The 56,771-nt window shown below is 55.4% G+C and carries 53 protein-coding genes, 1 pseudogene and 1 riboswitch (1 of these 55 running past the window's edge); of the genes and pseudogenes, 31 read left to right on the top strand and 23 right to left on the bottom strand.

What is annotated here, in order from left to right; translation table 11 throughout:
* A protein-coding gene (locus tag Q0835_RS04365; RefSeq protein WP_298958722.1) for a pseudouridine synthase crosses the window boundary here: on the bottom strand, positions 1–73 show its 5' portion. It extends 1,316 nt beyond the left edge of the window; only the first 73 of its 1,389 coding nucleotides appear in the window; the start codon lies at positions 71–73; its stop codon lies beyond the left edge, outside the window.
* Between the two features lie 183 nt (positions 74–256).
* Here Q0835_RS04365 and Q0835_RS04360 point away from each other — a divergent pair, with 183 nt between their 5' ends.
* A complete protein-coding gene (locus Q0835_RS04360; protein ID WP_298813961.1) occupies positions 257–724 on the top strand; it encodes a nucleoside deaminase in 468 nt (155 codons plus the stop codon).
* Positions 725–759: 35 nt separating this feature from the next.
* On the opposite strand, the gene Q0835_RS04355 is transcribed toward Q0835_RS04360, so the two are convergent.
* Together Q0835_RS04355 and mutL are read right to left on the bottom strand one after the other, a co-directional pair.
* Positions 760–1,638, bottom strand: coding sequence for an alpha/beta hydrolase (locus Q0835_RS04355; RefSeq protein ID WP_298958719.1), 879 nt, complete (start codon positions 1,636–1,638; stop codon positions 760–762).
* A gap of 65 nt (positions 1,639–1,703) precedes the next feature.
* Positions 1,704–3,614: a DNA mismatch repair endonuclease MutL gene (gene mutL / locus Q0835_RS04350; RefSeq protein ID WP_298958716.1), complete on the bottom strand. Its 1,911-nt coding sequence runs from the start codon at positions 3,612–3,614 to the stop codon at positions 1,704–1,706.
* 113 nt (positions 3,615–3,727) lie between these two features.
* Here mutL and Q0835_RS04345 point away from each other — a divergent pair, with 113 nt between their 5' ends.
* Positions 3,728–4,603 (top strand): TIGR01459 family HAD-type hydrolase, encoded by an 876-nt coding sequence (locus Q0835_RS04345; RefSeq protein WP_298813967.1) that lies wholly within the window; start codon positions 3,728–3,730, stop codon positions 4,601–4,603.
* Between the two features lie 195 nt (positions 4,604–4,798).
* Here Q0835_RS04345 and Q0835_RS04340 read toward each other — a convergent pair whose 3' ends face one another.
* The 3 genes from Q0835_RS04340 to Q0835_RS04330 are packed head-to-tail and all read right to left on the bottom strand — an operon-like array spanning position 4,799 to position 6,033.
* On the bottom strand, positions 4,799–5,464 hold the full coding sequence (locus Q0835_RS04340; protein ID WP_298813969.1) for a chemotaxis protein: 666 nt from the start codon (positions 5,462–5,464) through the stop codon (positions 4,799–4,801).
* Positions 5,465–5,490: 26 nt separating this feature from the next.
* Positions 5,491–5,619, bottom strand: a complete 129-nt coding sequence (locus Q0835_RS04335; RefSeq protein WP_298813971.1) for a hypothetical protein — start codon at positions 5,617–5,619, stop codon at positions 5,491–5,493.
* A 30-nt stretch (positions 5,620–5,649) separates the two neighbouring features.
* Positions 5,650–6,033 carry a response regulator gene (locus tag Q0835_RS04330; protein ID WP_297587525.1) on the bottom strand — a complete coding sequence of 128 codons (384 nt, stop codon included), beginning with the start codon at positions 6,031–6,033 and terminating at the stop codon, positions 5,650–5,652.
* A 252-nt stretch (positions 6,034–6,285) separates the two neighbouring features.
* On the opposite strand from Q0835_RS04330, the gene Q0835_RS04325 reads away from it, so the two are divergent.
* Positions 6,286–6,732, top strand: coding sequence for a MaoC family dehydratase (locus Q0835_RS04325; RefSeq protein ID WP_298813974.1), 447 nt, complete (start codon positions 6,286–6,288; stop codon positions 6,730–6,732).
* A 176-nt stretch (positions 6,733–6,908) separates the two neighbouring features.
* Positions 6,909–7,907 (top strand): bifunctional riboflavin kinase/FAD synthetase, encoded by a 999-nt coding sequence (locus Q0835_RS04320; RefSeq protein ID WP_298958714.1) that lies wholly within the window; start codon positions 6,909–6,911, stop codon positions 7,905–7,907.
* 92 nt (positions 7,908–7,999) lie between these two features.
* On the opposite strand, the gene Q0835_RS04315 is transcribed toward Q0835_RS04320, so the two are convergent.
* Positions 8,000–9,286: a glycosyltransferase family 87 protein gene (locus Q0835_RS04315; protein ID WP_298958711.1), complete on the bottom strand. Its 1,287-nt coding sequence runs from the start codon at positions 9,284–9,286 to the stop codon at positions 8,000–8,002.
* A gap of 370 nt (positions 9,287–9,656) precedes the next feature.
* On the opposite strand from Q0835_RS04315, the gene ileS reads away from it, so the two are divergent.
* The 5 genes from ileS (at position 9,657) to Q0835_RS04290 (ending at position 16,911) form a co-directional block, all read left to right on the top strand.
* The gene (ileS, locus tag Q0835_RS04310) at positions 9,657–12,617 is read left to right on the top strand and encodes an isoleucine--tRNA ligase (protein ID WP_298958708.1); all 2,961 of its coding nucleotides are present in this window, start codon (positions 9,657–9,659) and stop codon (positions 12,615–12,617) included.
* 23 nt (positions 12,618–12,640) lie between these two features.
* Entirely contained in the window at positions 12,641–13,177 is a 537-nt protein-coding gene (lspA, locus tag Q0835_RS04305; RefSeq protein WP_298958705.1) for a signal peptidase II, read from the top strand.
* 79 nt (positions 13,178–13,256) lie between these two features.
* Positions 13,257–13,958 carry a hypothetical protein gene (locus Q0835_RS04300; RefSeq protein ID WP_298958702.1) on the top strand — a complete coding sequence of 234 codons (702 nt, stop codon included), beginning with the start codon at positions 13,257–13,259 and terminating at the stop codon, positions 13,956–13,958.
* 151 nt (positions 13,959–14,109) lie between these two features.
* Complete coding sequence (locus tag Q0835_RS04295) at positions 14,110–15,582, top strand: pitrilysin family protein (RefSeq protein ID WP_298958700.1); 1,473 nt, start codon at positions 14,110–14,112, stop codon at positions 15,580–15,582.
* Positions 15,583–15,585: 3 nt separating this feature from the next.
* A complete protein-coding gene (locus Q0835_RS04290; RefSeq protein ID WP_298958698.1) occupies positions 15,586–16,911 on the top strand; it encodes a pitrilysin family protein in 1,326 nt (441 codons plus the stop codon).
* Positions 16,912–16,931: 20 nt separating this feature from the next.
* Here the strand turns inward: Q0835_RS04290 and Q0835_RS04285 are convergent, their stop codons facing one another.
* Complete coding sequence (locus Q0835_RS04285) at positions 16,932–18,464, bottom strand: EAL domain-containing protein (RefSeq protein WP_298958695.1); 1,533 nt, start codon at positions 18,462–18,464, stop codon at positions 16,932–16,934.
* A gap of 357 nt (positions 18,465–18,821) precedes the next feature.
* Here Q0835_RS04285 and Q0835_RS04280 point away from each other — a divergent pair, with 357 nt between their 5' ends.
* The 9 genes from Q0835_RS04280 to Q0835_RS04240 all read left to right on the top strand — a co-directional run bounded on the left by Q0835_RS04280 (position 18,822) and on the right by Q0835_RS04240 (position 30,123).
* The gene (locus tag Q0835_RS04280; protein WP_298958693.1) at positions 18,822–19,586 is read left to right on the top strand and encodes a hypothetical protein; all 765 of its coding nucleotides are present in this window, start codon (positions 18,822–18,824) and stop codon (positions 19,584–19,586) included.
* A 188-nt stretch (positions 19,587–19,774) separates the two neighbouring features.
* A complete protein-coding gene (locus tag Q0835_RS04275; RefSeq protein WP_298958691.1) occupies positions 19,775–21,262 on the top strand; it encodes a sigma-54 dependent transcriptional regulator in 1,488 nt (495 codons plus the stop codon).
* Positions 21,263–21,370: 108 nt separating this feature from the next.
* The gene (locus Q0835_RS04270; RefSeq protein WP_298958689.1) at positions 21,371–21,946 is read left to right on the top strand and encodes a hypothetical protein; all 576 of its coding nucleotides are present in this window, start codon (positions 21,371–21,373) and stop codon (positions 21,944–21,946) included.
* Between the two features lie 298 nt (positions 21,947–22,244).
* On the top strand, positions 22,245–22,532 hold the full coding sequence (groES, locus tag Q0835_RS04265) for a co-chaperone GroES (RefSeq protein WP_094074079.1): 288 nt from the start codon (positions 22,245–22,247) through the stop codon (positions 22,530–22,532).
* Positions 22,533–22,587: 55 nt separating this feature from the next.
* On the top strand, positions 22,588–24,231 hold the full coding sequence (gene groL / locus Q0835_RS04260) for a chaperonin GroEL (RefSeq protein WP_298814001.1): 1,644 nt from the start codon (positions 22,588–22,590) through the stop codon (positions 24,229–24,231).
* A gap of 115 nt (positions 24,232–24,346) precedes the next feature.
* On the top strand, positions 24,347–25,240 hold the full coding sequence (locus Q0835_RS04255; protein ID WP_298958686.1) for a LysR family transcriptional regulator: 894 nt from the start codon (positions 24,347–24,349) through the stop codon (positions 25,238–25,240).
* An 83-nt stretch (positions 25,241–25,323) separates the two neighbouring features.
* Positions 25,324–26,997 (top strand): sulfatase-like hydrolase/transferase, encoded by a 1,674-nt coding sequence (locus Q0835_RS04250; protein ID WP_298958683.1) that lies wholly within the window; start codon positions 25,324–25,326, stop codon positions 26,995–26,997.
* Between the two features lies 1 nt (position 26,998).
* The gene (locus tag Q0835_RS04245; protein WP_298958680.1) at positions 26,999–29,128 is read left to right on the top strand and encodes a TRAP transporter fused permease subunit; all 2,130 of its coding nucleotides are present in this window, start codon (positions 26,999–27,001) and stop codon (positions 29,126–29,128) included.
* Positions 29,125–30,123, top strand: coding sequence for a TAXI family TRAP transporter solute-binding subunit (locus tag Q0835_RS04240; RefSeq protein ID WP_298958678.1), 999 nt, complete (start codon positions 29,125–29,127; stop codon positions 30,121–30,123). Before Q0835_RS04245 ends, Q0835_RS04240 begins: the two co-directional genes overlap by 4 nt.
* Positions 30,124–30,226: 103 nt before the next feature.
* Here Q0835_RS04240 and Q0835_RS04235 read toward each other — a convergent pair whose 3' ends face one another.
* The 4 genes and pseudogenes from Q0835_RS04235 to Q0835_RS04220 all read right to left on the bottom strand — a co-directional run bounded on the left by Q0835_RS04235 (position 30,227) and on the right by Q0835_RS04220 (position 33,115).
* On the bottom strand, positions 30,227–31,483 hold the full coding sequence (locus Q0835_RS04235) for a DUF6596 domain-containing protein (protein ID WP_298958676.1): 1,257 nt from the start codon (positions 31,481–31,483) through the stop codon (positions 30,227–30,229).
* Positions 31,423–31,776 carry a YciI family protein gene (locus Q0835_RS04230; RefSeq protein ID WP_298958675.1) on the bottom strand — a complete coding sequence of 118 codons (354 nt, stop codon included), beginning with the start codon at positions 31,774–31,776 and terminating at the stop codon, positions 31,423–31,425. The genes Q0835_RS04235 and Q0835_RS04230 overlap by 61 nt, the downstream gene beginning before the upstream one ends.
* Positions 31,777–31,805: 29 nt before the next feature.
* Positions 31,806–32,315, bottom strand: coding sequence for an SRPBCC family protein (locus Q0835_RS04225; protein ID WP_298958671.1), 510 nt, complete (start codon positions 32,313–32,315; stop codon positions 31,806–31,808).
* A 161-nt stretch (positions 32,316–32,476) separates the two neighbouring features.
* A pseudogene (locus tag Q0835_RS04220) lies at positions 32,477–33,115 on the bottom strand (VOC family protein).
* Positions 33,116–33,238: 123 nt separating this feature from the next.
* Between Q0835_RS04220 and Q0835_RS04215 the strand changes: the two are divergent.
* Positions 33,239–35,029, top strand: a complete 1,791-nt coding sequence (locus Q0835_RS04215) for an HTTM domain-containing protein (RefSeq protein ID WP_298958669.1) — start codon at positions 33,239–33,241, stop codon at positions 35,027–35,029.
* A 33-nt stretch (positions 35,030–35,062) separates the two neighbouring features.
* Here Q0835_RS04215 and Q0835_RS04210 read toward each other — a convergent pair whose 3' ends face one another.
* The gene (locus tag Q0835_RS04210; RefSeq protein ID WP_298814021.1) at positions 35,063–35,767 is read right to left on the bottom strand and encodes a glutathione S-transferase N-terminal domain-containing protein; all 705 of its coding nucleotides are present in this window, start codon (positions 35,765–35,767) and stop codon (positions 35,063–35,065) included.
* Positions 35,768–35,962: 195 nt separating this feature from the next.
* On the opposite strand from Q0835_RS04210, the gene Q0835_RS04205 reads away from it, so the two are divergent.
* The 5 genes from Q0835_RS04205 to Q0835_RS04185 all read left to right on the top strand — a co-directional run bounded on the left by Q0835_RS04205 (position 35,963) and on the right by Q0835_RS04185 (position 39,780).
* A complete protein-coding gene (locus Q0835_RS04205; protein ID WP_298958666.1) occupies positions 35,963–36,175 on the top strand; it encodes a SlyX family protein in 213 nt (70 codons plus the stop codon).
* An 82-nt stretch (positions 36,176–36,257) separates the two neighbouring features.
* Positions 36,258–37,271, top strand: coding sequence for an efflux RND transporter periplasmic adaptor subunit (locus Q0835_RS04200; protein ID WP_298958662.1), 1,014 nt, complete (start codon positions 36,258–36,260; stop codon positions 37,269–37,271).
* Positions 37,268–38,506, top strand: coding sequence for an ABC transporter permease (locus Q0835_RS04195; RefSeq protein ID WP_298958659.1), 1,239 nt, complete (start codon positions 37,268–37,270; stop codon positions 38,504–38,506). Before Q0835_RS04200 ends, Q0835_RS04195 begins: the two co-directional genes overlap by 4 nt.
* Positions 38,503–39,216, top strand: a complete 714-nt coding sequence (locus tag Q0835_RS04190) for an ABC transporter ATP-binding protein (protein ID WP_298958656.1) — start codon at positions 38,503–38,505, stop codon at positions 39,214–39,216. Before Q0835_RS04195 ends, Q0835_RS04190 begins: the two co-directional genes overlap by 4 nt.
* Before the next feature lie 101 nt (positions 39,217–39,317).
* Positions 39,318–39,442, top strand: a riboswitch (SAM-I-IV-variant riboswitch).
* A 41-nt stretch (positions 39,443–39,483) separates the two neighbouring features.
* On the top strand, positions 39,484–39,780 hold the full coding sequence (locus Q0835_RS04185; protein ID WP_298958653.1) for a hypothetical protein: 297 nt from the start codon (positions 39,484–39,486) through the stop codon (positions 39,778–39,780).
* A 6-nt stretch (positions 39,781–39,786) separates the two neighbouring features.
* On the opposite strand, the gene Q0835_RS04180 is transcribed toward Q0835_RS04185, so the two are convergent.
* The 3 genes from Q0835_RS04180 to Q0835_RS04170 all read right to left on the bottom strand — a co-directional run bounded on the left by Q0835_RS04180 (position 39,787) and on the right by Q0835_RS04170 (position 41,085).
* Entirely contained in the window at positions 39,787–40,131 is a 345-nt protein-coding gene (locus Q0835_RS04180) for an acyl-CoA thioesterase (RefSeq protein WP_152504432.1), read from the bottom strand.
* Between the two features lie 241 nt (positions 40,132–40,372).
* Complete coding sequence (locus tag Q0835_RS04175; RefSeq protein ID WP_265680700.1) at positions 40,373–40,594, bottom strand: hypothetical protein; 222 nt, start codon at positions 40,592–40,594, stop codon at positions 40,373–40,375.
* The gene (locus Q0835_RS04170; RefSeq protein WP_298958648.1) at positions 40,588–41,085 is read right to left on the bottom strand and encodes a group III truncated hemoglobin; all 498 of its coding nucleotides are present in this window, start codon (positions 41,083–41,085) and stop codon (positions 40,588–40,590) included. The genes Q0835_RS04175 and Q0835_RS04170 overlap by 7 nt, the downstream gene beginning before the upstream one ends.
* A 96-nt stretch (positions 41,086–41,181) precedes the next feature.
* Here Q0835_RS04170 and Q0835_RS04165 point away from each other — a divergent pair, with 96 nt between their 5' ends.
* Positions 41,182–41,616 (top strand): Rrf2 family transcriptional regulator, encoded by a 435-nt coding sequence (locus Q0835_RS04165; protein WP_298958645.1) that lies wholly within the window; start codon positions 41,182–41,184, stop codon positions 41,614–41,616.
* On the opposite strand, the gene Q0835_RS04160 is transcribed toward Q0835_RS04165, so the two are convergent.
* The 4 genes from Q0835_RS04160 to Q0835_RS04145 form a co-directional block, all read right to left on the bottom strand.
* Positions 41,613–42,302: a Crp/Fnr family transcriptional regulator gene (locus Q0835_RS04160; RefSeq protein ID WP_298822621.1), complete on the bottom strand. Its 690-nt coding sequence runs from the start codon at positions 42,300–42,302 to the stop codon at positions 41,613–41,615. The two genes, Q0835_RS04165 and Q0835_RS04160, sit on opposite strands and share 4 nt — an antisense overlap.
* 197 nt (positions 42,303–42,499) lie before the next feature.
* Complete coding sequence (locus tag Q0835_RS04155) at positions 42,500–43,297, bottom strand: ChbG/HpnK family deacetylase (protein ID WP_298822620.1); 798 nt, start codon at positions 43,295–43,297, stop codon at positions 42,500–42,502.
* A 102-nt stretch (positions 43,298–43,399) separates the two neighbouring features.
* Positions 43,400–44,899 (bottom strand): glycosyltransferase family 39 protein, encoded by a 1,500-nt coding sequence (locus Q0835_RS04150; protein WP_298958643.1) that lies wholly within the window; start codon positions 44,897–44,899, stop codon positions 43,400–43,402.
* 10 nt (positions 44,900–44,909) lie between these two features.
* Positions 44,910–46,040: a glycosyltransferase family 2 protein gene (locus tag Q0835_RS04145; protein WP_298959486.1), complete on the bottom strand. Its 1,131-nt coding sequence runs from the start codon at positions 46,038–46,040 to the stop codon at positions 44,910–44,912.
* Positions 46,041–46,428: 388 nt separating this feature from the next.
* Here Q0835_RS04145 and hisS point away from each other — a divergent pair, with 388 nt between their 5' ends.
* The 3 genes from hisS to hisG are packed head-to-tail and all read left to right on the top strand — an operon-like array spanning position 46,429 to position 50,025.
* Complete coding sequence (hisS, locus tag Q0835_RS04140; RefSeq protein WP_298958640.1) at positions 46,429–47,895, top strand: histidine--tRNA ligase; 1,467 nt, start codon at positions 46,429–46,431, stop codon at positions 47,893–47,895.
* A gap of 3 nt (positions 47,896–47,898) precedes the next feature.
* Positions 47,899–49,053: an ATP phosphoribosyltransferase regulatory subunit gene (locus Q0835_RS04135; protein WP_298958637.1), complete on the top strand. Its 1,155-nt coding sequence runs from the start codon at positions 47,899–47,901 to the stop codon at positions 49,051–49,053.
* Positions 49,054–49,056: 3 nt separating this feature from the next.
* A complete protein-coding gene (hisG, locus tag Q0835_RS04130; protein ID WP_298958634.1) occupies positions 49,057–50,025 on the top strand; it encodes an ATP phosphoribosyltransferase in 969 nt (322 codons plus the stop codon).
* Positions 50,026–50,037: 12 nt separating this feature from the next.
* On the opposite strand, the gene Q0835_RS04125 is transcribed toward hisG, so the two are convergent.
* A complete protein-coding gene (locus Q0835_RS04125; RefSeq protein ID WP_298958631.1) occupies positions 50,038–50,712 on the bottom strand; it encodes a DNA-3-methyladenine glycosylase I in 675 nt (224 codons plus the stop codon).
* 146 nt (positions 50,713–50,858) lie between these two features.
* Positions 50,859–51,608, bottom strand: a complete 750-nt coding sequence (locus tag Q0835_RS04120) for a protein phosphatase CheZ (protein ID WP_298822614.1) — start codon at positions 51,606–51,608, stop codon at positions 50,859–50,861.
* 312 nt (positions 51,609–51,920) lie between these two features.
* Between Q0835_RS04120 and Q0835_RS04115 the strand changes: the two genes are divergently transcribed.
* From Q0835_RS04115 to clcA, 3 genes are all read left to right on the top strand, one after another.
* Complete coding sequence (locus Q0835_RS04115) at positions 51,921–52,607, top strand: DUF2927 domain-containing protein (RefSeq protein WP_298958629.1); 687 nt, start codon at positions 51,921–51,923, stop codon at positions 52,605–52,607.
* Positions 52,608–52,856: 249 nt separating this feature from the next.
* Positions 52,857–53,612: a L,D-transpeptidase gene (locus Q0835_RS04110; protein WP_298959484.1), complete on the top strand. Its 756-nt coding sequence runs from the start codon at positions 52,857–52,859 to the stop codon at positions 53,610–53,612.
* 174 nt (positions 53,613–53,786) lie between these two features.
* Positions 53,787–55,142: a H(+)/Cl(-) exchange transporter ClcA gene (gene clcA, locus Q0835_RS04105; RefSeq protein ID WP_298822612.1), complete on the top strand. Its 1,356-nt coding sequence runs from the start codon at positions 53,787–53,789 to the stop codon at positions 55,140–55,142.
* Positions 55,143–55,152: 10 nt separating this feature from the next.
* Here the strand turns inward: clcA and glcF are convergent, their stop codons facing one another.
* On the bottom strand, positions 55,153–56,490 hold the full coding sequence (glcF, locus tag Q0835_RS04100) for a glycolate oxidase subunit GlcF (RefSeq protein WP_298959481.1): 1,338 nt from the start codon (positions 56,488–56,490) through the stop codon (positions 55,153–55,155).
* Between the last annotated feature and the right edge of the window lie 281 nt (positions 56,491–56,771).

Raw genomic sequence — 56,771 nt, 5'->3', positions numbered from 1 at the left:
CAGGTGCACGATTGTCGCGCGCCCGTGGGTTCACCGAACCAGGGCGCTTAGGGGGAGTTTTTCTTGTCGTCATGGCCGCGTCATAGCAGAGCTTTGCCCATTCTGAAATCGCTTGTTGCATTCATTGGTCGCAACGGCGCTCATACCCAAACGCATAGCTTGGTCAGAAGAGAAGAGATTACGGGGCTGACTGTATCGGCTTTTGCGATTAAACACGAACTTTCTTCGCCTCTCCAAAAGGGCCCTGAGACATTCAATGACCACCGGCCAGCAATCCCGAAACGACAAGACTTTCATGGATCTTGCACTCGAAGAGGCGGAAAACGCAGCGGCTCGCGGAGAAGTGCCGGTCGGTGCCGTTTTGGTCAGAGGAAACAGCATTCTCGCGCGGGACGGCAATCGAACCCTTGAGCTCAACGACCCCACGGCGCATGCAGAAGTTCTGGTTATCCGCAAAGCCTGTGCGCTGCTGAATTCGCAGCGACTTCCGGATTGCGACCTGTACGTGACACTGGAACCTTGCACCATGTGTGCAGGCGCCATCTCGTTTGCCCGCATTCGCAGGCTTTACTACGCTGCCCGCGACGAGAAGGGTGGCGCGGTTGATCACGGCGCTCGCTTCTTTGACCAGCCGACCTGCCATCATGCTCCCGATACCTATTCCGGCATAGGCGAGGTTCAAGCCGCCAAACTCCTGAAAGCTTTCTTCAACTCAAGGCGTTGACAGAAATGCGTGTCGGACTTGCCGACGCAACGGTGCTACCCCTCGGCATTGACCTTCCGCCAGGCATCAAGAACGGCCGGCCACAGACCCTGTGACCAGAGATTGTTGTGGGCCGCGCCTTCGACAATCAGGATCTCTTTGGGATCTTCTGCACGTTCATACAGCTTTTTTCCATGTTCAACGGGAATGACGACATCCTGTGTGCCATGAACGATCAGGATCGGTGCCTGAACGTTTCCAACGCGTTCCCGCGTCGGCATCTGGTCAATCATGAGCAATCCGACAGGCAACCACGGATACTGTTCAGATGCCCTGTCAACCAATGCGGTATAGGGCGCTTCGAGAACAAGCAATCCCGTCTCAGGCCGTTCCGCGGCTATCGCAGTTGCGACACCTGTTCCCATGCTTTCGCCGTGGATGATGATCTGATCTGTGCGGCCCGCGACGCTCTCGAAATGTTCCCGGCCATCTGAAATCAAATCGATTTCCGTCGGGCTGCCATCGCTGCCTGCATAGCCCCGATAACTGGGAGCATAGAGCCCGAACCCACTGTCGAGAATTTTTTTGAAGCGAGACGCTCGCGTGGACACATTTCCGGAATTTCCGTGAAAATAAAGTACTGTGGGAGCACCTTCGACCGCTGGGGTAGCTGACCAAACGCTGATCTGTGTGCCGTCTGCCATGGTCACGGTTTCAACCGTTACCTGGTCGAGCCCGGCCTCCGCAGGATCCGTCAATTCACCTGTGGGCACAAACAGGAAATTGCGCTGGTTAAGATACATGAACCCAGCTGCCATTATGTAGGCGATCCCAAAGACGACGATCAGATTGATCAACAACTTTCGGACACGCTTTCCCGTACCGGAAGGCGTTGCGCCGGCTTTCAAGGCCTGATGGTCTTCAGTTTCGGACATGGGCGTATCTCAAATCGAATCCCGGATTTATCAATCAGGTGTTTGTACTGTTTCCAGCCTATAACTCACTTGCGGCCGAAGAGTTTCTCAATATCTGTCAATTTCAGCTCAACCCAGGTTGGCCGGCCATGGTTGCATTGCCCGGAAAGCGGTGTTGCTTCCATATCGCGCAACAAGGCGTCCATTTCTTCTGCGCGCATACGCCGTCCGGCCCGAACGGAGCCATGGCAGGCCATCGTGGCGGCAACGTGGTCGAGTTTGTCCTTCAGACCATCTGCCGTATCCCACTCGGCAAGTTCGTCAGCAAGATTGCGAACCATGCCTTGAATGTCCATGTCACCAAGGATCGCCGGCGTTTCCCTGACAGCGATAGCGCCAGGGCCGAATGCCTCGAGCGACAAGCCGACGGCTTCCAGATCGTCTGCACGCTCGGCAAGCCGGGCAGCATCTTCTTCCGGCAACTCGACGATTTCGGGAATCAGAAGCATTTGCCGTGCAACACTTTTCTTTGCCAGCGCTTCTTTCAAACGTTCATAAACCAGGCGCTCGTGGGCAGCATGTTGATCCACAATGACAACCCCATCGCCCGTTTGGGCAATGATATAGGTTTCGTGGACTTGTGCCCGGGCTGCTCCGAGCGGCAGCAAAGTCTTTTCCGTCTCCACCGGAGTGTCGTGCGCCCTGGCATCCGCAGAAGGCGTTGCAAAACCTGCAAACCCATCTTGTTCCGAGCCTTGAAACGCTCTTTGGGCGCTCTCGGCAAATCCGGGTGCCGGTCCCTCATTTTCCTCTAGCGGCCTAAAAGCCTCTGGGTTCCAGTGGGGGGCGGCAGCCGCCCGGGCAAGACCGTTACCGCGCCCGGCATATCCGGTGTTTCCTACTGCACCAGCTGCTGGGAGGGCACTTCCATATCCAGCGTGAGGGTTGGCATGAACTCTGATTGCGTCCAGGGCAACTGCTGCATTTGAGGTCGAGGCACGGTGACCCGCATCAACCAGCGCGCGCTTTATGGCGCCAACCAGCAGACCTCTCACCAATTGCGCATCCCTGAACCTGACATCCGCCTTTGAGGGGTGAACATTGACGTCCACCTGAGCGGGATCGAGATCAACGAAAAGAACGACGACCGGATGCCGGTCGCGCGCCAGGACATCTGCATAAGCACCGCGCAGACCGGACAACAACAACTTGTCCTTTACAGGCCTGCCGTTCACAAAAAAGAACTGGTGCTGGGCATTACCCCGGTGGTGTGTCGGCAGTCCGGCAAACCCTGATAATCTGACGCCTTCCCGCTCAGCATCGATTTCCATCGCATTGTCGACGAACTCCGGGCCGAGGATCTGTGCAATTCGAGCAAGGTGCGGGTCATCTCCGCGAGCTGCCGGCCAGCTTTGCGCCTGGCGGTCTGCTCCTGAAAGAGAAAACCCGACTGTCGGATAAGCCAGGGCGATGCGTTTCACGATTTCGGTGATCGCTGCCGCCTCGGCGCGATCGGATTTCAAAAACTTCAGACGCGCAGGTGTCGCAAAGAACAAATCACGCACTTCAACCTGGGTGCCTTTGGCTCTGGCGGCCGGAACAATCGGCTGATGCCTGCCGCCTTCAACGGCAATAGCCCAGGCGTGGTCCTCCGTTTCGTGTCGCGTTTGAATGGCAAGGCGGGCGACAGATCCGATCGAAGGCAATGCTTCACCGCGAAACCCAAGTGTCCGGATATCGAAGAGGTCATCATCCGAAATCTTGGAAGTGCAATGCCGCCGAACAGCCAGTTCCAGATCTTCGCGGCTCATCCCCAATCCATCGTCAGCCACGCGCATCAGGGTTTTGCCACCGGCAGCCGTGACAATTTCAATGTTCCCGGCTCCGGCATCGACCGCGTTTTCAACCAGCTCCTTGATGACGCTGGCCGGACGCTCAATCACTTCCCCGGCGGCGATCTGGTTGATCACCTGTTCGCCAAGTTGCCTGACCTTCATGAAACTCCCTTTACTCGGTTTCTTACCGCGCTGCGATCCTATATGGTCCGCGCCGAGTTTGCCTCGATTCTTTCATCAGCTTATCAGACACACCGTGATCCGAGTGACCCGCCATGACCGTTTCTGCACCGCTTCTTGTTGACGGGCTCCGCGCCCTTGCCCCTTCTTACCGGGGCATCTTGTGTGACGTCTGGGGTGTTTTGCACAACGGTGTCGCCGCCTTTGAAGATGCCCATAAGGCACTCCAGAGATACAGGGACGAAACCGGCGGCAAAGTCGTACTGATCACCAACGCTCCCCGTCCGGCCAAACAGGTTGGTGAAATGCTTGCCAGCCTGGGCGTGCCGGAAGAGGCCTATGACGGCATCGTCACTTCAGGCGACGTCACGCGCAGTGTTCTGGAAGCACAAGGCAGCAAGACGCTGTTGCACATCGGGCCTAATCGAGACCAACCGCTCTACTGGAACCTCGAAGCGACCTTCACGCAAAATGACGACGAGGCTGAAGCAATCAGCTGCACCGGACTGACCGATGATGAAACGGAGACACCGGACGATTATCGCGACCGCCTGCAGAAATTGGTGGACCGCGAGCTGCCCATGATCTGCGCCAATCCGGATATTGTTGTTGAGCGCGGCGACCGTCTAGTGTGGTGCGCAGGTGCTCTGGCAAGGCTTTATGAAGATCTTGGCGGTGAGGTTGCCATACTCGGCAAGCCCCATGGCCCGATCTACAAGGCTGCGCTGGACCGGCTGTCAGAACTCGCCGGCGCGACGATTGCAAAAGAAGACGTTCTTGCTATCGGTGATGGATTGCCAACCGACATTCGCGGTGCGGTTTCGCAAGACATAGACGTGCTGTTCATTACAGCCGGCATTCACGCTTCCGACTTCGGCCCGAGCGACGATCCCGAGGAACACCTGATCCGCCGCCGCCTGACCGAAGAAGGATTGCGCGCCCGGGCCGCCCTTCCACGCTTGTGGTGGTAGGAGGCAGACCGGCATCGAATTGCCAGTCTTCATTCCAGGTTGTCGGAAGTTGTTTTCAAAGTCACGACCGCGTTTCGATGACCTCAGCGAAAGCGAGCAACAGACAACGAACGGCTGTGGTGTCTTCTTTCCACAGGCGTGAAAAAAAAGGCTCTCGCATGGAGGGCCTTTTTGAATACTCGTTTTATGCTTCGATCAGTCGAAGAGCTTGTCGATATCTGCCTGCGCATCACCTAGCATCGCGTCGATGTCATCCTGAGAGACACCTTGGCCACTGTGTTGCGGTCCGTGCAGGATCAGTTCCCGTTGACGGCGTTCTTCGTCAGTCTCGGCTACATCGGCATCCAGATCTTCCGGGAGACGCAAATGCTCGATGAAAGAGCTTACTCTTTCGTCAATGTAACGGAGCGTTGAAACGACCTTTGAAATTCGCTGGCCTGTAATATCCTGGAAGGTACATGCCTCGAAGATCCCGATCATCTTGTTGGAGACCAGCTCCTGGTAGGCTTCGGGATCGCTGGTGTCCGCAGACATGATATCTTCTGCAGCTTCCATGATGGAGTTGGTGGCCTCTTCCGTAGCCTCAACAATCGCATCAAGTTCACGGCCGGCATCCGGGATTTTGTTGCCGGTCATGTCATTGGCACGCAATTGGGAGATTTCCTCCTTCATGCGTTTGATTTCCCTAGCGATCATCGTCAGCTCGTCAGTGACCGCCGGCTGAACTGTCTCAAGGTAATCATGCATCGAACCGGACATCATCTCAGCCAGATGCATAACGTCTGTCAGGGAAACTTCACTTTCGCGGTTTTTGTTTTCCTGCAGAAAATCGATAACGCGGGCGATGTTTTCTTGTTTCATTTTTTTCGCGCCTTTCTTTCACGGCATCAGTCGATGCGCGGAGCCCCCCAAAGGCCCGCTCGTCCGACAAGGTGCGGCATTCCACGCCCGATCCACCTGCCCAGCAGATCGAGATGTGCCACAACCATCGGCTGGCACTGGCGGAGACGCACCATGAAGGCGCTTCCCCCGCCATATGCGAGAGATTAGTCCGAGAAAACGGCTTCGATCTTGCCTTTCAACGTCTGCGCGTTGAACGGCTTCACGATGTAGTTGTTCACACCGGCTTTCTTAGCGGCAATGACGTTCTCGGTTTTGGATTCCGCTGTCACCATAATAAACGGTGTTTTGCTGAGGCCGCTGTCGGCACGAACCTGCTTGAGCAGTTCGTAGCCAGTCATGGGCTCCATATTCCAGTCGGAAATCACCAGGCCGTAACGGCGCTGTTTCATTTTTTCCAATGCTTCGGTACCGTCCGCGGCATCGTCGATGTCTTCGAAGCCAAGCTGCTTGAGCAAGTTCCGAATGATGCGAATCATGGTCTTATAATCATCGACCACGAGGACCGGCATCTGAAGATCAAGGGCCATTGTCTACTCCATACTGTCAATTTGCGCGGCCCCTGGCCGTGGGCCGGTGGATACGCGTTATGACTTTGAAGGAGAGCGACACATTTGTCTGTGTCCTCACCTCCCCACACTCCACGCAATCTAGACGCTGCCCCTGAAAAGACCGTTAATAACGCAGGTTTTTTTTCTCAGCCCAAAGCACAATTGCCAGAAAACCTTGGTCAGCCTAGCGTCTTGCCAACATAAAAAACTTGAATTCGAGGCGGAAACCCTATGTTGGAACTGCAAAAACTCTGTTTTGAAGATCTCAAGACCGGGATGAGCGAAGAACTTGTTAAACATGTCAGTTCTTCCGATGTTGTCGGTTTTGCCGAAGTATCCGGCGACAGAAACCCAATTCATCTTTCCGAACACTTTGCAGCCAGAACACCCTTTAAGACCCGAATCGCGCACGGGCTCTATACCGCTAGTCTAATTTCTGCGGTCCTTGGGACCCGTTTGCCTGGTCCGGGCGCGATCTATCTGTCGCAGACACTGAACTTCAAGGCCCCTGTCAAGATCGGTGACGACGTCAAGGTGACCGTGACCGTCGAGGAGCTCAAGGAAAAGGGCAACCGTGCCCGTTTGTCATGCATCTGCAGCGTGGACGACACAGTCGTGCTGGAAGGTGAGGCATTGGTGAAAGTTCCGAGCCGCGACGAAGATCGCTCAGGCCTTTGAGGACAGCGCGAACCGGTCGCACTCTGCTCCATCTTGACCTTTCAATTTCTTGGCGGCAGGTTCCTCGCCGAACACGTGGTCGGCCTGGCTAATTCGCTGCTCTCCCGACCGCCGATTTTGCTGATAGCCGGCCTTTCCGGCTGTTCTTGCCGAAAAGTTTTGCGAAAGTTAGCTTGATGAGCCTGAAAGATCCGTCAAAGTTCCTCATTGCCGACAGCCTTGATACCTTCCCGGAAGAACTCAAGGGCGGCATTGTTGCAATCGGAAATTTCGATGGTGTTCATCGAGGTCATCGTGCTGTGCTCGGCGCAGCTCTCGGTCTCGGACACGGCACGCACCATCCGGTTTTTGCCATGAGTTTCGAACCACATCCCCGCACGGTTTTCAATCCGGCCAAACCTGTCAGCCGGTTGGCGCCACCGCAGCAGAAACTTGACCTGTTGAAGGTCTGCGGCCTGGATGGTGCGCTTATTCTGCCTTTCACCAAGGAATTTGCCGGTATTGAAGCCAATGCCTTTGTTCAGGAAATCCTGATCGACACGCTTGGCATTTCTCACGCCGTAACCGGTTACGATTTTCACTTCGGCCGCGCAAGGCAGGGAACACCCGACTACCTGCGCAACGCCGGGGCCAATCACGGCTTCGGTGTCACGATTGTGCAAAGGGAAGAAGATGAAGGTGCAGAGGTAATTTCCTCCACGCGGGTTCGTGACAGCCTGCGACGCGGCGACATCGTTCAGGCCAACGCACTTCTGGGCTATCGCTGGTTCTTCGAAAAATCGGTTCAGCACGGCGACAAACGCGGGCGGGACCTTGGTTATCCGACCGCAAATCTCAATCTGGGAGAAGATACGCCCCTCCAGCGCGGGATCTATGCGGTCAAGGTCAATACGGGCGGCCAGTGGTATGAAGGCGTCGCCAGCTATGGACGCCGACCAACATTCGACAATGGTGCAACTCTCTTTGAAGTGCATTTGTTTGACTTCAACGGTGACCTGTATGGCGAAACCCTGCGCGTGCACCTGATCGCTTACCTTCGGGGTGAAGAAAAGTTCGACAGCGTGGAGGCGCTCGTCTCCCAGATGGACAGGGACAGCGAAGAGGCCCGCGCCGCACTGGCATCCATGCAACCGTTATCGGACATTGACATGAAACTGCTGGACCTTGCGCACTGATAAATTGGGTGTGCGCGCTTCACACAAGCTGAGCAGCACTGCCGTGTTTTGTTGATGCCCGCAATGCCATCGTTTCCGGCCGGACGTAAAGATCAGGCAGCTGTTGCTGGTATCTTAGAGGTGTCGGCCGACACACCGCTGGAATTGAGATCATGGCCGAGGCGTCGCATTCCGAGCCAAAGCACAATCAACGGCAATAGCGGTGCGACCGGCAATCCAACATAGAGCGCCAAGGGGCTTGTGGACGCTGAAAGAGCAATGACACTTGCCAGCAAGACTTTTTCGTACGGCAGAAATCCGGTTTTCATTCCATCCCGGATCAAGAAAGCGCAAGGAACAACCAGCAGCGTAAAATCATAAGAAAGAGCGAAGGGCGTTACCAAAAGCGCTCCACCGACAAGAACCGAGGCACGAACGGTCATGTTTTCGGACTTTCGCCAGGCGTGCCAAACACAGGCCAAGACACCAAGTCCCACAATTGCCTGCACACTCATGGCGCCAGTGTGCCCCAAACCGAGTTGCCGGACGCTGCCGTAGGTCGAGACCATCTTGCCCCACTCGACACCGCCCAGTTCCATCATTGCCGCCGCGACCGGGGCCTGCTGCCAGAACACGATCCAAACGCCAATACCGACAATTGCAGCACTCAGACCGGCAAAGCCAAGTGTCGTTACGGAGGCACTGACAAAAGATCGCCAGTTCAAGCTGGCGATCAGCGCAACAGGAGCCAGGATGCCGAGCTGTGGTTTGATGGTCAAAAGACCAAGAGCCACACCGGCCCAAACGAATTTGCCCCTCTCGATGCCAATCAGAAAGAAGGCATAGAGCGCGGCTGTCAAAGCTGCATTTTGCCCATGAAACGCATTGTTGGCACAGGCAGGAACCAGAATAAGGCAGGCAGCAAGCAGCCATTTCCCCGTAATTACCCGGCACGCGAGAAACAGCAATCCGGTGGTCAATCCGACGAAAGCGGCAAAGGCAACCTTGTAAGGCAATAGTGCGAAAGGGCTCTGTAGCATTTGGAATGTCGGCGGATAAAAGAAACCGAAAACCGTGTCAGACCCGGTGTAAGCCTCCTGCAAGGCCGCGAACTCTTTCGGCAGATAAACAAGTTCCGGTGCACCTGCCAGCACCTGTTTGCCGGCGAGCCAGAAACTCAGGTAATCCATCAGCAAGGTGCCGTTGGCTGAACCGAAACTGTTGGGGATCAGGAGCATCCAGGCCAGGGCCAGGGAATAGCCGATGGCAGAACACAGGCAGGCAAAGCCAATCCGGTCCCAGGTCAGCCAATCGCCACGGTTGGCACCGCGGTACCAAAGTCCCGGGTTACGCGTGCCGGCGGCAGCCAGTTCACTGTTGATCTCAGTCTGAGCCGTCATGACCTTCCGGTATCCAAAACCTGTTGCATGTTGGTGTTGGTCCGGACAATGGCCGAAAGACGTCTATATTCGGTTACTTGGCAGCGGATGAATTGCCTCGAGGCGCAAATTGCGCGGACATTTCCCAATCTGTCTTTATTCGCGGCCAAAGTGCTGCTATGTCCCACTCCATGCACACTCAGGCTTACAAAATTCACTGCGCACCGATGAACGCGATTGCGCGAATTACCTGCCCGGCCCTCGGCTGACGCGACCGCGCGGCGCCAGGGACCGGGATCTTCCTGTTTCAAGTTGCAGCCCCTTATTGGACCTGCAATCTTCCTGACACATGACTGCGGGCTGGTGCCCGAACGACCGGATCGACCTTACGATGACCGAGACAGATAAACGCGACTATTCAGAAACGCTCAACCTTCCAAAGACCGAATTTCCGATGCGTGCAGGGCTTCCCAAGAAAGAGCCGGAAATCCTGGCCCGTTGGGAGAAGCTCGACGTCTACAAGAAACTGCGCGAGCAGGGAAAGACCCGGGACAAGTTCATCCTGCATGATGGCCCCCCCTACGCCAACGGTCACATCCATATCGGCCACGCGCTGAACAAGACGCTCAAGGACATCGTTACACGCTCGATGCAGATGCTGGGCTATGAAAGCAATTATGTGCCCGGTTGGGACTGCCACGGCCTGCCCATAGAATGGAAAATCGAAGAGCAATACCGCGCCAAGGGCAAGAACAAGGACGAAGTGCCGATCAACGAATTTCGCAAGGAATGCCGTGAATTCGCAGAGCACTGGATTGATGTTCAGAAAAAGGAATTTAAGCGCCTCGGTATCGAAGGCGACTGGGACAATCCTTATCTGACCATGCGTTTTGAAAGTGAAGCGGTGATCGCGCAAGAGCTGATGAAGTTCGCGACATCCGGTCAGCTATATCGCGGTTCCAAACCTGTCATGTGGTCGGTTGTCGAAAAAACAGCCCTGGCGGAAGCCGAAATCGAATACCACGATCACAAGTCCGACATGATCTGGGTGAAATTTCCGATAGAGACTGCCGGTGGAAACGATCAGACGGCTGTCGAACAGCTGCTCGATGCGTCTGTTGTGATCTGGACCACCACTCCCTGGACGATCCCCGGAAACCGGGCTATCTGCTATTCATCACGCATCGCCTATAGCCTTTACAAGGTCACTCAGGACGGATTGCCGGATGACAACTGGGTCCAGGAAGGCGATCTGTTGATCCTGGCGGATGCTCTTGCCGGTGACGTTTTCAAGAACGCGCGGATCACCGATTTTGAACGCTTGCGTGATGTAACCGCCGACGAACTGGCGACGCTGACATGCGCCCATCCCCTGGCGGAGTTGGGCCTTGGCGGCTACGATTTCGACGTGCCACTGCTTGATGGCGATCACGTGACTGACGATGCCGGTACGGGTTTCGTTCATACCGCGCCGGGTCACGGTGCCGACGACTTTGAAATCTGGATGGAAAAGCGTGCCGAACTGGAAGCACGCGGCATCAGCACCGCGATCCCCTTCACAGTCGCCGATGACGGTTTTTATACCAAAGATGCCCCGGGTTTCGATGGCTGCGAAGTGATCACCCACAAGGGTGAAAAGGGCAAAGCCAACAAGGCGGTGATCGAAAAACTCAAAGAGGCCGGAAATCTGATCGGTCTGGGACGGCTCAACCATTCCTACCCGCATTCCTGGCGCTCCAAAAAACCGGTGATCTTCCGCAACACGCCGCAATGGTTTGTCTATATGGACAAGGCGTTGAATGGCGAAAGCGACACTTTGCGTTCGCGTGCGCTCACCGCGATCGATGAAACCCGCTTTGTTCCAGGTGCAGGTCAAAACCGTCTGCGGTCGATGATCGAGAACCGCCCGGACTGGGTCCTGTCACGCCAGCGTGCCTGGGGTGTGCCCATCACGGTCTTCATTCACAAGGAGACTGCCGAGATCCTCAAGGACGAGGCTGTTAACAAGCGCATCTTCGAGGCTTTCAAATCTGAGGGCGCCGACGCATGGTTTGAAGAAGGGGCCAAGGAACGCTTCCTTGGCAACGACTTCAAAGCTGACGATTGGGACATGGTCACCGACATTCTGGATGTGTGGTTTGATTCCGGATCGACACACGCTTTCGTTCTGGAAGACCGGTCAGATCTTGCACCGAAACGCAAAGTCGATGGCGGCAAAGACTACGTGCTTTACCTTGAAGGGTCCGACCAGCATCGCGGGTGGTTCCATTCCTCTCTTCTGGAAAGCTGCGGAACGCGGGGGCATGCGCCCTATGACGCGGTTCTGACACATGGCTTCACCATGGCCGAGGATGGGCGCAAAATGTCCAAATCTCTTGGCAACCAGGTGTTCCCGCAAGACATCATCAAGCAGTACGGTGCGGATATCCTGCGCCTGTGGGTCGCTTCCACCGACTATTGGGAAGATCAGCGCCTCGGCAATGAAATCATCAAGACCAATGTCGACAGCTATCGCAAACTCCGCAACACGTTGCGCTGGATGCTGGGCTCATTGGCCCACGCGAAAGGTGAAGACGTTTCGCTTGCGGACATGCCCGAACTTGAAAGGCTGATGCTGCACAGGCTTGTCGAACTGGATGAAATGGTTCGCGAGGCTTATTGGGAATACGACTACAAGAAGATCTTCCACCAGTTGTTCACTTTCATGACAGTGGAACTTTCCGCATTCTATTTCGATATTCGCAAGGATGCGCTCTATTGCGATCCGGCTTCTTCCACCCGCCGCAAGGCATCGCTCTTCGTGATCGACAAACTGTTCAACTGTCTCGTAACCTGGCTAGCCCCCATGTTGCCTTTCACCATGGATGAGACGTGGGTGTCCCGCTATGGTGAGGACGCTAGCGTCCACCTGGAACAGTTCCCCGAAGTGGCTTCTGAGTGGAAAGACGACGCGCTGGCGGCAAAGTGGGCAAAGATCAAAACGGTCCGCCGTGTCGTGACGGGCGCACTGGAAATCGAGCGCCGTGAAAAACGCATCGGCTCGTCTCTGGAAGCGCATCCGGTGGTTCATGTTACAGACGCGGATCTGATGGCGGCGCTTGCTGGCAAGGACATGGCCGATATTGCCATCACCAGTCAGCTGACATTGACCGACACGGCCGCGCCTGCAGGCGCGTTCTCGCTGGACGATACAAAAGGTGTGGCGGTTGTTCCGGCGCTTGCGGAAGGCACGAAATGCGCAAGGTCGTGGAAAATCCTCCCGGAAGTTGGATCCGATGCTGATTATCCGGACGTCACATTACGTGATGCAGCCGCCTTGCGTGAGTGGGATGCCGCCCACGCAGCTGCCTGAGACGTCAACGCACCGGACTTGAAATGAGCGAACTGGACAACACGTCACTGAACACCAGCAAGCGGCCCCTCTTCTGGGGCCGCTTCAGTGCCTTTGTCCTGATTGTTGTGCTCATCTGTGTTCTTGTCGATCAAGGCACCAAGATATGGCTGGTGCATGGTTTCGACCTTGCGGCGAATGGTCCGGTGCAAGTACTGCCGTATCTGGACATCGTTCTTGTGTGGAACAGAGGCATCTCTTATGGCCTTTTTCAGCAAAACAGCGATTTCGGCCGCTGGCTTCTCGCAGGGCTGACGGTCGTCGTTTCAATCGGATTGTGGATCTGGTCAACAAGATGTGACACCAAACTGGTGGCCCTTGCTCTGGCTCTGGTCATCGGTGGCGCCGTTGGAAACGGTATCGACAGGCTCAGTTACGGTGCGGTTGTCGACTTCGTGCATTTCCATGTCGGCACCTTTTCCTGGTACGTCTTCAACATGGCAGACGTGTGGATCGTTGCGGGTGTTGTCGGTCTGCTGTATGACAGTTTTCGAAATGGTCCTAATTCAGCCGCAAAATAGCGGTTTAAGGCAGGACGGACGCAATCTCGGCGGGACGCTGCCGATTCAATGAGACGAGAAATTCGGGGAGTCTGCTGTGGTGCGGACGATTTTTGGTTTGGCGAAGAAGTCTTCTGTTCTGGTGCTGCTTGCCGGACTGGCGGCATGTCAGGCAGCTGACGGTACCACCCAGGCTCCGGATGTGGCTCTGGTCAATTCGGTCATGAAAGGGCTTGGAGCCGTTGATCCGAATGAAAAACCGATCGACTACAAGCCGAGAGCCCCATTGGCGATGCCATCCGAGCCCGCCAATCTGCCTGAACCGGAAACCAACGTGGCCGGCGTGAACGATGCAAACTGGCCCAAGCAGCAAGACAACGAACAGCTCACAGAGTTGAAGGACCTTTACGCAGGGTCAAGCCGCATGCAACGTGAGCCGCTGACCCCGGAACAGATGCGCGGCTTTACCGTGACCGGCGTCACAGGCCAGAATCGTGATCTTGCTGCTGAACGGCGCGAAAACGAGATAACGGAAGGCGAGAAGCTTACCCGTCAGGAACAACGCGACGAATGGGAACGCCTGCAGAAGCTTAAGGCGCAGCAGGCTGGCCTCGACAAGAACGGGCTTGCGACCCGTCGTTACCTGACCGAGCCGCCGACAGACTACTCAACGCCGTCTCCTGACGCCCCGATGCCGGACGTCGTGCAGAAGAACAAGCGGAAGCCGACCAACTTCGACAAATACGATTCCGCACCGATAGATCCTCGGTGCCTGGAAGGGGACTCAAGTTACTGTAACTAGAACACGTTACGGTTAAGTACCCACAGTTCATGCAGCCGTAAGGCCTTGATGACGAAAAAGTAACGGGACCTTCGGGACCTCCTTCCTATATGGATGGAGACGTCCGAAGGTCTTTTTGCGTCTGAAGGCCCTAAAAAACACGGAGTTGCACGTGAACCCCATCGAGATTCAGCGTCCGGATTTTTTTACTTTTCGCCTTAAACGATCACTCAAATTGCTGCTTTTGCCAGCAGTGCTCCTCAGTACGGCTGCCGTTTTGCCGGTTACCGGCGCGCGCGCAAATCCAAGCGCAGCTGAAAGCATGGTGATTGCGCCCAATCTGGAAAGCTTCACTCTGGAGAACGGTCTCCAGGTCGTCGTCATACCGGATCGGCGCGCACCGGTTGTCACACACATGGTCTGGTACAAGGTCGGGTCGGCGGATGAGCCGGAAGGACAGTCCGGTGTTGCCCATTTCCTTGAGCATCTCATGTTCAAGGGTACGAAAAACAACCCTGACGGCGCTTTTTCAAAAATGATCGCGGAACGCGGCGGACAGGAAAACGCCTTTACCAGCACAGATTATACGGCCTATTTCCAGAGGGTTGCCAAGGAGCATCTCCCACTGATGATGGCTCTTGAAGCGGACAGAATGGAAAATCTGGTGCTGTCGGACGAGGTGGTGACCCCTGAACGCAAAGTGGTGCTGGAAGAACGACGACAGCGCGTCGACAGCGAACCTGGATCGCGCCTTCGCGAAGCCCTGAATGCAATAACCTTCGTCAACCACCCGTACGGTTCACCGGTCATCGGTTGGCAGAGTGAAATTGAAGCCCTTAACAAAGAGGCGGCAATCGCTTTCTACGACCGGTTCTATACGCCAAACAACGCAGTTGTCGTGATCGCCGGTGACATTACCGTTGAAGATGTGCGCAAGCTTGCTGACGAGACTTATGGCAAGATTGCCAGGCGCGCGGAACCTGGAGAACGTGTGCGTCCCAAGGAGCCGCCGCTGTCAGGAGAACGCCGGATTGCGGTTTCGGATCCACGTGTGCGTCAGGAATCGATTTCGCAGACCTGGGTCGTCCCAAGCCAGTCGACAGGCGAAGGCCGTATACCGGAAGCTTTGGACATTCTAGCCTATGTTCTCGGTCAGGGGCCTTCCAGCCGATTGTACAAATCGCTGGTTCTGGATCAGGAAGTCGCGATAAGCGCAGGTGCGTATTATCAAAGCAGTGCTCTCGATGACGGACGCTTCGGCTTCTTCGCGTCCCCCCGCCCCGGCCACACGCTGGAGGAAATGGAGCAGCTGATTGCTTTGGAACTGCAAAAGCTTCTGGCCGCCGGAGTTACCGAAGAAGAAATTGATCGTGCCAAAAACAGCATGATTGCGAGCGCTATCTATGCCCAGGACAGCCAATCCGGGCTGGCTCGCCTCTTCGGCAGCGCGCTGACCACCGGCCTGACCATCAAAGATGTTCAGACATGGCCGTCACAAGTCAGGGCCGTCACCATTGATGATGTGCTGGAAGTTGCACGCACCTACCTCAAGAGCACACCGGTTGTTGGAGAACTGCGCATCGAGACGCCAACAGAACCCGCAGCAGCCCTCAGCGACGACGAACTACTCAAGGACAAGTCCTGAACCATGATGCAGAACACAATCTCAAAGGGCGTGTTGCCCACCATCGCCTTTGCATTCGTGACACTTTTTGCCCTTGTCCGGTTTGCAGAAGCTGTCGAAATTCAACGGGTGACCAGCCCGCAAGGCATTGAAGCCTGGCTGGTCGAGGATCACACGGTCCCGATCGTTGCCGTCAACTTTTCCTTTGACGGTGGATCGTCGCAAGATCCGGACGGCAAGGAAGGCCTGACCCGGCTCTTGGCTGCGACCCTGGATGAAGGCGCTGGCGACCTCTCATCGGAAGACTTTCAGGCAAAACTTGAGGAGCTGGCCATCAGCATCGGCTTCAGCACCGGCAAGGACCGGTTTTACGGGAGCCTCAGAACTCTGACCTCGAAACTTCCAGAAGCAGGCGATCTCCTTGCACTGGCCGTCAATGCGCCCCGTTTTGACGAAGCGCCGATCGAACGGATGAAGACCCGGCTGCAAACACGGGCAAGGCGCAGCGAAACCGATCCAGACGCGATTGCAGGCAGATCTCTCGTAGCAGCCATGTTTGGTGACCATACCTATGCGCGGCCAACGCTCGGCACTACGGCAACCATCGGTGCGCTGAACGCGAACGATCTGTCCGGCCAGCACCGGAAACTTCTTGCAAAACAAGGCCTGACAATCGGTGTAGTCGGCGCGATTAGTGCGGAAACGCTGGAGCCGTTGCTGGACAAGGTGTTTGCCGGATTACCGGAGAGCGGAGATTTGAAAACCGTTGCCGAACTGACACCGACAGCAGGCGACGAGATCTCCGAAGAACTGGCCGTGCCTCAGACGACCATTCTGGTCGCCCTGCCCGGTCTGAAACGGGATGATCCGGACTATCAGGCCGCCTATGTCATGAACCACATTTTGGGCGGTGGCACATTCACCTCCTGGATGTATCAGGAAGTGCGCGAGAAGCGTGGCCTTTCCTATGGTGCCAACACTTCCCTCTCGCCCTACCGTCATTCCGGCCTGCTGATCGGTTCCGCTGCGACCAAGGCAGAACGGGCCGGTGAAACGGTGAGTGTCATGCTCGACCAATTCCGCCGCATGGCCGACGAGGGTCCGACGGATGATGAACTTCGTCGCGCAAAACAGTTCATTACCGGTTCCTATGCGTTGCGCTTCGACAGTTCCGGCAAGATTGCACGGCAGTTAGTCGCTTTGCAGAACGCTGAATTGGGCATTGATTACTTCGATCGCCGGAACAGCGAAATCGATGCAGTCACGCTTGAAGACGTTCGCAGAGTTGCAAAACGGTTGCTTGCAGAAAAAGCACCGACCGTTGTCACCGTGGGTCCTAAACAGGGCTGAAAATATAAACGGCAGTGGGGTCAGCCCGCTGCCGATTTTCTCGGACCTGGAGCGGGTGCTCCTTGCAGAACCTCAGCGCGTACGGGACGAGGCGGCGAGAACAGATTGCCCTGGGCCAGTTTGACGTCGAAATCGAGCAACTCGAGAACCTGGCTCTCCGTTTCAACGTGGTCGGTAATCAACTGCATACCGTAGCGATGCAGCAAGTCTCCGAAATCGGATGGGTGTATGTGACCGTGGATTGCTTCACGCCGCCCGATCAAATAGTCCGCATTCAGCTTACCGTATTTGAACCCGCGCCCTGCCAGTGAATTGAAATCCATCTTCATGTCGGAGATCCGGTCGATGGAAAAACGGAAACCTGCTTCGAAGAGCGCACTCAGGCCTTCCAGTTCACTTGGGCCCATGACGGCAACGTCCGGCTGCGCGAATTCAAACACCAGGACATCTGCAAGGTCCTGATTGGCCTTCACAAACTCAAGGAACCCTGGAAAGAACGTTTCGTCGACAAGCGACAGCGAGGAGATGTTGCAGAAGAGGATAGCGTTCCTGTTGCGTGAGATCAGGCGTCGAATGACCTGCACGGAGCGGAAGAGCAGAAGATTGTCTATGCGCGCGATCTGGCCGGACTGAACGGCCTCCGGCAGGAACACTGCCGCCTCGATAGTGTTGCCGTCCACATCGCGAAGTCGGGTAAATGCTTCATAGAACTTTACCTGGCGCTGCGGCAGCGACACGATTGGCTGCAGATGCAACTCCACGCGGTTTGCGTTCAAAGCCGAGGCGATCAACTCACGCATTACCATATTTGGCTGGTAGGCTGGTTGTTCCTGCGGCAGGCCGCTTGGTTCACCTGGAAGACCAGCTTCGGCCGGATAACCTCCATCGGGACCCATTTGCGGTTGCCCAAGGTGTGAGGGCACATCACCGGAATTCGGCGCTTGAACACCATAGTTCCGGTCATGCTCAGACGCATCGCCATGCATCGGTGCATAGGCATGCGCAGGAGCTGTTGCATATGGCGCTGTTGGCTCAGGTCTGGGCGCATGCGCACCAGGCTGCTGCAATCGAGGCTGGCTCGGTGACATTTGATAAGGCGGCGGCACCTCTCCGCCAGGGCTACGCTGTGGCGGCTGTGATTGCGGATAGCGCGGCAGCTGCTGCATGGATGGCGGCGGTGCCAAGGATTGCTGATCCTCTACTCTGGTCTCCAGATCAGCCATCGCTTCGGCCATCTGCTTCACCAGAGTTCCAAGAACTTCAACCTCAGCGAAAAGCGGATCGATCTCCGCTCGCGTCCGGCGCGGAACCGTCTGCTCCATGCCCGTCAGACGGCCTTCCAGATTGCCCACATCCTCATCGATATCGGACATGCGCTCTTCAAGGCGATCGACAGCTTCGCTGACAGCACCGCGATCGCGGGCGCGCCCGATCAGCAGGTGGATCAGGATCATTGTGCACATCAGCGCAAGGGAAAGAGACACAGCCTCCCCGAAAGGCCTGCCAAACTGGAAGATCAGCACGGTCGCAGAGGACAATGCGATCACGGCCATGCATACTGCAACAAATATGGTCCCTGTCCGACCCATGGCGTACGAATGTTCCGATCCGAATCAAGAGTTACTTGTTAATCATGCCTTAAGAAACAGCCGACACCGAATCCGCAACCCGCTTTCTGACGTAGAATCCGTAACTTGTCCCCGACTATGCGCTGCGTGATTTGAAAACTGGCGGGCAATTTGTCGCCAGGCGCTCCAAACCGATGAAAACCATTTAACCGGGCAAGGGTTTGCCGCCCAGCCTGCAAAGCGCCTTTGGTCTTTCCATTTCTCCAGGCTTCCGTTAGAGTTAACTTGGGTAAAATTTGGTGTCGCGGCGTTTGATATAGTGCATTTGAAGAGAGGGCTGGCATGCGTGCTTCCGGGCAAACATCCAGGCGTCCTTTGCCGCATGCCGTTCGAGCTCCAGACAGAGGCCCCGGCGCTATTGCGGCCAAAGAAGCAGATCGCCCACCACAGCGCAGCCAACAATCGGCTTTGCGCAACGAAGCAAGCGGACCGGGTTGTCATTCTGACGATCAAATTGAAAAAGCACTCGTCAAAGCACTCAAAAGCCCGGAATTTCAATCCGCACCACAGTTGAGGTCCTTTCTTGGCTTTGTGGTCCGCGCCACGCTCAATGACCAGCGGGAAAAAATCAAAGGCTATACTATTGCTGTCGAGGCACTCGGCCGGCCCGAAGACTTCAATCCGGTTACCGATCCGATTGTGCGCGTTGAGGCTGCCAGACTGCGGCGACGCCTCGAAAAATACTATGAAGGTTCCGGCTCAACCGACCCGGTCCGGATTACCATCCCAAAGGGCAGTTATACGCCGCAGTTTTCCGAACCGGCTGACAAAAACAAGGCGGGATCAGGGGGTGTTCGCACGCTTACTATCCAGTTCGACAATCTGGGAACCGATGCTTCGAACTCCCTTGAAACAGAGATAAGACGTCAGGACCTGGTCGAGCCTGCCTCAGGCGCAAATACGGGCCCGTCTGCGGGCCAATCAGGGGTATTGAGTGAATTGGAAGACTCCTACCGGCGACTCCTTCATAGCCATGTTCCCTTTCACATGGTGATGGTGATCGGCATTGCCTGTTTTTTGGTTGGTGTCCTGGCCGCAACCCTTTGACGTAGCGTTTTCCTTCGCAATCGTTGCCATTCAGTCCGCGCGTTAGCGCATTAAATGACCCATTTCGCCGTGAAACTGCAAAATGCGTCATCTGACAACGCTTTGTTTACCCTGTTCGGAGAATTATCAGGTTGACGAATCTTTCGATATTCGAAAGTGCCGGATCGAGCGATGGGAGTTGCCCAGTAATGGGGAGTAACGAGGGCACTGAGTTGCCTGTAATTGTACGTGTCCTGGACGCATCAGCTTCGGAAGCTGCCCGAACGGCAGCTGTCTGTGCCAAACTGGCTCATGCCTGCTCCGATCCTATCCTTTATACGGATTCTGCCTCCTGCCTTCAGGATCTCGCAGACAAATCAACCGACATCCTTATTATTGACCTTGAGACTATTGGCGGTGACGAAGCTCTTGAGGCTTATGCTGTTCGCTGTCCGAAGTCGGTGATCATGGCTGTCTCGGCAAAGGGGTCGGTGTCGCGCGCTGTCAGCGCAATGCGCGCGGGTGCTCATGACTTTCTGACGAAACCCTTTTCGCTCGACGCATTGGCATCGAAAGTTTCCTTCCAACTGGAACAGCGCCGCCCGGTCACGAGGACCGCACCGGCTCCGATCGAGCCGATGCCAGCCCCCGCAGTAGTTGAAAGACCTGTTCCGGTTCAACGGGTTAATGTACAAGATCTTGAAGTTACCGGCCTTTCGCGGTTGATTGGTGCTTCGGCCAAAATGCGGGATGTGCACGAACAGATAAGCCGCATGGCTCCATCCCAAGCGCCAGTGTTCATTACAGGCGAGTCCGGTACCGGCAAGGAACTTTGCGCCAACGCGGTCCACGATCTTTCAGAGCGCCAGTCGAACCGGTTCGTGACCCTGAATTGCGCAGCCATCCCACGCGATCTCATCGAAAGCGAAATCTTCGGCTACATGCGTGGAGCCTTCACCGGCGCTACCGACAATCGGGCCGGTGCAGCGGAACAAGCAGATGGCGGCACCCTGTTTCTTGATGAAATCGGCGAGATGGATCTGCTCTTGCAAAGCAAGCTGCTCCGGTTTCTGCAAACAGGCACATTCCAAAGACTGGGCGATACCCAAACCCGAAAAGTCGATGCGCGGATAATCTGCGCGACCAATCGCGATCCGGTTGCAGAGATATCAGCTGGCCGGTTCCGCGAAGACCTTTACTACAGACTTCACGTGTTGCCGATCCACTTGCCTCCCTTGCGCGAGAGACGAGACGACATCCTGCCATTGGCGGCTGCCTTTCTTGACCGATATTCGGGTGAAGAACGGCGTTCTTTCAAAGGGTTCGACGCGGATGCGGAAGCACGCATCGTTACCTATCCCTGGCCAGGCAATGTGCGTCAGCTGGAAAACACCATTCGGCAGATCGTCGTCATGAACGACGGAGCAGCGGTTACTTTCGATATGCTGCCGATTGTGATCCGAGACCAAAGCAGCCGTCCGAACGCCATTATTGATCTGTCCAGAGAAAGAGCACGGGTGCCGGTGCAAAGTCGGCCTTTCGGCGCAATCGAGCCGCTTTGGGCTCAGGAGCGGCGGATCATCGAAGATGCTCTGGACGCCTTTGACGGTAACATCGCAATGGCCGCAGCAGCCCTTGAGATCAGCCCTTCAACTATCTACCGCAAACGTCAATCCTGGACGGCGCGTAGTCTTTAACCGTCTACATTTACCGCATTGCACACATTTTCTTGTCTATCGGGTAAAGTCAGTTTATATCGGCCACAACCCTGATAACAGACAAGACTAAAGGGCGTGTGGGAACTTATGAAAATACTGGCAGGTAGACGTGCAACCGGGCGGATCGCAGCAGCAATCCTGATTGCGACCGGGACGCTGACCGGCACATTGGCTGCGCAGGCTCAATCGGAGCAAGTCGCCAAACCTTCGCAGTCTTTTCTCCAGGCTCTCAACACATTGGACTCAGCCTGGAACGCTTCGGAGCTTGCATTCACCACCGTGAGCTTCTCCGAAGATGCAAGCACCGGCTACGGCAAATATACGCCGCTTGACGCAGCCAAGTTTGCAGATGGGGACACGATCAACGTTTATGCAGAGCCCGTTGGCTATGGATTTCAAGAAAGCGCCGACGGGTACGCCTACGAGCTCACCGCAAGTTACCGTCTCCTGAACCTGTCCGGACAGGTCCTTGCCGAACAAAGCAATTTCGCCTCTTTTTCCGGGAACAGCAGATCCAAGAAACGTGAGCTCTCTGCTGCGTTGAGTTTCCAGTTCAGTGGGTTGCCGGCGGGCGATTATCAACTCGAAACGAGCTTCAGCGACGAATTCGGTGGGAAGAAGGCTGCCTTTAACCTGCCTTTCACGGTCGTCGAGGCCAATTGACCGCTGAAAACTGCGGGCCAAAGTCTCTCTGCGGCCCGCTTTTTGAGGCTTGAGATGCCATTGCCTGGGCATGCCTTCAACCGCAAGGGCGGTCTGCCACTCAAGAGCGCACGATTTATCATCACAAAGCATTGACAAGACGGCCTTCGGTACATAAATCGTGGGCGCGTTAGCACTCGCCTTCGAGGAGTGCTAATAGCCTCATGAGGGGAAGGCCCTTCATGCGAAATCAACCTAGAAATCATGTCTCGCGCGCTGCCAATTGCGTGGGGCGCGCTCATGAGAGGAAACTAGTCTTATGGCATTTCGTCCACTTCACGACCGTGTCGTTGTTCGCCGCGTAGACTCTGAAGAGAAAACCGCTGGCGGCATCATCATTCCGGATACCGCAAAAGAAAAGCCGCAGGAAGGCGAGATCATCGCCGTCGGCACAGGCGCTCGCAAAGACAATGGCGAGATCGTTGCTCTTGACGTCAAAGCTGGCGACCGTGTTCTTTTCGGCAAGTGGTCCGGCACCGAAGTCAAAATCGACGGTGAAGACCTCCTGATCATGAAGGAATCCGACATCATGGGCGTGATCGCTTAAATCAGCGAACCGCTTTTTGATCTCATCATCATTCCAATTTAAGTGAGACGACCACATGTCTGCTAAAGAAGTAAAATTCTCCTCCGACGCCCGTGAGCGCATGCTCAAAGGCGTGGACACCCTGGCAAACGCCGTAAAGGTGACCCTTGGCCCGAAAGGCCGTAACGTTGTTCTCGACAAAGCCTTCGGCGCACCGCGTATCACCAAGGATGGTGTTTCCGTTGCCAAGGAAATCGAACTGGAAGACAAGTTCGAAAACATGGGCGCACAGATGGTGCGTGAAGTCGCTTCCAAAACCAACGACATCGCTGGTGACGGCACCACGACTGCGACGGTTCTGGCACAGTCCATCGTCAAGGAAGGCGCCAAGGCTGTTGCTGCCGGCATGAACCCGATGGATCTTAAGCGCGGTGTTGATCTTGCTGCTGCTGAAGCTGTCAAGTCGCTGGAAGCTGCTTCCAAGACCATCACCACGTCTGAAGAAGTTGCCCAGGTTGGCACCATCTCCGCAAACGGCGACGAGCAGGTCGGTCAAGACATTGCAGAAGCAATGCAGAAAGTTGGCAACGAGGGTGTCATTACCGTCGAAGAAGCCAAGTCTCTGGAAACCGAGCTGGAAGTCGTTGAAGGCATGCAGTTCGACCGCGGATACCTGTCTCCGTACTTCGTCACCAATGCTGACAAAATGCTGGCTGACCTCGAAAAGCCGTATATCCTGCTGCACGAGAAGAAACTCTCCAACCTGCAGGCAATGCTGCCGATCCTGGAATCTGTTGTTCAGTCTTCCCGTCCGCTCATCATCATTGCTGAAGATGTTGAAGGCGAAGCTCTGGCAACACTCGTTGTCAACAAGCTGCGCGGCGGCCTCAAAATTGCTGCTGTAAAGGCTCCGGGCTTCGGCGACCGCCGCAAGGCCATGCTGGAAGACATCGCGATCCTGACAGGTGGCACCGTGATCTCTGAAGATCTCGGCATCAAGCTGGAAAACGTGACCCTCGACATGCTTGGCACTGCAGAGAAAGTGTCCATCACCAAGGAAACCACCACCATCGTTGACGGTGCAGGTTCCAAGGAAGACATCGATGGCCGCGTTGGTCAGATCAAGGCACAGATCGAAGAAACCACGTCCGATTACGACCGTGAGAAGCTTCAGGAACGCCTTGCCAAGCTTGCCGGCGGTGTTGCAGTCATCCGCGTCGGTGGTGCAACCGAGATCGAAGTGAAAGAGAAAAAAGACCGCGTCGACGATGCTCTGAACGCAACCCGCGCTGCCGTTGAAGAAGGCATCGTTCCGGGTGGCGGCGCAGCACTGCTGCGTGCCAAGAAAGCTGTCGCTGCTCTGTCTTCCGACAACTCCGACATCGAAGCCGGTATCAAGATCGTTCTGCGCGCTCTGGAATCTCCGATCCGTCAGATCGTCGAAAACGCTGGTGTCGAAGGCTCCATCGTTGTTGGCAAGATCCAGGAAAACGATGACGACACATTCGGCTTCAACGCTCAGACCGAAGAGTTCGTCAACATGATCGAAGCCGGCATCATCGACCCGACCAAGGTTGTTCGTACTGCTCTGCAGGACGCAGCTTCCGTTGCTGGCCTGCTCATCACAACCGAAGCCATGGTTGCTGAGCTGCCGAAGAAAGATGCAGCACCGGCAATGCCGGGCGGTGACATGGGCGGCATGGGCGGCATGGGCTTCTAAGCCAGTCGTTCCAGACGATCCAAGACTTAAGGGCGAGCCATTGGCTCGCCCTTTTGCTTTGACCACCGCGATCTTCTAGTCTCGGTGCCAAAGTGATTGAGCCGTGGAGAGCTTGTTGAAACCCCAGCATGTGGAGTTGATCGTCACGATCGCCGAGCTTGGCAGCCTCGGGGCAGCTGCTGCCCGCATGAACAAGACCCAGCCAGCGATTACCAAGGCATTGAAAGCCGCAGAGACGGAACTGGGAACACCCATTTTCTTTCGAGCGTCCTATGGGGTCGTGCCAACCCGTGAAGGACAGCTCATCGTCGATCGTTGCCGGAAGATCTTCGGCGATATCAAGAAACTTCGTGAAGAGGTTGCCCAGATCCAGGGGGACTATGTCGGAACGATCGATATTATCGTATCGCCGCTTGTTGCGCTAAAGGTTGTCCCGGAAGTCCTGCGCCGCTTTCAACACCGGTTTCCAAACGTGAAAATCGGCATCACTGGCGGTCATGCCCCTGCGGCCTTTTCTCCCCTGCGGCGCGGGGAGGCCGACTTTGTCCTGGGTCCCTCGCCATCTCCCAGCGACCTTCCAGGGCTTCAGGCAACGCAATTGTTCTCAACGCCAGTTTCGATCCTTACCGGCAGTCATTCGCGGTATCTGAGCGTGACAGATCCGCTTGATCTCAGAGACGGTCGCTGGATCATGATCGGACCGAAAGAACGCCGCCCGGTCTACTATGAGATCTTTGAAAGAAAGGGCGTGCGCCCGCCTGAACCCTTTGCCCGATCCGATTCCGTTCTAAGCATCCTTTCCATGCTCGAAGGAACCGATCTGCTATGCTCGTTTCCAAGCCTGCCGATACCAGAACTCCGTGCGAAATGGGACTTAGGGCTTGTGCCGATTGAGGAGACGTTGCCAACAGTCTCCATAGCCATCACCAGCGCAAAAGACAGAATACTCACCCCGGCCGCCTTCGCTTTCTCGGACCTCGTTCATGAGCATTGCAAAGGGTGGAGCTAGCTCATAACTAAAATTACCGAAAGAGAAAAATGGTGATTTGAAAGCTATGAGTACTTAGCCCTATTCTCTCCTATCAGGCGATCTTGGGAGGGACAGCGCTGAACATTCTCTTTGTCATGTATGACCAGTTGCGCTTTGACTACATGAGCTGCGCCGGTCATCCCCATCTTCATACTCCGAATTTCGATCGTGTTGCGGCAATGGGTGTCCGGTTCACCAACGCCTATGTGCAATCACCGATTTGCGGTGCCAGCCGGATGAGCACCTATACCGGCCGCTATGCATCGTCACACGGCGCGCAATGGAACGGGTTTCCTCTGCGCATTGGCGAAATGACGATGGGTGACCACCTGCGCAGTCTTGGGATGGAGTGCTGGCTTATCGGCAAGACCCATATGAAAGCCGACAAGGAAGGCATGTCCCGTCTCGGCCTCAGCCCGGACAGCGTCATTGGCGCACGCCAGGAAGAATGCGGCTTCGATGTCTGGGTCCGTGACGACGGCCTGTGGGGCCAAGGGCCGGATGGCTTTTATGACGAAAAACGTTCGCCCTACAACGAGTATCTGAAGTCAAAAGGTTACGACAGCGCCAACCCATGGGCAGATTTCGCCAATGCCGGGATCAGTGACGATCAGATCGCCAGCGGCTGGATGTTCGACAATGCCGACAAGGCCGCCAATATTCGCGAAGAAGACAGCGAAACGCCCTGGCTGACTTCTCAGGCAATCGAGTTCATGGAACAGGCCAAGGGAACCTGGTGCGCGCATGTCAGCTACATCAAGCCTCACTGGCCGTATATTGTACCGGCTCCCTACCACGAAATGTTCGGCAAAAATCACGTGCCTCAGGCTCGGCGCCACGCGCTTGAGCGCGAGAACGCTCATCCGGTTTATGCGGCATATATGGAAAGCAAGATATCGGAAGCGTTTCAGCAGGACGCCGTTCGTGAAAAAGTCATCCCTGCCTATATGGGGCTGATAAAACAGTGCGATGATCAGCTGGGCCGGCTGCTCGACTATCTGGAAGAGAGCGGACAGCTGAAAGACACCATGATCGTGCTCACGTCCGACCATGGCGATTATCTTGGCGATCACTGGCTGGGCGAGAAAGATCTCTTTCATGAGCAGTCGGTCAAAGTGCCGCTGATCATCCATGACCCTCGCGAAGAAGCTCAAGCAACCCGCGGGACGACATGCGATGCCCTGGTGGAAGCCATAGACCTGTTGCCGACTTTTGTCCAAGCGGCGGGCGGTAAAGTGCCGGACCACATTCTTGAAGGTCGCAGCCTGGAACCATTCCTGCACGGGAAAGCGACCCAGACACGTGACTTCGTCATTAGCGAATTCGATTATTCACCAACGCCTCAATGTGTGAAGCTAGAGCTCGAGCCCAGAGACGCGCGCCTCTTTATGGTGTTCGATGGCCGCTACAAACTCATGCACGCAGAAGGCGGTTTTCGCCCGATGCTGTTTGATCTTGCGTCCGACCCTGAGGAATTTGTCGATCTCGCGAAAGACAATGAACACGCCGCGGAAATCGATCGTCTCTATGGCTACCTTGCCCAGTGGGGCCGGAGGCTGGCTCAGCGAGTTACCAAATCCGAAGACGACATCAAGGCCATGCGTGGCCGCTCGCGGCGAAAGGGAATTCTTCCATTTCTAAAGGATGGCACCGAAGTTCCGGCCGAGTTGACGCAGGCCTACCGCGGTCCTGTCCTTCAAAATCATCTCAATGAGCGCAAGGAAGCGGGAGAGTGAGATGAGTGCAGTCCAGGCCGACAGCATAGACGCCAAGGCCCTTCCTTCCGGCCGTATCGCGACTGGCCTGTCGGAAACACTCGCATTCTGTTTTGCGATGGTGATTTTGATCTACGCGGCTTCGGGTCCGATCTCCGAGTTTGTCCGGTGGATCATAGAAGTGACTACGCCCGGGTTCGATGAACTCTCCAGACGCGACAAGCGATTGCTTTATCGCGAGCATTGGCTTGGCGGCGGTTATCGAAGTTTTGAACGCACCTTCCTCTTGCCCACCGGCCTGATACTGGGCCTCCCGATCCTGTTTGCCTTTGCGATTTCACTTCTCACGCTTCACGGCAACCGCACTTTGCAGTGGCTGAACTGGGCGCTGACACTGTTGGCCGTTGCCGCCTTTTCTGCTTGGATCGTCAAGATCTTTGCGACTGATGGCGGCGCGCTTCCTTCCGCGCAACCAATCGACTACGTGATGTTCCCGCTCGCGACGATGATCACACTCTATCTGACATGGCGCATGTTCGGCGGGTTCATCGTGGCGTTTTGCGCCTTCTGGATCGTGTATTTCTTTGTGCGGGGCGATTTGCCCGGCTGGACCGGGATCCTTGCCGGATCTGATGCAACCTTTGGTCAAAATCTGCGCTCAATGGTGCAGAACTTCTGGGCTCAGACAGGCGGCATGTTCGGCCAGCCACTTCAGGTCGTCTCAGGAAACGTTCTCATTTACATCGTGTTCGGCGCCGTGATGATGGCCTCGGGCGCCGGCGATTTGCTTTTGAAGATAGCCAATCGCCTGACCGGCCGTTTTGTTGGTGGTGCCGCACATGCTGCGGTGGCCAGTTCCGCGCTGTTCGGAACGCTTTCCGGCGCTGCAATTTCAAATGTCGTCTCCACTGGCGTGATGACAATCCCCGTTATCAAGAAATCGGGTTTCCGGCCTGCCTTTGCCGGCGCCGTGGAAGCAGCCGCGTCCACAGGTGGGCAGGTGATGCCACCGGTCATGGGCGTTGTCGCGTTTTTCGTCGCCGGCCAAATCGGTCTCGAATATCGCTACATAGTGGTCGCGGCGATCCTGCCGGCGATCTTCTATTACCTCGGCACCTTCTTGACCATCTACTTCGAGGCCCGAAAACAGGGGATCGGAACACTCAGAGCCGAAGACCGGCCTTCGCTAAATCGCATGGAACTATTCCAGTGTCTGGTGTTTATCATTCCGCTTGGTGTTCTGACTTACTTCCTTTTCGTCCAGCCGTCCGTACCCAAAGCAGGTTTCTACGGTCTGGCTGCAGCCCTTGGGACGGCACTGGTTCTCTTTCCCGCGTTCCGGTCCGTAAGAAGCCTCTGGTCTGCATTCGTCAGCGCGGGACGCATGTCTGCCGCCATCGTTGTCATCGTAACCGCCATCGGCCTCATCGTTGGGCTGATCCAGGTGTCAGGCTTTTCAGGCAGACTTGCTCTGTTGCTGACCCAAATGGCAAGCGGGCCGCTACCGGTTGTCTTGCTGGTCGTTGCGCTCGGCTCCATCGTTCTTGGAATGGGCCTGCCGCCGGGTGCGACTTACTTCATCATAGTGATTGCGCTCAGCTCCGGCATTGAAGCAATCGGCATTCCACCGCTCACACTGCATCTGTTCGTGGTTTTCTTTGCCGTCATGTCGACAGTGACACCACCGGTTGCGCTGGCTGCATTTGCCGCGGCCCCCATTGCGGGCGCAGATCCCGTGCGGACGGGGTTTGAGGCGGCGCGCATCGGGATCGCCGGATTTCTGATCCCGTTTGTCTTCGTCTATCACCCTGCTGTTCTTTACAAGCTGCAAGTCCTCTTTGTCTGGTTCGGAGAAGACCTTCCGACCAGCCACGCCATGCTTGATGTTGCAACGGTCGGATGGTCCGAATTCGCTTGGATCATTGTCGCCTTCATGCTCGCCATGTGGATGCTCGCATCCGCATTGACGGGATTTGACCGCGCGCGCCTCAGCCCGCTCGAAAGATTGGTGAGGACCGCACTCGGTCTGCTTACGCTCGTTCCGAGCCTGTTGGTGGCCGTTTTGGCAACTGTCGCCGGCATCGCACTGCTCGCCCGGCATTTTCATCTGTCACGGCATTCAACACCAAACGCACCAAAGGAAATTGCATGACCAAGGGAGGAAACCTCATGCGCCGACTAAGTCTTGCGACTGTTCTTGCCACAACCCTTATTGCTTCATCCAGCTGGGCGGAGGACGTCACGTTAAAAATGGCCACGATCGCACCGAGCCTCGGCCAAGCGATCACGATGGCTACCTTTGCCAACATCGTGACCGAGAATTTGGATGACGTCACGATTGAGGTTGCTGCTGGCGGTGCTGCGACCGTCCATATGCTGGAAGTAGCCAAAGGCAACCTCGATATGTCGATGGGCTCTCCAACGATCCACTCGCTGCTCAGCAACAAGAGGGCGATGTACAAGGACGTGGAAAACCACGAGGAGCTGGCCGGTAACATCAGCCAGCTCATGGCCTTTCCCTGGGGGGCTTATCACTTTGCCGTACGCCCCGACAGCGGGATCGAATATCTCGATGACATTGAGGGGACAACCGTGTTTCTGGGCCCGCAAGGAGGTGGAGCCTACAACGCCGCCAAAGGCTGGATCCAGTCCACAACAGGCCTCGTTGCGGGTGAAGACTATGATGCAATCAAGGCAAACTGGAAAACAGGCTTTCAGGCCTTTCTAGATGGCAAGATCGACATGTATGTCAATGGCTGCATTGACCCCTGTCAGCAATTCATACAATTCACTGAGACTGAAAAAGTGCGATTCATCGGACCGGAAGACGATAGCGGTGAAGCGGTTGACAAGTTTCTCGGCAAGTTCCGCCATCGCACTGAGGTTCCAGCAGGCCTTTACGCAAATCAGGTCAACGAAGGTCCCGTCAAATCCAACGACACCGGTGTCAGCATTGCCGTTCGCACGGATCTAGACGAAGAGCTGGTCTACAACATGACCAAGGCATTCTGGGAGAATGTCGACAGTATCGCATCCGATGCGCCTTGGGCAAAAGCGCTGACGCCCGAATATGCCGCAAAGGCAGAGGGCACAATCAAGCTGCACCCAGGCGCAGAGCGCTATTACAAGGAAATCGGCGCGCTGTAATCTGTACTTTCCGAAGACTTTCGCCGGCGTCAAGCTTGCAAAGCTTGACGCCGGCGAATTTAGTCAGGTTGTGCAACAGGCTTTCCGGGTCTCTTCGGCAGGGTCAGTTCGGAAGCACGGCGATCCGCCTCTGCTTCAGGAATTCAATGGTGGGCAGGTCAGTTGCCAGGGAAATCGCCTTTTCATAGCAGGCAACAGCCTCGTTGTTTCGCCCCGATCTGGCGTACAAATCGGCTCTGACGGCCCAGAAAGGCTGGAATGCCGGTCCGACGGTTTCCTCAATCGCCTCGATGGCCGCAAGCCCTGCTTCGGCACCATGCAATCGGCCGGTAATCGCAGCTTGTGCAACAAGTCCGCCAGCCGTTGGCACTTTGGTCAGATAGGCATGATAGAGCTTGTTGAGCGCTTCCCAGTCCGTTTCACCGCTTTGTTTTCTTTCAATGTGAACGGCTTCGATTGCCGCCTCAATCTGAAACCGGCCAACCTCTTCCAGACGATAAGCGCGCGACAATTGCCGCTTGCCATAGTTGATCAACCCGTCATTCCAAAGGTTGGTGTTCTGTTCATCCGTCGGCACCAAAATGCCTTCGACAATGCGCGCATTTACCCGGGCATGACTGAAGGCGATCAGCGCGGAAAGGCCAAGAACTTCTGCGCTGTCCGGCAGCAACTTGCACAACAGATCCGAAAGGTAGAGTGCTTCCTCACCCAGGGTGTCTGCCGGATCGAGCCAATCATGAGCATGCAGACCGTAAATCGCTTCAAGAACAGAAGTGCTCCGCTCAGGCAAAACCTCCCGATCCGGGATTTTGAACGGAATGCCTGCGTCCCGGATTTTTGTCTTGGCACGAACAAGCCGCTTTGAAAGTGCGGCTGGGGACATCAGATAGAGGCGCGCAATATGCTTGGCATCAAGTCCAAGGACGGTTTGAAGCATCAAGGGTGGATGCAGGTCTGCCGCGATGGCGGGATGCGCACAGACCATCATGAGAGCCAGGCGCTGATCCGGAAATTCACGACCTGAACTTTCTTCTTCCGGCATGTCGGGCAGCTCGTGTTCGGTTGGAAATCGTGTCTGGCGCCTTTGCACGTCCGTCAAGCGGTTGCGCGCGACCGTCAAAAGCCACGCGTCCGGATTGCGGGGAACTCCGTTTTCAGGCCAATGATCAAGCGCTTTGGCAAATGCATCCGCCAAAGCGTCTTCTGCCTGCGCAATATCACTCGTGCGCACTGACAGAAAGGCGAGCAAACGGCCATAAGAAGCCCGCGCCGCCATTTCGGCTGCGCGGGCCGCATTGCTCAATTGCCGCCCATCGCGGATGCCCGGATTTCCACCTTGCCGGTTTTGGCAGCCGGACATTTTTCGGCCCAAACCATTGCCGCATCCAGATCCAGAACATCTACGACGAAATATCCACCAAGTGTTTCCTTGGTGTCAGCAAAGGGACCATCCTGAATTTCCTTCGCCCCCGCCTTCAGCGATAGGGTCGTCGCAGTCTGCACCGGCTGCAGCCAATCGGTATCAACAAAGACACCAGCTTCCTGCAATGCGCCGATATAGGCCCCGTAAACTTCCTTTTCAGCTTCCCAGTCTTCAGCAGTCATATGCGCAAGGTCGGCCGGGTCCGTATAAAGCAAGAATGTGTAACGCATTTTGTTTCCTCAAATTTTCAAGCTGATGATCACGCAGCGGATGCCAGGTTGTCGAGACCCTGTTCAAAGGTCTTGCCTACCATGCCGTCCATAAAGAGCCCAAAGACCCGGAAGACCGGATTGTAGCCAAGGTCCATATCCATGCGCCAAGTGACGAGCGTTCCGCCGGGTGCTCCCACAGCCGAGATTTCCTGGACCGGTTTGCCCATCGCGCCAAGATCTATGTCGTACCGCACGGCATCTTGGGTCACGGCAGCTACGGTCTGAGTGCCCTTTCCGTCCTTGCCATTGAACCGGAAGCCCGAGCCGACACCACTTTCTGGTCCGAAGGCGGTGATTTTCAGGTTGGCATCGGCGGTCAGATACGGATTGAATTTCTGATATCCGGTATTGGAAGCCGCCAGGGACAAGACTGTTGCCGGGCTAGTTGCCATCACGGCCTGGCGTTCAACATGTATCTGTCTTGGCAGCTGCAGAGTTCCAGCAGCAATCAATGTCAGTGCACCGACACCGCCGGCCAAAAAAGTCCAAATCGTCATGATGTCCTCTCAGTCTTTTCTTGAAAGCACCTTTGCTTTCACTGACATGACGAACCGCCTGGCTTGCGATGGACATTCCTCAATTTTTTTTGCCGGACACGAATACCTCGGGCCTCGCGTGACCAATTACCGATCAACACCCTTGCAACTATCTCTTTGATTCAAAATAGTATTTTCATCCCGTCAGGTGTTTCAATCTCTGCACGGTATTTTACGTGTTTCCCAATCTGTACCGTGGGCGATGAGACGATGTTCAGCATTTCATAGAGCATCTCAAGATTTCCAGGGTCGGGGTGCCGCACGGAAAATGATAGAAGCCGGGCTCCCATATCGGGTATCTCTGCCATTGAAGTCGGATCATCGCGGTGATCGATCAAGGATGGCAGTGCGCCTTCATGCGGCAAGGCTCCATCTTGGGGAATTGAAAATGCAAATTCGGGTTCAATGAAGGGAAGAGCAACTTCGTCTCCAAATAGTCTTCCATATTGTGAAAGAACAGCGCCTATTTCTTTGGTGCTGGCGACCCAACCTCTGAGGCGGCGGCCTTCGTCCCAGTTCTTCCTGACGTTTTCATTATCATCCAGTCCGAACCATCGGGACCTGTGCGGTTGGCGTCCATCGGGATCAACCGCGATGATTTCCAGATAGACGCGATCTCCGAGCTACAGCCTATGATTATGAGTGCCCATATACTCATGCCGTGTGCCGAATGGCACGTCCAGGTCAAGACAGTCCCGGACATGCGCGACGCCTTCCGCCAGCGTCGGAGCGATGACGGTTAGATGGTCGAGCTTCAGCATGCAGCGGATCCTTCTGCGAATAAGGATAGGGACAGCCCAAATTCAAGATTGTTAACCATACCCTGCCATCATCTGTTCCGGTTTTACTATAGGTGACGACGACTTTCGGCAGCGGTGACCCCTTTGAAAATCGAACTCGCGCCAATTCGTACGATCTTCGGCATTGATCTGCGCACACTTGCCCTTTTCCGCATTCTTCTCGGCGTTTACATCCTGATTGATCTCGCAATGCGGAGCCGCGATCTGATCGCACACTATACGGATGCGGGTGTAATGCCGCGATCCGTTCAGATCGATCATCTTTATGTCACCACCTGGTCGCTCCATCTGGCAAATGGGGCGGCTTGGTTTCAAGGACTTTTGTTTGGGATCGCAGGCCTTGCGGCTCTCTGCCTGATCGCCGGCTGGCGCACGCGCTTCATGACGGCCGTTTCCTGGGGTCTGATGTTGTCGGTGCAGAACAGAAACACCTTTGTGCTCTCCGGCGAAGACAATCTTGCCCTTCTTCTACTCTTCTGGGCGTTGTTCTTGCCTTTGGGGGCCCGGTACTCCGTTGATGCCGCGTTGGACAAAACGCAATACTTTGTCAAAAATGAATATGCCTCAATCGCCACAGGTGCCCTGCTCCTGCAAGGCATGTCGATGTATTTCTTCAGCGCGCTTTTGAAGACACATCCGATCTGGTTCAAAGACGGCACGGCAGTTCATTATGCGCTTCAGCTTGACTATCTCGTGACCGCTTTCTCGCTCTGGTTCAGGCAATTTCAAGGTCTGATGACAGGCCTGACCTACTACGTCTATCTGCTTGAGCTCGTTGGTCCGTTCCTTATTTTTTCACCTTTGTTTCACCGAACGCTGCGAATGGTTTTCATGGTGGCGTTCATGACCATGCATTTGGCGTTTCTTCTATTTCTTGAAATTGGTTTTTTCCCGCTCATTTCGATCATCATGAACCTGACTTTCCTGCCGGGCTGGATGTGGGATGCTATCGCCAGGAAGCTTCCTCGACGCACCAAAGCCGACCTTCACATGTGGTTCGATCATGGATGCGATTTCTGCGAGAAGACCTGCTGTTTCTTGCGGGTGTTTCTTTTTCTGCCTGCAACACAAATCCGTCCTGCGCAGGACGACCCAGACATCGGTGCAGAGCTGGAGGCACGGAACTCATGGGTTGTCACAAACGGTAATGAACGCCACTACAAGTTCCAAGCCCTTGCTCTGGTTGTCAGAGCGTCGCCGGTCTTCTTTCCTGTCGGCTGGTTGCTCAATCGCGCCATTTTTCGAAATACCGGCAATCGGATCTATGACTGGGTGGGCCGCAACCGGAAAACACTTTCAAAAGTGTCCCGCAACTGGTTTGCGTGGCGGACCTCACCTCCCCGGTTCGGCGTCGTGACCCAGTTGCTGGCTGCGATTTTCCTGTGTTTCATCACGGTGCAGAACGTAGCCACCTTGCCATGGAGCGGCGTTTCTCCGCTGCCTGCTTCTTTCAAAATGGTTCGCCAGGCACTTGGCCTTTTTCAGCACTGGACAATGTTTGCGCCCTTTCCGGAGATGACCAGTCCCTGGCCAGTCATTGAGGGCGAACTTGCCGATGGCACGATCGTTGATGTCTATTACGGCAACGTGGGACTGGCCGACTTTGAAAAACCCGCCGTGGTTTCAACCGTCTTTGAGAATTACAGGTGGCGCAAATTCCTTTCGAACCTTGAAGACCAGACCTACGACGACAGCCCTCAATTTCTCGCACTGACTTACGGCCAATATCTTTGCAGGACCTGGGCCAGTTTTGACCCGGCCATGCCTGCGCTGAAATCCTTTGTCATCTACTTCCAGATTGAAAGATCTCAACCACCCGGTCTGCCGAAAGAGGTGGAGACCCGGCAGGTCTGGAACCACGAATGCTCCGGGTGATTGATTGCCTTCTATCTTAAAGTGGACAGCGAGCTAGTTCCTCGGCGGAATATTGATCGCCTTTTCGCTTGCAGGCCGTTTCAGGCAGGTTTCGACCCATCGGACAACGTTCTTGTGATCCAGATATCCGGTTACTTCAGCCGCTTCATAGAACCCGTTGATATTCCGTGCCCAGGGCCAGCTGGTGACATCCGCGATTGTATAGTCGTCACCCATGATGAACTGCCGCCCTTCGAGTTGGCGGTCCAGAACGCCGAGAAGCCGTTTGACTTCGTCGCGATACCGCTCAAACGGGCGACGGTCCTCATACTCCTTGCCGGCAAACTTGTGAAAGAAGCCAAGCTGGCCGGTCATCGGGCCCAACCCGCCCATCTGCCACATCAGCCATTGGATCGTCTCATATTTTGCAGCCGGATCGGCCGGAAGCAGCTTGCCCGACTTTTCTGCAAGGTAAATCAGGATGGCACCCGACTCCCACAAAGCCAGAGGCTTTCCGCCCGGCCCATTGGGATCGATGATCGCAGGGATCTTGTTGTTCGGATTGAGCGACAGGAATTCCGGGGTCATCTGATCATTGGTCGCGAAATCGACTTTGTGAGCTTCATATGCCAATCCCGTTTCTTCCAGCATAGCCGACACCTTGATGCCGTTCGGGGTCGGCAGCGAATAAAGCTGGATCCGCTCAGGATGTTGAGCAGGCCATTTTCTGGTGATTGGGTAGTCGGTCAATGCAGACATTAGATACTCTCTTTTATTTCTGTTCCGAAGGTCTTTGCCGGATTACGCTGCGCATATAGGACATCGTCATCGCATTTAAACCCATCGTTTTTCGCCGATGAATAATTGGGGAAGACACAAGCGCGCAAACACCTTATAGCTCGCGCGCTCAAGCGGAGAGCCGAACCAGGGTCAGACCTTTTCAAGGAGATATTGATGGCGGACGATACCGAAACGCGGATTGAAAAGCTTGAAATAGATCTCGCCCATGCGACAAACACCATCGATGAACTCAACACCGTTGTAATTGAGCAAGGCAAGCAGATAGAGCGGATGAAACGTGTGCTTGCAAACATGACCGATCAGGTCGAGGAGCTGATGGACAACGTGCTGCCTGGTCACCAGATCGACAAGCCGCCTCACTACTGAAGGCATCCTGGGCGTTTGATCCATTCCAAAGCCGGTTTTGTCAAAAACACTATGCTGACGGAAGTTTCAAAGAAGGTGCTTCATGCGTGTCTTGAAATATCTGGGCTTCCTGCTCGTGCTGATTGCCGGCATTGCCGGCATCTCCTGGTGGAATACGCGCCCTCCCACTGTTGAAGTCGTTACGCCCTATAGAGGCAGTGCGGCTGAAGTCGTCTATGCAACGGCTGTTGTAGAACCCGTGCGTTGGGCCAAAGTCACCAGCATCATCCGTGAGCGCATAACTTCGCTATGCGGCTGCGAAGGCATGGAAGTCGCCAAGGGGGACCAGCTGGCCGAACTGGACAGTGGCGATGCCCTTGCAACACTGGCCGAGCTGGAAGCACGTCAGGTTCTAGCCAAGTCCGACAGAGAACGCGCAATGCAACTCCTGGAAAGGCGGGTGGTCAGCCAGCAGGTCTACGACAAGGCCCAAAGCGAACTCATTCGCGTCAATGCCATGATCGCGGCACAAAAGGAACGTTTGCGCGATTACAGCATCGTTGCTCCCATGAACGGCGTGGTCTTGCGTCAGGATGGAGCAGTTGGTGAAGTCGCGGAGCCAGGTGATGTTCTGTTCTGGATCGGCCAACCCCAGCCGCTGCAGCTGATTGCCGAGGTGAATGAAGAAGACATCCCGAAAGTCGCCAAAGACCAGAAAGCGCTCATCAAGGCAGACGCATTTCCAAAACGGGACCTTGTGGCAACCGTTTCAAGGATCACACCCAAGGGCGATCCGGTGCTGAAGAACTACCGCGTCTATCTGGACCTTCCGGACGACACACCCTTGCGCATCGGCATGACCGCTGAAATCAATATTGTCACAGATGAAGAAGCAGACACCTTGCTGTTGCCGCTTGCCGCCTTCGATGGTGCACACGTGCAGGCGATTGCTGAAGACAACACCGTCTCGCTTCTTCAGGTCGATACCGGAATCAGGGGCACACGTGCCGTTGAAGTGCTGGCCGGTGTGGAGCCGGGTGCAAGAGTTGTCTTTCCCTACAATTCAGATCTGGAAGCGGGACAGACTGTCAGGCCGGAGGCCGCGAGCGAGCCATGATTCTTTTGTTCAGGATCGCGGCAACCCATGTCCGCAACCGCATGCGACAGACTGTTGTGTCAACGCTTGGCGTGGCGCTTGGGGTCGGATTTTCCGTTGCCATGGCAGGTTTGATGGAGGGTTCACAACGGGACTTCATGTCGACCTTGATCGAGGCAATTCCGCATGTCGAGATCCAGGACGAACAACGTGCTCCGGCCTTGCAGCCCGCCAGCGAACGATTTGACGCAGTCGCTTTTCACGGGCTGAGACCGAAGGAGGATCTGCGCGGTATTCGCAATCCGACAGAGGCCCTGGCGTCCTTACGCGATTGGGTGAACGGTTCCATGACACAGCGACTGAGCGGCCAGGCCGTGCTGCGTTATAGCGGACAGGACATCGGGCTGACTCTGACCGGTGTGGTGCCCCGCGACGAACTTGACGTTTCCAAGATCGAAGACGACATGCGCCAGGGCTCGCTCAAGGATCTTGAAGTGACGTCGAATGGTCTCGTGCTCGGCAGGAAAGCTGCCCAAAGACTTGGCGCGGATGTCGGGGACACCGTCACACTTACATCGGCGAACGGAGTGGCAAAAAGGTTCAAGATCGTTGGCCTTTTTCATACAGGCATCACCGCCAGCGACGAAGGCTTTGCTTATGCGCCCTTGAAAGCTGTCCAGATCCTTCTGGAAAAACCCGACATCATCAATAGCATCTCCATTCGTCTTTCAGATATTGGCGAGGCAAATGATGTCGCTTCCCGCGCCGAACGGCAGCTCGGATACAAGGCGGTTTCCTGGGAGGAAGCGAATGAAGGACTGATGGAGGCCTTCTTCGTGCGCAATGTCATCATGTACACGGTCGTCGGCGCCATACTGGTTGTGGCAGGCTTCGGCATTTTCAATATCGTGTCCACCATCGTTCATGAAAAGGCAAAGGACATTGCGATTCTGAAATCGCTCGGATTTCCAGAAACGGACATCCAGCAGATTTTTGTCCTTGAAGGCCTCGTGATCGGCGTGCTTGGCGCGATCGCGGGGTCAGTGCTGGGTTTTGGCCTTTCCAGCTATCTCGCAACGGTCAAGTTCGAACTCACGACGGATGTCGAGGTGACCCGCCTGCCGATCTATTTTTCGGTTTTGCACTACGCGATCGCCTGCCTTCTGGCGCTGTTTTCTTCTGCAATCGCCGGCCTGATACCTGCCCGCAAGGCCGCTCGTCTCAATCCCGTTGACATTATCCGGGGGGCCACGTGACTGCTCCCGCTGCCGCACCGATAGAACATCCGCTGCTGGAAACACGTGACCTGACCCGCATATTGCCCGCTGTTGTTCCTGTCACGCTGGTCAAGGATGTCAGTTTGCGGATCGGTCATTCGGAGTTTGTCGCGATCACCGGACCTTCCGGTTCCGGGAAATCCTCATTGCTTTATCTGCTCGGCCTGCTCGACAGACCGACAGGGGGCGAGGTGTGGATTTCCGGTACAGAAACCGACCGTCTGTCTTCCGGCGAGCTTGCGCACATACGGTTGGAAAAGATTGGCTTCGTATTCCAGTTTCATTTTCTTTTGCCGGAATTCACAGCGCTGGAGAATGTCATGATCCCGATGCAGCGGCTTGGAAAGCTGCCGTCGAGGGAGCAGCATGAACACGCGGAAGGTCTGCTGGCCGGGCTTGGGCTTGAGGACTTCCTGAACCGCCGGCCAGAGCAACTTTCCGGAGGTCAACGCCAGCGTGTGGCTGTCGCCAGAGCGCTCGCAAATTCGCCGGACCTGATCCTCGCCGACGAGCCCACGGGGAGCCTCGATTCCGTTGCCACCGAACAGGTTTTCGAAAGCCTGCAAAAAATCGTAGAGACCCAGCAGACAACCATTATTGCGGTCACGCACGATATGGACCTGGCAAATCGCATGGAACGGCGTGTTCACCTGGTCGACGGGCAAATTGACTACGACCGCAAACAATAGCGAAACCTCAACAACCTTTTCGGTGTCGGTAACATTGAAATCACAAGTGAATTTGTCATAGGTCCACCGCTTGCCATTGGTTTGAAGACATGTCATAAGCCCATCATCATCAAGAGAAGGGCTGGCGCCCTCGCCAACCTGCCGAACCGGGCAAGGTGGTTTCCGCAACAGGGATGCGGCTGGAAAGATCCTCCAAAGAGGCTATCCGGCAATCAAGCGGTTTCACAGCATGCGCCAGTCCTCCTCGGGCAACCGATGGAGGATTTTTTGTCTCAACAGCCTTTTGCCGGTCGTGCGGCAGACCTGATCGAGCATCATCTTGGCGCCCATGCCGAACTCGCCGAAACGTCAATCTGGCAGCAAGCTGCCGAAGATTGTGTTCTGGCGCGTATCAAATCACTGCGTATTGTTGGTGGACTGCCCAGGCACAAGGCTGCCCTGCATCCGGACGAACGCCTGGACAGGTTGAAGAGCCAGCTTCAGCTTTGGGCAAATGGCTGCACATGTGCTGTCGACGAAGATCTGTTCGCCGACATTGTCAACCGTCACCTGTCTGATCGCTAGATTTGGTTAGTCATTGTTGGGCACAGGGCGCGGCTTGCCGCCATCATCGACGGCCACCATTGTGAAGATAGCTTCCGTGACCATTTCGCGATGCCCGTACCGGTGCCGCAAGGCCCAGGCTTCCAATCTGATTTCCATGGATGAGCGTCCAACCCGGATCACTTCTGTATAGACACACAAAACGTCACCCACGTGCACGGGACGAATGAATTTCATCTTGTCGACCGCAATCGTGACAACGCGGCCCTCTGCCCTTTGACCGGCAGCGATGCCGCCGGCCAAATCCATTTGCGACAAAACCCAGCCACCGAAAATATCACCTGAAGCGTTGGTGTCTGCCGGCATCGCCATTGTTCGCAATGTCAGATCGCCATTCGGTTTAATTTCGGTCACGGCCGAGCCCCTCCTTTTTCAGACAGGTCGAGACTACCCACCGCGGCACAGATCACAAGTCCTACTTGATCAAAGTCACTCAAATCACCAGCATCATGATTGCCATGATCCAGAGGGGTAGTGGTGCAGCGATCCAGATCAGAACAATCGGGAGGCCGCGCTGCAGCAAGTTCTTGCGCATATGAAGGAAACTCCTTTTTCAGGCAAAGCCGGGGATCTCAATCACCGTCAGGATTGCGAGTGCCAGCATTCCGGTGATGAATGCTGCCTTGGCACTGCCAATCAGGGACCGGCCTGCCGTGTCGAGCCGTGGCATCGGTAAGTCGCGCGAATCCAGATACATCGACAGCAACATCAGCGAAAAAACGGCGAACCAGACAACGACAAGCACTTCGGCGACGAGCACAATTGCAATCAACATGTCCCTATCCAGTCCTGCTTCGAGTTGAGTTCTGGAGGTGGCACTGCGCCGGCAACCCCAAAAGTCGCCAGCCACAGACTTTGCGCGATACGCTCTGCAACAGCGATGATTTCGTCGGCAATGTCGGGCACGAACAGCTCCCGTACAACGGGACGGAATACGCCAAGCCACAAGGCATAATCCGCACTCACCAGCTCCTTCTGTTTAAGATGAGCCGGCACCGGCTTGCCCTTGTAAGCTCCGTTTTTCATGAGTACCGACTGCCAGAACGTTTCCATTTTCGGCAGATGCTCATCCCACTTGCCATCCAGCCGGCGGTTGAAAATCTCACCAAGTCGCGGATGCGCGCGCACACAGCCATAGAATGTCTGGACCATCACATGGATCGACTGCTCGTCAACATGCTCATAACGTTGCAGTCGGTCGCCCTTGTCGATCAGCGGCCGGCGGCCAAGTTTGTAACGGCGGCCTGAGAATTTACCGGATTGCATCGCCTTCTCCAAACATTCATTTAAAATGCATCTTTTAAATGACACAAGCTCGTACTAAAATCAACATCTGAGATGAATGTTTTACGGGAAGCTGCTATGCGCCTCAGTCAGGCCAGTGATTTTGCCTTACGAATTCTCATGGCCACCGGACAGTCCGACCATCCACAGACGGTCGAGAAGCTTGCCAACCAGCTCGGGCTGGCAAAATCTCACGTGATGAAAATCGTCGCGCATCTTGCAAAGGGCGGCTATCTGGAGACCACTCGCGGTCGTGGTGGCGGCATCAGGCTGGCAAAATCGCCAGACGCAATCAGGCTTGGCGATGTTGTCCGATTGATTGAGCCGGATCTTGGCGTGGTCGCCTGCCTGAAACCCGGATCAACTGTGTCCTGCGCTTTCCTGCCACGCTGTGCGTTGAAGGGTGCAATGGCACAGGCTGCCGAAGCGTTTCTTGACAGCCTGAATGGCCAGACACTGGCTTCGATTCTGGTTGGAACGCAGAAAGCCAGGCTCTTTGACGCAACTGGCTAAAGCGTTGAGGCCTGCTCGAGAAACTCGATCTGTTCAAGACAGTAATAGCCTGAAATCCGGCTGATCGTTCCGGCCCGTTTCCAATCGTTGAGCACACGGCTGACATTCTCGCGCGCAGCACCGGCCATATTGGCGATATCCGCCTGACTGAGCTTGTAGTGCACCAGCATCCGGCCATCGTCGAGAGGTTTGCCGAACGTTTCTGCCAACTGGAGCAGCGTTTGCGCAACCCTGCCTGGAAGAGGCAGGAACGAGCGCGCGGCCAAAACATCATTCGCGTGACGCAGTCTCTTTCCGACGATGGATAGCATATGACGATAGACGGCCGGGTGCTCGTCTGAGAACCTTTGGAATGCCGCCTTGTCAATGAAAGCGAGTTGCGCCTCTTTCAACGCGCTCACTGTCGCCGATCGGGGCCTGCCATCCAAGAGTGCCAATTCGCCAACAAGATCGCCTGGCCCGAGAACGGCCAGCAACTGTTCGTCGCCTTCAACGGACAAAAGAGACACTTTCAACGACCCTTCCAGCACGGCATAACAACCGTTGCCTGGGTCTCCGTTTTCAAAAAGAATTGTTCCAGCAGCAATCTTCATGGGCCGCGCAAGCCGTGACAGCCCAACAGCCAATTCCGGATCCAGCCCCTCAAGTGAAAAGCTGTTCTTCAAAAAGTCTTTAATTTCCGCCACACCTACCCCCTGCCAACAGCGTTGCCGCGACGAACTTTTTTGGATCAGACGCAATCCTGTGATGTTCATCACGTGCAATCAAGCAAAATAACCCTATATCTAAAGTCATGGAAGCGGGGTCGCCCCTCCCTCCTTCCAGGCCTCCACGAAAAACGGCTCTGTTCCCCGCAGGGCCGTTTTTTCGTTGAAATAGAGTTCTAGTTTAAAAATACGTCTTTTTTGTCCAGAGTATGGAAAAATCTCGTACTGGCCAAAACCTCGTACTGACATTCCCTGATCGCTATTTTTTTACGCGGCTCTTCGCGTCTGAGACGATCATCGGCCCGTCCGGGAATTGCAGCGACAAAGCTGAGATCGCTCATACCGTCAAAGTGATTGTGCAAAAGGCGCTGCAGCTCTTCGCGATCGTCCGTTTGCGGCAAAGGCTCGGCTCTCGGCAAAACCTTCATATTGTGGGCCTTGGCGAGATGGGACAATCTCAACGCTTTCAAACCGGGCTGAACAGGCGAAATCAAAAGGGGCGGTTTTTCGAAATCCGCATGATCAACGGCCTTCAGAACAAGGCGCGCGATCGACATTCTTGAAAGCAGACCCTCACGAACGGCGATGAAGTCAGGCTGGCGCTTCATCAACACGCTGTACCTTGCCAGCTGCGCCTTGGCTTCTTCCAGCATAAGTTCATCCGGCATCAAGCGGGTCAAGGCACGGAAATTGAGCTTTTCCCGACTAAACATCCTCTCGCCGTAGACTTCCTGCATACGCGAGCTGACCGGTGACACTCGATCTCCACTGAAAGCAATCGTTACGCCGAAAAGAACCCGATTGCCGACTTTCTCAGCCGTTTCCTGCAGCGGGCGAAACTCACGGGGCCATAGTTCTGTAGCTACAAGAGCGCCGACAGCACTCAAGCGCCCTTTTTCGGCGAGCTCGCGCAGGGCGCGGTCAACCCCGAAAGCGAGACCGTAATCCAAGGCACCAAGTGTTATTCGCTTCATCTAAATCCGGCGGGCAAATAGCAATTATTCAGGCACATCCCTGCGTCATTCGCCCGCGCAATGCAAGTCCGTTGTGAACTCAAGCACTATGCCGCAGTTGTCCTATCTAAAACGGACCGGCTCAAAAACCGGCTCGATCGGACCATCAACCTTGTAGACGATCAACCTTTCAAGGCTGACACCTTTAACCTTGCGCTCAAGCTCGGCAACCTCTTCGACCCTTTCAAAAACTTTCTGAAGGTCGTCCGCCTTGTTACGGCGATCTTCGGTGACATAGAGCCCGGACTTTGCCAGCAGGCTGTTGTCGGGTGGTGGTGTCATCAGATACCGCACGCGTTCCGTCACCTGGAAAACCGGCAGCTTGTCTTTGAAAAGAAAGTCGAGTTGCCCGTTCAGGCCATAGCTTGTTGTCGCAATGAAGGCGGCATCTTCGGCGTCCGCAATGGCCTGAACCGAAGAGCCAATTTCAGTCCAGCCGCGCAATTGAAATGTCGGATCCTTGCGCGCGAACTGTCCGGAGATGGGAGCAACTGCATGCAATTGAACAGTCAGAGCAACAACGACACCCAACAGGACCCCGATGGCCCCAACCCGTTGCCACAATAATGCGCGCATTCTAACGTTGGCCACGAATACGGCTGCCATGATTGCAAAGGCGGGAAACAGGGGAGCAGGCCAGTTAGCCTGCACTCTCGCGTGAAAGGAATGATAAAGCAGATAGAGCAAAAACGGGGCAACGCTCAAGAGCATCAGTGATGGTGCGTTTTCTCTCGCTTTTAAGCCCTTCGTCATTTGGTAAGCGCCGAAACCGGCGAGAACAGCAATCAACGGATTGAGCAGACCGACCAGCGCACCAAACAATTCAAAGACATATTTCGAAGTGAAACCGCCTCCGCCCGCTCTGCCGAATTGCTTATAGAAGCTTGCCCACTCGTGCGCGTGGTTCCAGTAGAGCACAGGAGCAAAGCACAACAGAGCGGTCAGTCCTCCTGCCCAAAGCTGCCAACACCCCCACCATCGACGTGCACCCGGCACCCAGATGAGCCAAAACACAATGCCGGCACCCAGAAAGAGTACCGAGTATTTGGAAAGGAGACCGCAGCCGGCCATCAGGCCAACCACCAGCCACCAATTTGCATTTTGAGAGCGATTGAGTTCGGCCAGCGCCCACAGGCTCAGGCCCCAGAACAAGACCGAGGGAGCATCCGGCGTTGCCAGAATACCGCCGATGCCCACAAGCAGGCTGGTGTTTAGGAACAAGACGGCCCAACCGGCGGCATTGCGGCTGAACAAAATCGAGGTTGTTCGCCAAAGAGCAAGAGAACCGATGAGGCCGGACAGGACCACCAGGGCGCGGACTGCAAAAACCGTGTCTCCGAACAGAGCTTGCCCAATCGCAATCCACCAGCCGATCATTGGAGGATGATCGAAATAGCTGAGCGCTGGATTTAGACCCCAGATCCGGTAATAGGCTTCGTCTTCTACGAAATGAGCCTGTGATGCAGCGAACAGCTTCATGGCTGTCAGCAAAGCAATGATAATCACCAGACCGGCCGGCCTCAGAAAGATCGGCTCGCTCTTTGGGTCTATATGTGAAGTCATCTTTACCGGGTCAGTTTCTGCGCCAGGTCAGAGCCGCGCTGGCCGCATAGTTCCAGACAGCTCCCATGACTGCGCCTGCCGTGCCTGCAAACCACCAATAGGCCGGGTCCGCATACATCAGGTTTGCGACCCCCACATTGGCCAACACGCCGACCGAACAGACGGCATAGAAAGTAAACAGGCCAATCACGGCCTGCACACCGCTCAAGCGCCGATCGCGATAGGTCAGCTGGTTGTTCAGGAAGAAGTTGGACGTCATCGCAACAAAGGATGCCGCTGTCTGAGCAAGATTGAACTCCAGTTCGCTCAGCAGAAACAGCCGCAGTGCCACAAGGTGAACCACAAGGCCACTGGCACCGACAAGTCCGAACATCAGAAAACGCACAGAGACGACGTCACCGAAATACTTGGCCAGCAGCAGGCCAAAATAATCAAGCGTCACGAGCGTATCAAGCTTGCTTTCGCCGTGCTGCCGCTCACGGAAAGTGAACGGAAGTTCTTTGATTTTCAACGCTCCGTTTGCGCTGGAAACGAGGTCGAGCAGGATCTTGAAACCTTGTGGCGAAAGCTGTGGTGCCAGGCTTTCCGCCTTTTCGCGCCGGACCATGAAGAAGCCACTCATCGGATCCTTCAGCGTTACGTTTAGAAGCTTTTGCGCCAGACCATTGGCAATATTGGAACCCCAGGCTCGTATCGAAGACAAACCTTCGCCAACCGTTCCGCCATCGACCTTCCGGCTGGCAACCACAAGATCGGTGTCATCCTTTTTCAGGGCATCCAGCATCTTGGGCAGCATGGTTTCGTCATGCTGGAGATCGGCGTCCATCACGGCAACGAATGGAGCTGAAGATGCAAGTATGCCTTCAATGCAGGCTCCAGACAGGCCCCGTCTTCCGATCCTGCGGATCACCCGAACTCGGGCATCTCTTGCAGCAATATTGCGCGCAACCTCGGTTGTTCCGTCAGGCGAATTGTCATCGACGACTATCGCTTCCCAGCGAATGCCGCTCAGCGCAGTTTCCAGAAGACCGACAAGGATCGGAATATTGGCAGCCTCGTTGAAACTCGGCAGGATCACACTGAGTTCGGCGGACCGCGCAGTTGCCGGCGTATCAACGTCCTGGGCCTTGCTCTCTTCCATTTGCACTGCGCTGTCCATTTCAAACCTTATCCGCTGCCATCTTATCCGCCTTGGCAGTTCAAGCAGCCGCAATTCTCACAATTTGCCCGGGACCATAGCCCGCCAGAGATTAAATACTCGAAAACACGAACTGGAACTCTCGGCCCTTGGCGGCGTTGCCCCGGTCCCGGCAGAGACCTTTTAACGGCAACTGTGAAGCAAACAAGGCAATCCGGCAGCTTTGCACCATTCCGATACCTAAGATGAGCAAATCCTTGTGACTTCTGGCGCTTTCGCCCGTCTTGCCCTTGTGACCTGTTTCTTATAGGACAACCGCAACATCACAAATACCGGGCGGTTTGCCGTTTGACGCCGGCCCGCAGGGAACTCGCCAGGATCAGAAGACTTCATGGCCAAAAAACCGAACAAACTGAAAGCCCGCTTGCCGCGCGGCTTCGTTGACCGCACTGCTGACGACATTCGTGCGACGGATGAGATGCTGGCCAATATCCGTGCGGTCTATGAGCAATATGGCTTCGACCCAGTCGAAACGCCTGCCTTTGAATTCACTGATTGTCTCGGAAAATTTCTTCCCGACACCGACAGGCCAAACGCCGGTGTCTTCTCCGTACAGGATGAAGACGAGCAATGGATGAGCCTTCGATACGACCTGACGGCGCCGCTCGCCCGGCATGTTTCCGAAAACATCAATGAAATTCAACTCCCATATCGTACCTACCGGTCCGGCTGGGTCTTCCGGAACGAAAAGCCCGGTCCAGGCCGGTTCCGTCAATTCATGCAATTCGACGCCGACACAGTTGGTGCTCCCGGCGTACAGGCCGACGCGGAAATGTGCATGATGATGGCTGATACGATGGAAGCCCTTGGCATTCCGCGCGGCGACTATGTCATCCGTGTCAACAACCGCAAAGTATTGGACGGCGTTCTGGAAAGTGTGGGCCTTGGCGGCGAACTACACGAGGAACGCCGCCTTACGGTCTTGCGGGCCATCGATAAACTTGACAAGTTCGGTGTTGCAGGCGTCCGTCTTTTACTTGGTGAAGGCCGCAAGGACGAAAGCGGCGACTTCACCAAAGGTGCTGGACTGGAGCCGGCTGCGATAGACACGCTCGTTGCCTTTTTGTCTGGAACAGATGGCATCGAAAACGACGGTATCACCGAACTCAACACGATGGCTGCGATCTTTGCCAGCTGTGGCTACGGCGAAAACAGGATCAAGATCGACCCATCCGTTGTCCGCGGCCTGGAGTATTATACCGGCCCTGTCTATGAAGCCGAGCTGTTGTTTGACGTGACCAACGAAAAGGGCGAAGTCGTTCAGTTCGGATCCGTTGGCGGTGGCGGGCGCTATGACGGACTGGTCAAACGCTTCACCGGGCGCGATGTTCCGGCGACAGGGTTCTCCATCGGTGTCTCCAGACTGATGACGGCATTGAAAAACCTAGGCAAGCTCGGCACCGCTGATGTGGTGGCTCCGGTGCTGGTGACTGTCATGGATGGCGACACGGCAGCCCTCGGGAAATACCAGAAAATGGTTCAGGATCTGCGCACCGCCGGTGTACGCGCGGAGATGTATCAGGGCAATTGGAAGAAATTTGGCAATCAGCTGAAATACGCCGACCGGCGCGGCTGCCCAATCGCGATTATCCAGGGCTCAGACGAGCGCGACGCGGGGGAAATCCAGATCAAGGACCTGATTGAAGGCAAACGATTGTCGGAAGAAATCACCGACAACATCACCTGGCGCGAAAGCCGTCCGGCCCAGGTCACGGTCAAGGAACCCGACCTTGTCGTGACTGTTCAGGGTCTATTGGACGGGCAGGCTGATGATCGCAGACGGGCGCGCGAGGAGTAAGCCATGGATGGCTCGGCACAGATGAACAGACCGGTTCCTTCGAAAATCGAAGCAGTGCTTGAACTTTTCAAGGCGGCAGGTCATGCGGAAGTCAACCCGCCGATCCTCCAGCCCGCTGATGTCTTTTTGGATCTGACAGGCGAGGATATTCGCCGTCGGCTTTATCTCACAAGCGGTTCGGACGGTCATGATCTTTGCCTCCGGCCCGACTTCACCATACCGGTTTGCCGTCATCACCTGGCTCAAGACACAGTGAGCCTTCCAGCCGCCTATTGTTACCACGGCCCCGTGTTTCGGCAGAGACCTGCCGGTCTCGGTGAAATTCCTCAACTCGGCGCAGAAAGCCTCGGGCGGACCGATACCAGCGAAGCCGATGCTGACCTGCTGGCGCTCTCTGTCAATGCACTGGAAACGTTCGGAGTTCGTGAAAACTCCATCCGGGTTGGTGACGAGACCCTTTTTGCTGCCGTTCTTGAAAGTCTGGACCTCCCAAACGTCTGGCGTCGCCGTCTGCGTGACCTCTTTGGCGAAACCGACAAGCTTTCGACTGCAATCGAGCGGATGGCGGGTGGTGCTGTTTCCGACGACGAAGGCCGGGATGTCCGCCTTGGTTTTCTTTCCGCTCTGGAAGGCGCAGACCCTGAAGCGGCGCACGCGGTGGTCGAAGATCTTCTTTCCATAGCCGGGATATCTGCTGTCGGTGGGCGCACACCCAGTGAAATCGCAGACCGTTTTCTTGAGCAGGCTGCGCTTGCAAGCGGCGCACGCGGTCATGATAAAGCAGCCGAAATCCTTTCCGCATATCTTTCGCTGACATCAGACGGTGCGAGAGCCGCATCGGACCTGCGGCAGTTCGGCAACGAATTTGGACTTTGCCTCGACAAACCGCTTGCTGCGTTCGAGCAGCGGATGATGGCTGTTGACCAGAAGGGCATAGACCTCTCTCGCCTGAACTTTGCAGCCGAATTTGGCCGGCGTCTGGACTATTATTCCGGCTTCGTCTTCGAGATCCACGCTTCGAAGGAAACCGTGGAAGGTCCGCTGGTGGGTGGAGGCCGCTATGACAAGCTGGTCAATCTGCTTGGTGCTGAGGAAGATGTTCCAGCCATTGGGTTTTCCATGTGGCTGGACCGGATTGCAGCGAGCGTTGAGGGCTGACATATGAGCAAACTGATCATCGCCATCCCCTCCAAGGGTCGTTTGCAGGAAAAAACGCATGACTTTTTCGGCCGCGCAGGTCTGAAGGTCGTGCAACCAGGTGGCGCACGCAACTACCGCGGCGCGATCAAAGGCCTCGACAGTGTCGAGATTGCGTTTCTTTCTGCCTCGGAGATCGCACGAGCGCTTTCAGACGGCGCAGTACATTTCGGCGTCACCGGCCTGGATCTTGTGCACGAGAATATTGCAGATCCGGGCGTGACCGTGCACATCGTAACGCCACTTGGTTTCGGGCCAGCTGATGTCGTGGTCGCCGTTCCGAAGGCGTGGATTGATGTTGAGACGATGGCAGATCTCTCCGATGTTGCCTCTGATTTCAGAAACCGTCATGGCAGCAGGCTTCGGGTCGCCACAAAATACGTCAATCTGACCAGATCATTCTTTGCAAATCACGGAATAGCCGACTACCGGATCGTGGAAAGCGCTGGGGCGACCGAAGGCGCGCCAGCGGCCGGATCCGCGGAACTTATCGTCGACATCACAACCACCGGCTCCACGCTTCAGGCCAATAATCTGAAGATTCTCTCAGACGGTGTCATGCTGAAAAGTCAGGCCAATCTGGTGGCATCCCTGAGCGCAGACTGGTCAGACGAGGCATTGACAGGTGCCCGGGCCATTCTCGACCGGATTGCCGCGGAAGAGGCTGCCCGCGACGTCAAGTTGGTCAAAGCCGTTGTAGACGATCGGACGCAGGCCCTTAGAGCTGTGAGCCATGTCGGTGCTTTGCAACGCTTTTCTGAAAGCGATGACATGAACCACGTCAGTGTGTTGTGCCCGAAAGATGCAGTTGCGGATTGCGCACAATTGCTGATCGCGGAAGGTGCCGACACTGTCACTGTCGAAACGCTGGACTATGTTTTCTCAAAGGAAAACCGGCTGTTCGCGCCATTGCAGGAAAAAGTCGGCAAATAAGTTCAGCCAGCTTTACACTGGTCGCTTGAAGCCTGCCCGTGCCTTCTCGATCTTTTCCCTGCAGCAGCACCCTTCCAGATGGTCGTTGACCATACCCATGGATTGCATGAAAGCGTAGACCGTTGTCGGGCCGACAAAGCTCCAGCCACGCTTTTTGAGATCCTTGGACAACGCCGTGCTTTCCGCTGTCTTGCCCAGCGTCTTTGCAGTTGGAAAATCAATTTTTTCCGGTCGATCTTCCGTCTTTGGCTCAAATGACCAGAAATAGGCTGCCAGAGAACCGAATTCTTTTCTGAGTTCAAGCGCCCTATTGGCATTGTTGATGGTGGATTCGATTTTCTTGCGATGGCGAACAATTCCACTGTCATTCAGACAGCGCTCGACATCCTTGTCCGTGAATTTTGCCACACGCTCGAACTCAAAATTCGCAAATGCCGCCCGAAACCCCTCACGCTTACGCAAAATGGTTAGCCAGGAAAGGCCTGACTGAAACCCCTCCAGGCAGACCTTTTCAAAAAGCCGACGATCTTCATCAACCGGCCAGCCCCACTCTTCATCGTGGTAGCGCTGGTAATCCTCCAAACCGCCGTACCACCAGCAACGACTTTGCCCGTCCGAACCAACAAGCAATCCAGTGTCAGGATCCGGTTCGGCTTTTGCTGCAGGCGCGCTTTTCTGCTCGGTCATGACCCACTCAATATTCACTGTTTGTTCTCTATCTGTTAGGCCAAATTGACGGTGTTGGCAAGGCAGCAAAAAAGCTGGTGAAGGCAAACAAAAAAAAGCCCGGCAACAGCCAGGCTTTTTTGGGTCTCCTGCAGAACGATTGCTGATCAGGCGAACAGTGCGTCGATGTCGTCCTGCGTCGCAACATCGGCATCCGTTTCCAGTGCCGGCCCGTTGAGAAGCGCAGCGTCGCCTTCCTTGAGGTTTCGCTCTTCGATTTCGAGTTCCTTGAAGGTTTCAATGCCACCCCAGATATCCATCATCTGGATGATCCGGTCTTCCACAAATCGAAGTGTGGCGACCACCTTGGTGATGCGCTGTCCTGTCAGATCCTGGAAGTTACAGGCTTCAAAGATGCTGATGACCTTTTCCTGGATGTCGTTCGCAAGTTCGGCATCCTCCGCACCAACCCGCGCAGACAATGTGTTGGCGGTCTCGTCAATAAATTCTGCCGAGGCAAGAATCGTTTCGGTTGCGCCTTCCGTTCCAACCACAACAGCATCAAGTTCATTGGTCACCCGGGTCATTTCTTCACCCTTGGAACCCGTTGTGTGATGCAGTGTCGCGATTTCCTTTTTGGTCTGAGCAATCGCTTCATACATGGCGTCCAGCTCGACCTTCAGCTTGGCAGCCTCCGAAAGCTCCTTGCGGAACTCGGACATGAATTTTGCGCCCATTTCCTCCGGGTCAAGGGCCTGCTGTTCTCCAGCACCCTTGCCCATCATGGCCTTGAGGCTGGCAATCTCCGCCAAGACTTCCTGGTGACGGCGTTCTTCTGCATATCCGGGGTCATCGTTTGCCCCTGAATTCATACGTATCAAGCTTTCCGCTCGAAAGGATCTTTTCACCGCGGCCATGCTTACTCCCGTCCCTAGCCCCTTTGGCGATTGAAATCGCTGCGAGAACCATCTTTAACAGCGGAAGTTTAAAGAATTGTTTTTTCAGTTCTCGGAGCAAATGGACCGACGCTTTGCACTCTGGAAACAGTTTAATCGCTTCCCTCATTGAAGTGCTTTGGCTATCCTCCCGCGACAAGAACAAGGGAATGGCCTGGCGCATGACAACACACGAAACCGCAGAGCCTGCCCGGCTACTGCCCGCTCCAATGTGATGGTGAAGCGTTAGATTCCCTTATGAAAATCCTGCGCTCCAATTTGCTGATTCTTTTGATGACCGGATTTTTTTGTTCGTCTCCGGTGCAGGCGGCGAGTGAATCCTTTTCCATGGAAGAAATCATGGATGGGTTTGAAAAGACGGTTTTCGGCCTTGAATATCGCAGTTGGAGCTGGCGGCCATACCTGGTGAAGAAATTCACCCGGCCTGTGCTTTTCTATGTTCATAATCTTTCCGCCCGTGACCGTCGAAATACCGTGAACCGGTTCGTAAAGGAAATTGGCAAACGAGTGGGCGGTCTGACGACTGCGATCACCAATGACCGGGCAAGCGCTAATTTTGAGGTCTACGTTGTCGACAGGGTTCAGTACGAACCGGTCGTGCGCAAGGACATTTATAAAAATGATCGCGCCCGTGTCCCCGGCAGATGTCTCGTCCGGGTTGTCTCAGGTCGCAACGGTATAAAGAGGTCGGCAGCCGTCATCGTTTCAGACGAGGGCGAGTTCTTGTTCCGACGCTGTCTGGTCGAAGAAATCCTTCAAGGGCTTGGTCCCATGAATGACGACGCTGCACTGACCCACTCCGTCTTTAACGATTCTTCCCGGCACAGCAGGTTTACGGTTTTCGACCAGCTGATTCTCAACATGCTTTACGACCCGCGCATAAGACCCGGCATGTCAAAACAACAGACCAAGGACATCTTGCCGATTGTCGCGCGGGATGCACGACGCCGCGTTCGTTAACCAAAGTTTCTTCAAAAGAGCAAAAAATTCAATATCGATTGAATTCGTGCGCATAGTCGCAGCACGATAGATAGTATTTTATTAAGCCTGTTCTTCAACTAAGAAATAACCATAAGAAACGATTACTTCGTTTCTCTGACTCAGATTCACTTTTGACTGAGCGGCAGCGCTTATCATCCTTGCCAATCCGTTAACCGGCGCTTGTAAATGCCGGTGAACGTGGTCGATCACAAGTTTATGAGTACTGCCATGTTCTTTTTGAAAAAAGTTACGAGTCTGGCTTTGGTTGCCGCAAGCGCCCTGGTCGTTGCTACCGGTATTCCGGGCGCACAAGCGTTGGCCGGTCAGGTGTCACCACCTCCGCTGGTATTGAGCCCGAACCTGACTGAACCCTGGGTGCTGCAACTTCAGCCACGCGCACAGCGCCGTGTGGCCGCGCCTGTACAACGTCGTCAGGTGGTTCAGCCGCAGGTTCGCCGCGCAAACTGGTGGTCACCACGCCAGCAGCCGGTTCGTCAGCAACCGCAGCGCCAGGTGCGTCAGCCGCAAAGCCGACAGGTTAGCCCGCAATTCCTGCCAACCGTTGTTGACTATCACGGCAAGCACAAGCCGGGCACGATCGTGATCGACACCAACGCACGCTACCTTTACCTGGTGCAAAATGACGGGACTGCCCGCCGTTACGGGGTGGGGGTCGGCAAACCGGGATTTGAGTGGGCCGGTTCCCACAAGGTAACCCGAAAGGCCGAATGGCCGGATTGGCGCCCACCTGCAGCGATGCGCAAACGTCGCCCGGAATTGCCTGCTTTCATGGCTGGTGGGCCTGAAAACCCGCTCGGCGCCCGCGCACTTTATCTGGGATCGACACTTTACCGTATTCATGGCTCAAACCAGCCATGGACCATTGGACATGCAGTATCATCGGGATGTATCCGCATGCGAAACGAGGACGTGATGGACCTTTACGAGCGGGTGAAAGTCGGCACAAGGGTGCACGTAATCTGAGCACGGATGGCTCCGACAAGAGTTAGTGGATCAAGAAACGCGCGGGTCTTTTCCTGCGCGTTTTCTTTTCGCAAATCTGCTCAAGCCTTGCACGTACACGGGTTTGTCTGCAGTTTATCTTTCCAGAAAGCTCATTCCCATTGAGCAACAACCGAAGTTATCCCGGCCCGTGGCATGACAGACTTTTCCAAATCCTTCTCGGCCCGTTCCGACGCAGCCTATTTCGTAAAGGCGGCGCTCGTCGGTCTGCTTGTCGGCGGATTGGCCACGGGTTTTCATTCCGGACTGGAATTTATTTTTGCCCAATATGGTAACCTCAGAGCTTTGCTCGGGTCAGGCTATCTGCCGTATCTGGTCTCGATTTGCATTTCGGCTCTTTGTGTAACGGGTGCGTTCCTGCTGGTTCAGCGTGTCGCACCTGAAGCAGCGGGCAGTGGCATTCAGGAAATAGAAGGCGCCATGGAAGACAAACGGCCCCTGAACTGGGCCAGAGTTCTCGTGGCCAAGTTTTTTGGCGGCCTGCTGGCGCTTGGTTCCGGCCTGGTTCTGGGGCGCGAAGGCCCCACCATCCACATGGGGGCAATGACAGCCGAGGCGATTTCAAGATCGGGCAACGTGACCGCTCCCGAACACAAAGGCCTGCTGGCAGCCGGTGCGGCCGCCGGACTGGCAGCCGCCTTCAACGCGCCCCTGGCGGCGATCCTATTCATTGTGGAAGAGACAAGACGGCAATTTCCCTTTTCTTACCGGACCTACATGGCGGTTATCATTGCGTCGATCCTCAGCGCAGCCGTGATGGAGGAGCTGACCCATATAGGCCCCATTCTTCTGGTCGAAGTCAGCTACATACCCGTCTGGAGTTATCTGCTGCTTGGCCTTCTAGGGATTTTTCTCGGCGCGCTCGGTGTCTTTTTCAATTATGCGCTGATCGCGGTAATGGATCTTTTCTTGCGCATTCCCAGAGGGTTGCGCTGGCTTCCCGCCCTGGCCATCGGCGCGCTGACCGGTATTCTCCTGAATGCCTTTCCAGATGCAACAGGCGGCGGCGAGGATCTTGTTCATCATCTGATTGCCAGCAATTACGGCGTCTACGCACTGTTGCTGCTGACCTTGCTGCGCTTCGGCGGGGTCTTGTTTTCCTATGCATCCGGCGTCCCCGGCGGAATTTTTGCACCCATGCTATCGATCGCCACATGTGCTGGTCTCGCATTTGGTGTCGCATCGGTTGAATGGTTGCCGATCGAATCGGACTTCCGCGCTGCCTGTGCAGTTGCCGCCATGGGCGGGTTTTTTGCCGCGTCGGTCCGGGCTCCGCTCGTCGGCGTTGTGCTGGTAATGGAATTGACGGGCGCCTATGCGCTGATCATGCCGGTTCTGGTGACTTGCACAACGGCCTCGTTGACGGCGCACCATCTCGGTGGCCGGCCCATTTACGAACAGCTTCTTGAACGGACACTCAGACTGGCGGGTGAAACCGTCGATGACGAGAAAGACAAAACCCCGGTACAGCTCGGCACCCGCGAGAGCTAAAAAGGCTCACCTATTCCGCGGCCTCGGGTGCATGCAGAACCGTTGCGAGATCTTCGGGCTCCGGACCCCCGTAAACCCAGTCCAGCAGTTCCGCTGTATGTAGGATGGGTATCTGCGTGCCCAGACCGATCTGGGTCATGCAACCAATATTGCCCGTTGCGATAACATCAGGTCGGGTGCTTTCAATATTGGCCACCTTCCTGTCGCGCAGCTTCTGGGCGATCTCCGGCTGAAGAATGTTGTAGGTTCCAGCCGACCCACAACACAGATGCCCATCCGGCACCTCTTTCACTTGAAAGCCCGCAGCGCTCAGAAGGTCCTTTGGCTGGCGCGTGATTTTCTGGCCATGTTGCATGGAACAGGCCGAATGGTAGGCAACCGTCAGATCCGGTCGTAACCGAGGCTCGCCAAGATCAACTCCGGTCAGAAATTCGGTCACATCCTTTGCAAGAGCTGAAACCCGCGCAGCCTTTTCTGCGTAGGCGGGGTCGTCTTTCAGCATATAGCCGTAGTCCTTGATCGTCGTGCCGCAGCCTGATGCGGTGATAAGGATCGCATCAAGCCCCTCGCCCGAGGCTTCCGCCGACCAGACGTCCACGTTACGACGGGCATTCTCGAGCGAGGCTTCTTCCTTGCCCATATGGTGCACCAAAGCACCGCAGCAGACTTCGCCCTTCGGCAAAACGATTTCATAACCGGAGCGTCGAAGCAGCCTGATCGTTGCGTCGTTGATGCCAGGGTTCAGCACTGGCTGAGCGCATCCGCTCAACAATGCCACACGTCCCTTGCGGCTTTTCTGTTCAGAAGCAAAGACACCCGGGCCTTCCATCTGGCCACGCATTGGTGCTCTTGACGGTGCAAGTTCCAGCATTGCGCCCATTTTGGCGAAGGGGCCACCGAAGGACTTCAAAAGTCCGGCCAACGGCCGTCCGAAATAGGCACCTATCAGAGCGAACCGGAACCTTCTGGGATAAGGGAGCACAAACGAAAGAACCGAACGCATCAGACGGTCGGTCAAGGGTCGCTTGTAGGTCTTTTCAATATGCGCCCGGGCATGGTCGACCAGATGCATGTAATGCACCCCGGAAGGGCAAGTGGTCATACAGGCCAGGCAACTCAGGCACCGGTCGATATGCTTGACGACCTTCTCGTCTGCCGGACGGTCGTTCTCCAGCATGTCCTTGATCAGGTAGATCCGCCCGCGGGGACTGTCGAGCTCATCACCCAGCAATGTGAAGGTTGGACAGGTCGCAGTACAGAAACCGCAATGCACACATTTGCGCAGAATTTTTTCAGATTCCGCAACGTGCCGGTCCTTCAGCTGTTCTGCAGTGAAATTTGTCTGCATCGCGTTCCTGTGTCCCTCGCCTTCGACAATCGCTGGCAGATCGTACGGGCTCACAAATGGGGGCACAAGGTGCCTTTCCGGCACAAACGTTTTGCCTGATTGGACAATGAAGCGATCTGGCGAATGCCTTTCACACCAGGCAAATCGAATGTGAATACGAGATAAATGACATCCTCAGAAACAGTTCAAATCCGGCGAACTAGATGTTTGATCCCAGATTTTGATGGTGCAGTCTTTTCTCCCGAATGGAAGGATGCACTATGGGACAGGTTTTACACGGG

The sequence above is a fragment of the uncultured Roseibium sp. genome (assembly GCF_947499295.1).
Lineage (GTDB): Bacteria > Pseudomonadota > Alphaproteobacteria > Rhizobiales > Stappiaceae > Roseibium.
This window is presented reverse-complemented; position numbering and strand designations above follow the sequence as displayed.

Excerpts from the sequence above, each read along its gene's own strand:
- Q0835_RS04360 (WP_298813961.1), top strand. The coding sequence starts at position 257 with ATGACCACCGGCCAGCAATCCCGAAACGACAAGACTTTCATGGATCTT.
- Q0835_RS04355 (WP_298958719.1), bottom strand. The coding sequence starts at position 1,638 with ATGTCCGAAACTGAAGACCATCAGGCCTTGAAAGCCGGCGCAACGCCT.
- mutL (WP_298958716.1), bottom strand. The coding sequence starts at position 3,614 with ATGAAGGTCAGGCAACTTGGCGAACAGGTGATCAACCAGATCGCCGCC.
- Q0835_RS04345 (WP_298813967.1), top strand. The coding sequence starts at position 3,728 with ATGACCGTTTCTGCACCGCTTCTTGTTGACGGGCTCCGCGCCCTTGCC.
- Q0835_RS04340 (WP_298813969.1), bottom strand. The coding sequence starts at position 5,464 with ATGAAACAAGAAAACATCGCCCGCGTTATCGATTTTCTGCAGGAAAAC.
- Q0835_RS04335 (WP_298813971.1), bottom strand. The coding sequence starts at position 5,619 with ATGGTGCGTCTCCGCCAGTGCCAGCCGATGGTTGTGGCACATCTCGAT.
- Q0835_RS04330 (WP_297587525.1), bottom strand. The coding sequence starts at position 6,033 with ATGGCCCTTGATCTTCAGATGCCGGTCCTCGTGGTCGATGATTATAAG.
- Q0835_RS04325 (WP_298813974.1), top strand. The coding sequence starts at position 6,286 with ATGTTGGAACTGCAAAAACTCTGTTTTGAAGATCTCAAGACCGGGATG.
- Q0835_RS04320 (WP_298958714.1), top strand. The coding sequence starts at position 6,909 with ATGAGCCTGAAAGATCCGTCAAAGTTCCTCATTGCCGACAGCCTTGAT.
- Q0835_RS04315 (WP_298958711.1), bottom strand. The coding sequence starts at position 9,286 with ATGACGGCTCAGACTGAGATCAACAGTGAACTGGCTGCCGCCGGCACG.
- ileS (WP_298958708.1), top strand. The coding sequence starts at position 9,657 with ATGACCGAGACAGATAAACGCGACTATTCAGAAACGCTCAACCTTCCA.
- lspA (WP_298958705.1), top strand. The coding sequence starts at position 12,641 with ATGAGCGAACTGGACAACACGTCACTGAACACCAGCAAGCGGCCCCTC.
- Q0835_RS04290 (WP_298958698.1), top strand. The coding sequence starts at position 15,586 with ATGATGCAGAACACAATCTCAAAGGGCGTGTTGCCCACCATCGCCTTT.
- Q0835_RS04285 (WP_298958695.1), bottom strand. The coding sequence starts at position 18,464 with ATGGCCGTGATCGCATTGTCCTCTGCGACCGTGCTGATCTTCCAGTTT.
- Q0835_RS04280 (WP_298958693.1), top strand. The coding sequence starts at position 18,822 with ATGCGTGCTTCCGGGCAAACATCCAGGCGTCCTTTGCCGCATGCCGTT.
- Q0835_RS04275 (WP_298958691.1), top strand. The coding sequence starts at position 19,775 with ATGGGGAGTAACGAGGGCACTGAGTTGCCTGTAATTGTACGTGTCCTG.
- Q0835_RS04270 (WP_298958689.1), top strand. The coding sequence starts at position 21,371 with ATGAAAATACTGGCAGGTAGACGTGCAACCGGGCGGATCGCAGCAGCA.
- groES (WP_094074079.1), top strand. The coding sequence starts at position 22,245 with ATGGCATTTCGTCCACTTCACGACCGTGTCGTTGTTCGCCGCGTAGAC.
- groL (WP_298814001.1), top strand. The coding sequence starts at position 22,588 with ATGTCTGCTAAAGAAGTAAAATTCTCCTCCGACGCCCGTGAGCGCATG.
- Q0835_RS04245 (WP_298958680.1), top strand. The coding sequence starts at position 26,999 with ATGAGTGCAGTCCAGGCCGACAGCATAGACGCCAAGGCCCTTCCTTCC.
- Q0835_RS04240 (WP_298958678.1), top strand. The coding sequence starts at position 29,125 with ATGACCAAGGGAGGAAACCTCATGCGCCGACTAAGTCTTGCGACTGTT.
- Q0835_RS04235 (WP_298958676.1), bottom strand. The coding sequence starts at position 31,483 with ATGTCCGGCTGCCAAAACCGGCAAGGTGGAAATCCGGGCATCCGCGAT.
- Q0835_RS04230 (WP_298958675.1), bottom strand. The coding sequence starts at position 31,776 with ATGCGTTACACATTCTTGCTTTATACGGACCCGGCCGACCTTGCGCAT.
- Q0835_RS04225 (WP_298958671.1), bottom strand. The coding sequence starts at position 32,315 with ATGACGATTTGGACTTTTTTGGCCGGCGGTGTCGGTGCACTGACATTG.
- Q0835_RS04210 (WP_298814021.1), bottom strand. The coding sequence starts at position 35,767 with ATGTCTGCATTGACCGACTACCCAATCACCAGAAAATGGCCTGCTCAA.
- Q0835_RS04205 (WP_298958666.1), top strand. The coding sequence starts at position 35,963 with ATGGCGGACGATACCGAAACGCGGATTGAAAAGCTTGAAATAGATCTC.
- Q0835_RS04200 (WP_298958662.1), top strand. The coding sequence starts at position 36,258 with ATGCGTGTCTTGAAATATCTGGGCTTCCTGCTCGTGCTGATTGCCGGC.
- Q0835_RS04195 (WP_298958659.1), top strand. The coding sequence starts at position 37,268 with ATGATTCTTTTGTTCAGGATCGCGGCAACCCATGTCCGCAACCGCATG.
- Q0835_RS04180 (WP_152504432.1), bottom strand. The coding sequence starts at position 40,131 with ATGGCGATGCCGGCAGACACCAACGCTTCAGGTGATATTTTCGGTGGC.
- Q0835_RS04175 (WP_265680700.1), bottom strand. The coding sequence starts at position 40,594 with ATGTTGATTGCAATTGTGCTCGTCGCCGAAGTGCTTGTCGTTGTCTGG.
- Q0835_RS04170 (WP_298958648.1), bottom strand. The coding sequence starts at position 41,085 with ATGCAATCCGGTAAATTCTCAGGCCGCCGTTACAAACTTGGCCGCCGG.
- Q0835_RS04165 (WP_298958645.1), top strand. The coding sequence starts at position 41,182 with ATGCGCCTCAGTCAGGCCAGTGATTTTGCCTTACGAATTCTCATGGCC.
- Q0835_RS04155 (WP_298822620.1), bottom strand. The coding sequence starts at position 43,297 with ATGAAGCGAATAACACTTGGTGCCTTGGATTACGGTCTCGCTTTCGGG.
- Q0835_RS04150 (WP_298958643.1), bottom strand. The coding sequence starts at position 44,899 with ATGACTTCACATATAGACCCAAAGAGCGAGCCGATCTTTCTGAGGCCG.
- Q0835_RS04145 (WP_298959486.1), bottom strand. The coding sequence starts at position 46,040 with ATGGAAGAGAGCAAGGCCCAGGACGTTGATACGCCGGCAACTGCGCGG.
- hisS (WP_298958640.1), top strand. The coding sequence starts at position 46,429 with ATGGCCAAAAAACCGAACAAACTGAAAGCCCGCTTGCCGCGCGGCTTC.
- Q0835_RS04135 (WP_298958637.1), top strand. The coding sequence starts at position 47,899 with ATGGATGGCTCGGCACAGATGAACAGACCGGTTCCTTCGAAAATCGAA.
- hisG (WP_298958634.1), top strand. The coding sequence starts at position 49,057 with ATGAGCAAACTGATCATCGCCATCCCCTCCAAGGGTCGTTTGCAGGAA.
- Q0835_RS04125 (WP_298958631.1), bottom strand. The coding sequence starts at position 50,712 with ATGACCGAGCAGAAAAGCGCGCCTGCAGCAAAAGCCGAACCGGATCCT.
- Q0835_RS04120 (WP_298822614.1), bottom strand. The coding sequence starts at position 51,608 with ATGGCCGCGGTGAAAAGATCCTTTCGAGCGGAAAGCTTGATACGTATG.
- Q0835_RS04115 (WP_298958629.1), top strand. The coding sequence starts at position 51,921 with ATGACCGGATTTTTTTGTTCGTCTCCGGTGCAGGCGGCGAGTGAATCC.
- Q0835_RS04110 (WP_298959484.1), top strand. The coding sequence starts at position 52,857 with ATGTTCTTTTTGAAAAAAGTTACGAGTCTGGCTTTGGTTGCCGCAAGC.
- clcA (WP_298822612.1), top strand. The coding sequence starts at position 53,787 with ATGACAGACTTTTCCAAATCCTTCTCGGCCCGTTCCGACGCAGCCTAT.
- glcF (WP_298959481.1), bottom strand. The coding sequence starts at position 56,490 with ATGCAGACAAATTTCACTGCAGAACAGCTGAAGGACCGGCACGTTGCG.